Here is a 57,553-nt window from a genome sequence, read left to right on the forward strand (position 1 = left end):
TCGGGCTCCGGGTAGAGCGATGGCTCGGGCTGCAGATGCTCGAGCACGTCGGCGATGAGCGCGGTGTCGCAGTACATGTCGGCGCCGATCTGCAGGAACGGCGTCTTGCGGTAGCCGCCGGTGAGCGTCTCCACCTCGGGCTTGGGCATGATGGCCGGGATCAGCACCGATTTCCACGGCAGCTTCTTGGCCCCGAGGATGAGCCGGACCTTCTCGGAGAACGGCGAGGTGTTGTAGTGGTGCAGGATGAGTTCGGCCATCGGGGTTCCTTGTGTGCGGTCGAGCCGCGGGTGTCGAAATGGGGTGCGGAGGGTGCGCTCAGCGCGGACGCGCGCGCGCGATGATCGCGTCGAAATCGGTGCCCGTGCCCAGCATGCCGAAGGCATGGCCCCAGTCGCCGCCGAGCCGCGAGGCGCAGAACGCCGCAGCCACGGCGCCCGGCGCGGTCTGCACCAGCAGCGCAGCCTGCACCGCCAGCGCCACGTCCTGTGCCAGGCGGCGCGCCTCGGTCTCGGAGGCCATGGCCTCGATGCGCGCGGGCAGCGCGTCGGCCAGGCGGTCGAGTGCGCCCTGCTGGCCGCGCGCGGGCGCGAGTTCGGCGGCCAGCGCCGCCACCGCATCGCCCTTGCGCAGGCCGCGCAGCAGGTCGAGCGCCATGATGTTGCCGGCGCCCTCCCAGATCGAATTGAGCGGCATCTCGCGGTAGATGCGCGCCATGGTGCCCTGGCCACCCTCTTCCACATAGCCGTTGCCGCCAAGGCATTCCATCGCCTCCTGCGCCAGGTGGCTGCCACGCTTGCAGATCCAGAACTTGGCGACCGGCGTAAGCAGCCGCGCCATCAGGCGCTCGTGCTCGTCGTGCTGCCGGTCGAAGGCGCGCGCGAGGCGCAGCGCGAGCGCGGTGGCGGCCTCGCTCTCGAGCGCCAGGTCGGCCAGCACGTTCTTCATGAGCGGCTGGGCGATCAGCGGCTTGCCGAAGGCGCTGCGCTGCACCGTGTGGTCGATGGCGAGCGCCACAGCCTGCCGCATGAGCCCGCTGGTGCCGAGCGCGCAGTCGAGCCGGGTCATGGTGCCCATCTCGAGGATCTGCGGAATGCCGCGGCCCTCTTCGCCCACGAGCCAGGCGATGGCGCCGTGGAACTCGACCTCGGAACTCGCATTGGCCTTGTTGCCGAGCTTGTCCTTCAGGCGCTGGATGTGCAGCGCATTGCGGCTGCCGTCGGGCAGCACGCGCGGCAGGAAGAAGCAGCTCAGGCCGGCCGGCGCTTGCGCGAGCACCAGGAAGGCATCGCACATCGGCGCCGAGAAGAACCACTTGTGGCCCGTGATGCTGTAGCGCTCGCCCCAGGCGTCGCTGCCGTCGCGCGCCGCCTGCGTGGTGTTGGCCCGCACGTCCGAGCCGCCCTGCTTCTCGGTCATGCCCATGCCCATGGTGACGCCGGGCTTGTCATTAAGGCGCTTGAGCGCGGGGTCGTAGTGCAGGCTGGTCAGCTTGGGCCCCCAGTCGGCGTACACCGCCGCATTGCCGCGCAACGCGGGCGTGGCGGCATAGCTCATCGAGATCGGGCACAGGATCGACGGCTCCAGCTCGGTGAAGAGCATGAAGCCCGCTGCGCGCAACACATGCGGCGAGGCCGTCGGCCCGGGCGCGTCGCCCCACGGCACGCCGTGCAGGCCCGCGCCCACCGCGGCGGTCATCAGCGCGTGGTAGCTCGGATGGAACTCGACCTCGTCGACGCGCCGGCCCTGGCGGTCGTGCGTGTGCAGCGCGGGCGTGTGCGTGTTGGCGAGCCGCGCATGCGCCTGCATGCCGGCGGTGCCGAGACTGGCGCCCAGCGCCTGCAAGGGCGCCACGTCGAGCTTCGGCGCGTTGAACTTCAGCGCATCGCGCAGGGGCCGGTGGGTTTCGAAGAGGTTGTAGCCCGTGAGCGGTTCAGGTTGGTTGAACACCTCGTGCGTCATTTCCATCAGCGGCCTCCTTGCCGTGCGTTCATTCAGTGCATGTCAGATCAGCTTCACCAGTTGCTTGCCGAAATTCTTGCCCTTGAGCAAACCCAGGAAGGCATCGGGGGCGGACTCGATGCCCACGGCCACCGACTCGCGCGGCCGGAGCTTGCCGCTCGCGACGAGGCCGCCGAGTTCGGCCAGCGCCTCGGGCCAGACCTCCATGTGCTCGCTCACGATGAAGCCTTCGATCTTGAGGCGGTTGATGAGGATCAGCGACGGGTTCGCGAGCGGCAGCGGCTGGCCGTCGTAGCCCGCGATCATTCCGCACAGCGCCACGCGCGCGAAGGCGTTGGTGCGCAGCAGCACGGCATCGAAGATGTAGCCGCCGACGTTCTCGAAGTAGCCGTCGATGCCGTCGGGGCAGGCTTCCTTGAGCGCGGCGCCCATGCTCTTGACGTCGGGGTGCTGGCGGTAGTCGATGCATGCGTCGAAGCCCAGCTCGTCGGTCACGTACTTGCACTTGTCCGGGCCGCCGGCGATGCCGACCACGCGGCAGCCGCGCGCCTTGGCGAGCGCACCGAACGCGCTGCCGACGGCGCCGCTGGCAGCGGTGACCACCAGCGTGTCGCCGGCCTTGGGCGCAATGATCTTCACCAGGCCGTACCAGGCGGTGACGCCCGGCATGCCGACGGCCCCCAGGTAATGCGACAGCGGCACCTGCGTGGTGTCGACCTTCTTGAGCGCACCGGGCTGCGAGGCGTCGACCACGCTGTATTCCTGCCAGCCGCCGAAGCCGACGACCTTGTCGCCCACGGCAAACTTGGGATGCCGGCTCTCGACCACCTCGCCGGCAGCACCGCCCTGCATGACCTGGCCGAGCGGCTGCGGCTGGGCATAGCTCTTGGCATCGTTCATGCGCCCGCGCATGTAGGGGTCGAGGCTCATGTAGTGGTGGCGCACGAGCACCTGGTTCTCTGCCAGCGGCGGGGTTTCGGCGGTCACGAGCTTGAAGTTGCTCGCGACGGCTTCACCCTCGGGGCGGTTGTCGAGATGGATCTGCTTGTTCGTGGGCATGGGAAGGGTCTCCGTGGTATCGAGAACGGGATCGGGGTCAGTCGGTGGAAGGCGGACGCATTTCGTTCGCGCTCGCGGGGCCGGTGGGCAGCCGGCGCTTTACGTACTTGAAGGTGCCGGTGGCGTGGGCGCACACGCGTTCCTGGGCGTCGTAGATCTTCGCCTCGGTGAAGGCCAGCGTGGCGGTGCGGTGGATCAGCGTGCCGCGCGCATGCAGCGGGCCGACCGAGGGCTGCATGAAGCTGGTCTTCATCTCGATGGTGACCACGCCGCTTTCGGGCGACACGCTGCGCGCGGCGGCCGCCATGGTGATGTCGAGCAGCGTCATGCAGGCGCCGCCGTGGGTCACGTCGAAGGTGTTCAGGTGCTCCGGCTTGGCGGTGTAGCGGATCTCGGATTCGCCGCCCTCGAACTTCGTGAGCTCGAAGCCGAGATGGCGTGCAAAGGGAATCTGGCTCGTGTAGGAGCGGATGTTGATGTCGTCTTTGGAATCAGTCATGTCGTTTCAAATTGCCCGCGGATTTCGCGTGTGCACCCGCGGAACGGGCTCCGCCCGGCCGCTGGGTGCGCCCCCCAGTGGGGGGAGGCGCCGAAGGCGCTTCGGGGGGCGTCTCATCATGCTGCGCCCAGCACCACGCTCACGCCGCCGTCCACCGCGAGCCACTGGCCCGTGATGTGCTTGCCGGCATCGCTCGCGTACAGCAGCGTCAGCCCCTTGAGGTCTTCGTCGTCGCCCAGCCGGCCGAGCGGCGCCTGCGCCGCCATCTTCTCTTCGCCGAGCGACTTGATGAGGCCGGCGGCCATCTTGGTCATGAAGAAGCCCGGGCAGATCGCATTCACGTTGATGCCGTAGCGGCCCCATTCGGCGGCCAGCGTGCGCGTGAAGCCGATCACCGCGGTCTTCGAGGTGTTGTAGGCCAGCGTCTGCATCTCGGGCGGGTTGCCGTTGAGGCCGGCGATCGACGCGATGTTGATGATGCGCCCGGCCTTCTTCGGGATCATGTACTTGTTGGCCACCTGCTGCGCCAGGATGAAATAGCCGCGCACGTTGAGGTTCATCACCTTGTCCCAGGCCTCGACGGGATGGCTCTCGGCCGGTGCGCCCCAGCTCGCGCCGGCGTTGTTCACGAGGATGTCGATCGCGCCCATGCGCTCGAGCGTCTCGTCGGCGAGGCGACGCGTGTCTTCTTCCTTGGCGCAGTCGGCCGCGATCCAGCGCGCGTCGATGCCCGCCGCCTGCAGCTCGGCCGCGGCCTGCTCGAGGTCGTCGGCCTTGCGCGAACTCAGCATGATCTTCGCGCCGGCCTCGCCGAGCGCATGGGCCATCTGCAGGCCCAGGCCGCGCGAGCCGCCGGTGATGAGGGCGGTCTTGCCGGTGAGATCGAAGAGTTGGCGCGTGGTGCGGGCGGTCATGGGGTGGTCTCCGGTGTCGTTCGAGGGGGTCGGGGTCAGACGGTGTAGTCCATGCACTGGCGCTCTTCGCGCACGGCGCCGAGGAAGGGCTTGAGCGCGACGTGCTGCGGATGCTCTGCATAGGCTGCGAGCGCCGCCGCGTCGGCGAATTCCGAATAGAGGATCAGGTCGTAGGTGGCCTCGAGCCCGGGCTGGGCCGTGGCCACCTCGAAGCGCAGCGTGCCGGGCGAGAGCTTCTCGCAGGCGTCGAGCAGCGCCTTGGCCTTGCGCAGGTTGGTGGCCTTGTCGGCGCCTTCGGCATGTTCCTTGAACTTCCACATCACGATGTGCTTGAGCATGGCGTCTTTCGTTCCTTCGTTCTTTCGTTTTACTTGCCGTCCAGGCGGGATCGCACGTAGATGAGCACGATGCCCACCGCGGCGGCCACGGCGCCGGGAACGCCCATCGACCAGCCGATCGCCGGTTCGGTGCGGCCGATGGCAAGGCCGAGGATCACGGCGAAGAGCCCACCGTAGATCAGGATCCAGATCCACTTCTCCAGGCGGGCGTGCGGGTTCTGCGGGGTCGGGGTCGGAGTCGGTTGGTTGTCGGGGGTGGCGTCGGCCATTGTCAGAAAGCGTCCTCGGGCAAAACGGTACAGGTGGAGTCGCGGCGTTCGACCACGTTGAGCCAGGCGCCTATTTTCGGCAGCTCGTAGTGGAAGAAATAGTCCGTGGCCCCGATCTTGCCAGCAGTGACCGCCCTCGCCTTCTGCGCGTCGATCTCGAGCGCGCGGCACGCCACGTCGAGCCAGATCCAGGCCAGCACCGTGTGACCGAAGGCCTGCATGTAGGGCACGGCATTGGCGAGCGCATCGGCCGGGTCGCCCGTGGCCCAGGCCGCTTCGGTCGCGCTGCCGATGCGCTGCAGCGCGGCGCCGAGCGCCTCGGCGTGGGCGGCCAGCGCCGGCACCGCGGCCGCGCGGCCGATGGTGGCGGTGATGCGGCCGGCCAGCAGTTGCAGGCCCCGGCCCTTCTCCATCAGCACCTTGCGCCCGAGCAGGTCGGCGGCCTGGATGCCGTGGGTGCCCTCGTGGATCATGTTCAGGCGGTTGTCGCGCCAGTACTGTTCGACCGGAAAGTCGCGCGTGTAGCCGTAGCCGCCGTGCACCTGGATGGCGAGCGAATTGGCCTCGAGGCACCACTCGCTGGGCCAGCTCTTGGCAATGGGCGTGAGCACCTCCAGCAGCAGCCGGGCATCGTCGGCGGTCTGCGCCTCGCCGGTCTTCTGCTCGTCGACCAGCCGGGCGCAGTACAGCTCGAGCGCCAGCGCGCCTTCGCAGTACGCCTTCTGCGCAAGCAGCATGCGGCGCACGTCGGCGTGCTCGATGATGCGCACCTGCGGGCTGGCCGAGTCCTTGACGACGGCCGTGCCGGGCTTCTCGGGCTTCTTCACCAGGCGGCCCTGCGGCCGGGTCTTGGCGTATTCGAGCGAGGCCTGGTAGCCGGCCATGCCGAGCATCGTGGCGGCGGTGCCGACGCCGATGCGCGCCTCGTTCATCATGTGGAACATGCAGTGCAGGCCCTTGCCGGGCTCGCCCACCAGGTAGCCGACCGCGCCGGCCTTGCCGTCGACCGGGTACCTGCCCTCGCCGAAGTTCAGCAGCGTGTTGGTGGTGCCGCGCCAGCCGAGCTTGTGGTTCAGGCCCGCGAGCGCGACGTCGTTGCGCTGGCCCGTGAGCTGGCCCTGCGTGTCGACCATGCGCTTGGGCACGATGAACAGCGAGATGCCGCGCGTGCCCGGCACCAGCTTGCCGTTCTCGTCGGGAATCTTCGCGAGCACGATGTGCACGATGTTCTCGGTCAGCTCGTGGTCGCCGGCGGAGATCCACATCTTGTTGCCGGTGAGGCGGTAGCGCGGGCCGAGCGGGTCGCTTTTGAAATCGTCGCCATCGGGCACCGCGCGCGTCGCCACGTCGCTCAGCGACGAGCCGGCCTGGGGCTCCGACAGGCACATGGTGCCGGCCCAGCGGCCAGCGAATTCGTTCTTTGCGAACACTTCCTGCTGCATCGGCGTGCCGTGCACCATCAGCAGGTTGGCATTGCCGCTCGTGAGCATGTTGGAGCCGATGCTCACCGAGGCCATGGCGAAGAAGCTGTTGGCCGCGGCCTGCAGCGTGTAGGGCAGCTGCATGCCGCCGATGTCGTAGTCCTGCGCCGCACTCATCATTCCCGATTGGACGAAGGCCCGGTGCGCATCGTGCGTGGCCTGCGGCAGGATCACCTTCTCGCCGTCGAAGTGCGGCTCCTGGGTGTCGACGATGCGATTGGCCGGCGCGTACTTCTCGCGCGCAATGCGCTCGCAGGTATCGAGCACCGCGTCGAAGGTCTCGCGCGAGTGGTCGGCGAAGCGCTCGCGCTGGTTGAGCGATTCGGCGTCGAGCCAGTCGTAGAGCAGGAAGTCGAGGGTGGGACGCAGCGTCATGTCGGTGGGCGGGCAGTTCGTCGTACGGAAGAGTCCCAGCGCATGGGCGCGGCCGTGCGCAGGTTCGGTGGAGCCGCCTCAATGTAAATCAATCGTCCCCGGCGCCGTGACTCCTTCATGACAAGGCGGCCGCCGGGCGCCGGGGCCGCGGTGCTTACGCATGCGAGTCGCGCACGTGACGGAGTTGGGGCAAACCTCAAGGGCCGGCGATGCCGCGCGCACCCAGAATTTCCGCTGCCCAGCCGCAATCGCTGGCACACCGGCCCGTGACGGGCTCACAAGGGGAAAGACAAGAATGGAAATCTTCTTTCAGCAGCTGCTGAACGGCCTGACCGTTGGCGGGGTCTACAGCCTCGTGGCGCTGGGACTGACGCTGGTCTACGGCATCCTGCACGTGCCCAATTTCGCGCACGGCGCCTTCTACATGACGGGGGCCTTCGCGGGCTACTACCTCATGACGGCGCTGGGCCTGAACTACTGGCTCGCCATGCTCGGCGCAGCGGCCACGGTGGCGGTCATCGCCATGCTGGCGCAGGTGCTGGTGTTCCACCCGCTGCGCAACGCGCCCGAGCTGCACGACATGATCGCGGCGATCGGCATCCTGCTCTTCCTGGAGGCCGGCGTGCAGGCGCTCTTCGGTGCGGAGTTTCACCGCATGCAGACACCCTATGGACAGATCGTCGAGATCTTCGGCCTGACCTCGCCGCTGCAGCGCCTGCTGATCATCGCCGGCGCCTTCCTGCTGATGGGGCTGCTGCACCTGTTCTTGAACCACACGGTGCTGGGCTCGACCATCCTCGCGATGGCGCAGAACCGCGACGGCGCCGCGCTGGTGGGCATCGATGCCGGCCGGGTCACGCTGCTGGTCTTCGCCATCTCGGGCGCGCTGGCGGCGGTGGCGGCCATGCTCTATGCGCCGATCAACCTGATCTATCCGGCGATGGGCAACCTGGTGATCACCAAGGCTTTCGTGATCATCATCCTGGGCGGCATGGGCAGCTTCCCGGGCGCCATCGTGGGCGGGCTGATCATCGGCATGGCCGAGGCCTTCGGCGGCTTCTACTTCTCGACCGACTACAAGGACATCATCGCCTTCGTGCTGCTGGTGGTGATCCTCTCGTTCCGGCCGCAGGGCCTGTTCACCGGCAAGGGGGCACGCGCATGAGCAAGCTCGCCACCCGCTGGCCCTGGTTCGCGCTGCTCGCCGTGGCGCTGGTCTTTCCGCTGTTCGCCAGCGACACCTACATCATCTCGGTGGTGTCGCTCGCCTTCATCATGGCGCTCGCCGCGCTGGGCATGAACCTGATCACCGGCTACACCGGCCAGTTCAACCTGGCGCACGGCGCCTTCATGGCGGTGGGCGCGTACACCGTGGGCATCCTCACCACCGACTACGCGGTGCCCTTCTGGGTGGCCTTCGCGCTGGCCGGCGTGGTGACCGGCGTGCTGGGCTACTTCGTCGGCCTGCTGTCGCTGCGCCTGAAGGGCCATTACTTCTCGATCTTCACGCTGTGCGTGAGCTACATCATGTACCTGCTGATCGAGAAGTGGGAAAGCCTCACCCACGGCACGGTGGGGATCATGGGCATCCCGGCGCCTACCGGCATCGGCAGCCTGCAGTTCGAGACGCCGGTCGCGCAGTACTACCTGGCGCTCGCGTTCCTGGTGCTGGGCACCTTCCTGATGTCGCGCATCGTCAACTCGCTGCTCGGGCGCGCCTTCATGGCGGTGCGCAACGGCGACATGCTGGCCGAGGCGCTGGGCGTCGACCTGATGCGCACCAAGACGCTGTCGTTCGTGCTGTCGGTGATCTACGCCGGCTTTGCGGGCGCGCTCTATGCCGGGCAGGTGCGCTTTCTCGGGCCGGACGTGGCCAGCGAGGTCGTGACCTTCGACCTGATCATGTTCACGCTCGTCGGCGGCATCGGCACGCTGATGGGGCCGCTGGTCGGCACGCTGCTGGTGACCTGGATGACGCAGAGCCTGCAGTTCCTGCAGGACTACCGCATGCTGGTGTTCGGCCCGGTGCTGGTCGCGCTGGTGATCTTTTTGCCCGACGGCATCGTCGGCACCTGGCTCAAGCACAGGGCGCGGCGGCGCGCGCGCGCGTCGGCGCCACCGCCGCGCGCGGCCGGCGGCATCGAGGCCGCGGACGGCAAGTCGGAGGCACGCGGCCATGCTTGAAGTCGAGGCACTCACCAAGAAATTCTTCGGCCTCACCGCCGTGGACCAGGTATCGACGCGCATCGCCGAAGGCCAGATCACCGCGATCATCGGCCCCAACGGTGCCGGCAAGACGACCTTCTTCAACCTGATCGCCGGCACGCATGCGCCGACCTCGGGGCGCATCGTGTTCAAGGACCAGGACGTGACCGGCATGCGGCCCGACCGCATTGCGCGGCTTGGCGTGGCCAGGACTTTCCAGACCACGAGCCTGTTCGACAACGCCACGGTGCTCGACAACCTGATCGTCGGACATCGCCTGCGCACCCATGCCAACCTGTGGGACGTGCTGCTCAACACGGCCCGGCTGCGCGAGGAGGAGCGGCTGTGCCGAGCGAAGGCGATGGAGGCGCTCGATTTCGTCGGCCTGGCCCACGTGGCCAACCGCATTGCCGCGGACATCACGCAGGAGGAACGCAAGCGCGTGGCCTTCGCGCTTGCACTCGCGACCGACCCCGAACTGCTGCTGCTCGACGAACCGGCCGGCGGCGTGAACCCCGAGGAGACGGTGGGCCTGGCCGACCTGATCCGCAAACTCGTGCGCCACGGCAAGACCGTGTGCCTGATCGAACACAAGATGGACATGATCATGCAGCTGGCCGACAAGATCGTGGTGCTCAACAACGGCGAGAAGATCGCCGAGGGCACCGCCGACGAAGTCCGGCGCGATCCGCATGTGATCGAGGCCTACCTGGGAGCCGACCATGCTGCGGTTTGAAGGCGTCACGCTCAAGTACGGCAGCTTCCGCGCGCTCGACAACATCTCGCTGCACGCCGAGCAGGGCGAACTGGTGGTGCTGCTGGGGGCCAACGGCGCGGGCAAGAGCTCGATCTTCCTGGCCGCCAGCGGCATCCACAAGACGGCGGGCGGATCGATCCGCATGGGCGAGCACGACCTGACTGGCAAGCGGCCGGCGCAGATCGTGCAGGCCGGGCTGGTGCACTGCCCCGAGGGGCGCAAGTTGTTCCCCGAGATGACAGTGAAGAAGAACCTGACGCTCGGCGCCTATGTGCACCGGCGCGACAAGGCCGGCATCGCCCGCACGCTCGACGAGGTGTTCAGCCTGTTTCCGGTGCTGCTGCAGAAGCAGAACGACCCCGCCGGCTCGCTCTCGGGCGGCCAGCAGCAGATGGTGGCCATCGGCCGCGCAATGCTCGGCCGGCCCAAGGTGCTGCTGCTCGACGAGCCCTCGCTCGGCCTGGCGCCGCTGGTGGTCAAGCAGGTGTTCGACGTGATCCGCCGCATCAACGAGGCCGGCACCACGGTGCTACTGGCCGAACAGAATGCCTACTCGGCACTGGCCATTGCCGACCGCGCCTACGTGATCGAGCGCGGGCGCATCGCGCTGGAGGGCGACCGCGAGGCGCTGCTCAACAACGAGGCCGTGCGCGCGGCCTACATCGGCGCCTGAACGCCCCTTCCCTTTATTTCTTTCCGCGTACCAACCCATCCAGGAGACAGACAACAATGACCGCTACCCCTACCCGCCGCCGCTTCGCACGCCTGCCGCTGGCCCTTGCACTGGCCGCAACCTTTGCCGCCGCGGGCGCCAGTGCGCAGGAGACTGTCAAGATCGGCTTCACCGGGCCGCTCAGCGGCGGTGCCGCGCTCTACGGCAAGAACGTGGTCGATGGCATGGAGATGGCCATCAAGGAGATCAACGAAGCGGGCCTCACGGTCGCGGGCAAGAAGGTCAAGCTCGAACTGGCGGCGCTCGACGACAAGTACTCGCCGGCCGAATCCGCGATCAATGCGCGCCGGCTGGTGCAGCAGTCGAAGGTGCCGGCGGTGTTCGTGCCGCACTCGGGCGGCATCTATGCGATGCAGGCCTTCAACGAGCGCGAGAAGTTCATCGTGATGGCGTACTCGAGCACGCCGAAGATCACCGAGGTGGGCAACAAGCTCACGGTGCGCATCCCGCCGAGCTTCGTCGGCTACATCGAGCCGTTCTCGAAGTACGAGATGAAGAAGTTCGGCAAGAAGGCCGGCATGCTGCCGGCCGACCACGACTATGCCAAGGCCTGGTCGGCGCTGTTCGAGCCGGCCTGGAAGAAGCTGGGCGGCGAGGTCGTGTCGAACAACCCGATGTCGTACAACAAGTCGGCCGACTTCTACAGCGGCGTGAGCCGCGTGCTGGCCGAGAAGCCCGACGTGCTCTTCATCGGCGGCCCGTCGGAGCCGACCGCGCTGGTCGCCAAGCAGGCACGCGAGCTGGGCTTCAAGGGCGGCTTCATCCTGATGGACCAGGCCAAGGTCGACGAGATGGCCAAGATCACCGGCGGGCTCGAACCGCTCAACGGCTCGGTCGGCGTGCTCCCGGTGTCCACCGACGAGCGCGAAGGCGCCAAGACCTTCTCTGCCGCCTACCGCAAGGCCTTCGGTGCCGACCGCCAGCCGACCAGTGAATCGTCCTACAACTACACGCTGACGCACGCGCTGGCCGCGGCGATGACGCTGGCCGGCACCACCACGGATGCCACCGCGATCCGTGCCAAGCTCGGCGAGGCACTGGCGAAGCTGCCGCAGAAGTACAACGCGGGCGATTTCCGCGGCATCGACAACGTGGGCGCCACCATCGTCGACCCGGTGGTGGTGACGGTCGAGGACGGCAAGATCAAGCCGGTCAGCCTGAGCGAACTCGGCAAGTAAAAAGCGGCTGTCGAAAAAAAGCCCTTCGGCGCGCACGGCGCCGAAGGGCTTTTGTTTCTTGGGCGCCCGGTGACCGGGCCCCGGGGCTTACAGCACCTCGAACACGCCCGCAGCACCCATACCGCCGCCGATGCACATCGTGACCACCACCTTCTTCGCGCCGCGGCGCTTACCTTCAATCAGCGCATGGCCCGTGAGGCGCTGGCCGCTCACGCCGTAGGGGTGGCCCACGGCGATGGCGCCGCCGTTCACGTTCAGGCGGTCGGCGGGAATGCCGAGCTTGTCGCGGCAGTAGATCACCTGCACCGCGAATGCCTCGTTGAGTTCCCACAGGTCGATGTCGCCGACCTTCAGGCCGAGCTTGGCCAGCACCTTGGGCACCGCGAAGACGGGGCCGATGCCCATTTCGTCGGGCTCGCAGCCGGCCACGGCAAAGCCGAGGAAGCGGCCGATCGGCTTCAGGCCCTTGCGCTCGGCGTACTTCTCGTCGACCACCACGCAGGCGCCTGCGCCGTCGGAGAACTGGCTGGCGTTGCCGGCCGAGATCAGGCCGCCGGGCATTGCGGAGCGGATGCCGCTGATGCCTTCCTTGGTGGTGCCGGGGCGGATGCCTTCGTCGTTCTCGATCGTGACTTCCTTGGTGCGCAGGCCCATCACGGCATCGGCCACGCCGGCCAGCACGGTGATCGGTGCGATCTCGTCCTTGAACTTGCCGGCCTCTAGCGCGGCGGTGGCCCGCTGCTGGCTCGCGGCGCCGTATTCGTCCATGGCATCGCGGCCGATGTTGTAGCGTTTGGCCACCTGCTCGGCCGTCTGCAGCATGTTCCAGTAGATCTCGGGCTTGTGCTTGGTCAGCCACGGATCGGTCAGCATGTGCTTGTTGGCTTCGTTCTGCACGCACGAGATGCTCTCGACGCCGCCGGCCACGTACACCTCGCCCTCGCCCGCGATGATGCGCTGCGAGGCGGTGGCGATGGTCTGCAGGCCCGACGAGCAGAAGCGATTGATCGTCATGCCCGAGGTGGTGATCGGGCAGCCGGCGCGCAGCGCGATCTGGCGCGCGATGTTGGAGCCGGTCGCGCCCTCGGGCGTGGCGCAGCCCATCACCACGTCATCGACCTCGCCTGCGTCGATGCCGGCGCGCGAAATGGCGTGCTGCACCGCATGGCCGCCGAGCGTGGCGCCATGCGTCATGTTGAAGGCACCCTTCCAGCTCTTGGCGAGCGGCGTGCGGGCGGTGGAAACGATGACGGCGCTGGTCATGGTGATGTCCTTTGAAGATGGAAGGGAAACGGATGGGTTGTCATTGCGCCGGCGCGCCACTGGTGTTGCGCAGGAGCTGGTGATAGAAGCCGATCATCTCGCCGTAGTTGGCGATGGCGAGGCGTTCGTTGTTGCCGTGAAAGCGCGCGAGGTCCTCGCTCTTCATGCGGTAGGGCGAGAAGCGGAACACCGCGTCGCTCACGAGGCTGAAGTGGCGCGAGTCGGTGGCCGCTGTCATGAGGCCTGGTGCGACCAGCGCGTCGGGGAACGACTCGCGCACCGCCTGCGCGATCGCGCGGTAGCCGGCGCTGTCGGTCGGCGAGACCGGCGAGGCCTCGGCGTTGCCCGGGTAGCGCTTGATCTGGATGTCGTCGTCCGCGAGCTGGCTGCGCAGGTGCGCCTCGACGCTCTCGAGGGTGTCGCCCGGCAGCACGCGAAAGTTGACCGCCGCCTCGGCGCGGCCGGGCAGCACGTTGTCCTTGTTGCCGGCGCGCACGATGGTGAGCGCCGTGGTGGTGCGCAGCATCGCATTGCTGCTCGGGCTTTTTTCGAGCTGGCTGCGCACCAGCGGCTCGGTGAGCCAGAGGTTCGACAGCAGCACGCGGTTGATGCCGCTCATCTCGGGCGCGAGCGTGCCGAACATCTCGCCCGCAACGCCGCGGATGCCACCGGGCATCGGATGCGCTTCGAGCCGTGCGAGCGCAGCGCTCAGGCGGCCGATGGCGCTGCGGGCCGGCGGCATCGACGAGTGGCCGGGCGCGGTGTCGAGCGACAGGAAGAAGGTGGCATAGCCCTTCTCGGCCAGGCCGATCAGCGCGGCCGGCTGCGAGAGCCCGGGCAGCACGCCGTCGAGCACCAGCAGGCCCTCGTCGAGCACCCAGTCGAGCCGCACACCGCGCGACTTGAGCAGCTCGGCGATCGGCAGCGCGCCGCGCAGGCCGCTCACCTCCTCGTCGTCACCCATCACGAGGTAGACGGTCTGCTTCGGCTGGAAGCCGCTCGCGAGAAGCAGCTCGATGGCCTCCAACTGCGCGAACAGGTTGCCCTTGTTGTCGAGCGTGCCGCGGCCCCAGACGAAGCCGTCCTTGATCTCGCCGCCGAAGGGATCGACGCTCCAGGCCTTTTCGGTGCCCGGGGCGATCGGCACCACATCCTGGTGCGACATCAGCGCGATCGGCTTGGCTGCGGAGTCGCTGCCGGGCCAGGTGTAGAGCAGCGCCTTCTGGCCCACGACCTCCTTCTTCAGGGTGGCGTGGACCTTGGGGTACTGCTGTTCGAGGTAGGCATGCAGCCGGTCGAACTCGGCCCCGCTGGCGGCCGGGTCGTCGAGGCTCGACACGGTGCGGATCGGGATCGCGCCCGAGAGCCGCTTGGCAGCGGCCTCCAGGTCGATCGGCAGCTTGGGCGCCGGCGCCACCGCGAGCTGGCGCGACGGCGTGGTCCAGGTCTTGACCGCCACGGCCGCCACCAGTGCCACGAGCGCCAGCAGCAGCCCCAGGAAGATGCGTTTCAACATGGGCGGTCGAGATTCCTTTGCGGTGCGCTCAGCCGAACGACTTGCCTTCGGCGACCATCTTCTGGAGCAGCGGCGCAGGCTCCCAGAAGGAAGCGTCGTCGCGCGGGTTCTTGGCAAAGCGCTTCATGGTCTCCGTCACGTTGTAGAGGCCGACCTGCGAGGCATAGTGCATCGGGCCGCCGCGCCAGATCGGGAAGCCGTACCCCGTCAGGTACACCATGTCGATGTCGCTCGGCTTCGACGCGATGCCGTCCTCGAGGATGTGCGCGCCTTCGTTGACCAGCGCATACACCAGGCGCTGCACGATCTCTTCATCGGAGATCCTGCGCGGCGTGACGCCGAGTTCCTTGCGATGGTCCTCGATCATCTTGTTGACGAGATCCGACGGGATCGCGTCGCGCTTGCCCGGCTTGTAGTCGTACCAGCCCGCGCCGGTCTTCTGGCCGAAGCGGCCCAGTTCGCAGAGCTTGTCGGCCGTGCGGCTGTACTTCATGTCGGCACGCTCGACCGCACGGCGCTTGCGGATGGCCCAGCCGATGTCGTTGCCCGCCAGGTCGCCCATGCGGAACGGGCCCATCGCGAAGCCGAATTTCTCGATCGCGCGGTCGACCTGCTGCGGCGTGGCGCCTTCATCGAGCAGGAAGCCGGCCTGGCGCGAGTACTGCTCGATCATGCGGTTGCCGATGAAGCCGTCGCACACGCCCGAGACCACCGCGGTCTTGCGGATCTTCTTGGCGATCGCCATCACCGTGGCGAGCACGTCCTTGGCCGTTTCCTTGCCGCGCACCACTTCGAGCAGCTTCATCACGTTGGCCGGGCTGAAGAAGTGCATGCCGACCACGTCCTGCGGCCGCTTGGTGAATGCTGCGATCTTGTCGACGTCGAGCGTGGAGGTGTTCGACGCGAGGATCGCGCCCTTCTTGGCCACCTCGTCGAGCTGCTTGAACACCTTCTCCTTCACGCCGAGTTCCTCGAACACGGCCTCGATGATCAGGTCGCAGTCCTTCAGGTCGGCATAGTCGAGCGTGGTGCTCAAAAGCGCCATGCGCTGGTCGTACTTGTCCTGCTTGAGCTTGCCCTTCTTGATCTGGCCCTCGTAGTTCTTGCGGATCGTGGCGATGCCGCGGTCGAGCGCCTCCTGCTTCATCTCGAGGATCTTCACCGGGATGCCGGCGTTCAGGAAGTTCATCGAGATGCCGCCGCCCATGGTGCCGGCGCCGATCACGCCGACGGACTTGATCTCGCGCTTGGGCGTGTCCTCGGGCACGTCGGGAATCTTGGAAGCGGCGCGCTCGGCCATGAACAGGTGGCGCAGCGACAGCGACTCGGGCGTGAACATCAGCGTGGTGAAGATGCGGCGCTCTTCGGCCATGCCGTCGTCGAACTTCATCTTGGTGGCCGACTGCACCGCGTCGATGCACTTGAGCGGCGCGGGGTAGTTCTTCGACATGCCGCCGACCATGTTGCGCGTGAACTGGAAGTACGCGTCGCCCTGCGGATGACGGCATGGCAGGTTGCGCACCAGCGGCAGCTCACCTCCCTTGCCGGCGACCGACTTGGCGAAGGCCACGGCCTCCTCGAACACCGATTCGGCCGACGCCGAGAGCCGGTCGAACAGCTTCTGGCCGGGCAGCGAGGCGAGCACCTCGCTCTTCACCGGCTCGCCGCTCACGATCATGTTGAGCGCGGTCTCGACGCCGAGCACGCGCGGCAGGCGCTGCGTGCCGCCGGCACCGGGGATCAGGCCCAGCTTGACCTCGGGCAGCGCAATGCCGGTGCCCGGTGCGGCGATGCGGTAGTGGCAGCCGAGCGCGAGCTCGAGGCCGCCGCCCATGCACACCGAATGGATCGCCGCGACGATGGGCTTGGGCGAGGCCTCGAGCGCGAGGATCACGCTCAGCAGGTTGGGCTCCTGCAGCGCCTTGGGGGTGCCGAATTCCTTGATGTCCGCACCGCCCGAGAACGCCTTGCCGGCGCCCGTGATGACGATGGCCTTGACGGCGTCGTCGGCGTTGGCCTTCGACAGCCCATCGGTGATGCCGATGCGGGTCGAGAAACCGAGACCGTTGACCGGGGGATTGGTCATGGTGATCACGGCGACATCGCCGAGCACTTTGTATTCAGCCGTCATGCTGCGTTCCTTGGTGTGAGAAGAAAAGTACGAAAAAGCACGAGTGTTCTTTTCCGGGGATTTTAGGCTTTTGGCGCAGCGCAACAATGGCACGCAGTCGCTGTTGGGACAAGGGGGCGAAGCCGCAAAAAGAAAAAACGGAACCTGCGCGAAAACCGCGAAGGTCCCGCTGTCTCGCCTCGGAAGCCTAGACTTCCAGCCATTCCTTGCGGATCGATGCATCGGCGCGCAGGCTGTCGGGCGTGCCGTCGAACACGATGCTGCCGTGGCCCATGACCAGCGCGCGGTCGGAGATCTGCATCGCGATGGTGAGCTTCTGCTCGATCAGCAGCACCGAGACGCCCTTGTCCTTGAGCGTCTTGAGGTACTGCGCCACGAGTTCGACGATCTTGGGCGCGAGGCCCTCGGTGGGCTCGTCGATGATGATCAGGTCGGGGTCGCCCATGAGCGTGCGGCACAGCGTGAGCATCTGCTGCTCGCCGCCCGAGAGCACGCCGGCCTCGGTGTGCTGCCGCTCCTTCAGGCGCGGGAACATCTCGTACATGTCGTCGAAAGACCAGCGGCTGCCCTTGCCCGAGCCCTTCTGACCCAGCAGCAGGTTCTGGTGCACCGTGAGCCGCGGGAAGATGTCACGGTTCTCGGGCACGTAGCCGATGCCCATGTGGGCGATCTCGTAGGCCTTCTTGCGCAGGATGTCCGTGTCCTTCCAGCGCAGCGTGCCCTCGGCATGCACCAGGCCCATGATGGCCTTGGCGGTGGTCGACCGGCCCGAGCCGTTGCGCCCGAGCAGGGCCACGATCTCGCCCGGCCCGACGTGGAACGAAACGCCATGCAGCACATGGCTCTTGCCGTAATAGGCGTGGATGTCGTGAAGCTTCAGCATGATGTCCGGTGTCAGTGTCCCGCCTGCGCATCGGCGATGGTGGAGCCCAGGTAGGCCTCCTGAACGCGCGCGTTCGCACGCACGGCGTCCGGGGTGTCGAAGGCGAGCACCTCGCCATACACCACCACCGCGATCTTGTCGGCCAGCCCGAACACCACGCCCATGTCGTGCTCCACGGTGAGCAGCGTCTTGCCCGTGGTGACGTGCTTGATGAGCGAGATGAAGTGCGCGGTCTCGGTCTTGCTCATGCCGGCCGTGGGCTCGTCGAGCAGGATCACGCTGGCGCCGCCCGCGATGGTCACGCCGATCTCGAGCGCCCGCTGCTCGGCATAGGTGAGGTTCACCGCCTGCACGTCGCGCTTGCGTTCGAGGCCGATCTGGCGCAGCAGCTCCTCGGTGCGTGCGTTGGCATCGTCGAGGTTGGACAGGAAGCGCAGGAACGTGTAGCGGTAGCCCAGGCTCCACAGCACGCCGCAGCGCAGGTTCTCGAACACGCTGAGCTTCGGGAAGATGTTGGTGATCTGGAAGCTGCGCGACAGGCCGAGCCGGTTGATCTCGTACGGCTTCTTGCCGTCGATGCGCAGGCCGTTCAACAGCACCTCGCCGCTCGACGGTGCGAGCCGCCCGCTGATCAGGTTGAACAGGGTCGACTTGCCCGCGCCGTTCGGTCCGATGATCGCGATGCGCTCGCCGGCCTTCACGGCCAGGTCCACGCCGCGGATGATTTCTGTCTTGCCGAAGGCCTTGCGCAGCGCCTTCAGTTCCAATGCATATTGCGCGCTCATTTACGCCGCCTCCCGACGCTTGATTTCTGCTTCGATCTCTTCTTGCGCCTTGCCCCAGACGCGCACGAAGCGCCGGCGTGCCACCTCGAGCGCGGCAAGGCCGATCGCCAGGATGGCTGCGGCGCCGAGCCAGCTCGCCATGCCCGAGGTGTCGAGCGTGGTGCCGAAGAACCGCAGTTCGGGGCCGAGCGCCGAATTGAGCTGGATGTGATAGATCATCTCGATCAACGCCGCGGCGCCCACCACCACCGGCACCAGCGCCACGGCCAGCGCGACGTAGAGCAGCCAGAGGCGGCGGAACTTGCCGAACTTGGCCACGCGCAGGTTCATCATCACCAGGCTCGCAATGCCGCCCGGCGCGAACATCACCATGAACACGAACACCAGGCCGAAGTACAGCTGCCACGCCTTTGATAGTTCCGACAGCAGGATCGAGGCGAAGACCAGCAGCACGGCCCCGATGATCGGCCCGAAGAAGAACACCGCGCCGCCCAGGAAGGTGAACAGCAGGTAGCCGCCCGAGCGGATCGCGCTCAGGCTGTCGGCCGCGTTCACGATCTCGAAGTTGATCGACGCCAGCCCGCCACCGATGCCGGCGAAGAAGCCGGCGATGATGAACGCGATGTAGCGCACGCGCTGCGTGTTGTAGCCGATGAACTCCACGCGCTCGGGGTTGTCGCGCACCGCATTCAGCATGCGGCCGAGCGGCGTGCCCGTGAAGGCGTACATCAGTGCCGTGCAGACGAAGCAATACGCCGCGATCAGGTAGTAGACCTGAATCTGGGGGCCGAACTTGAAGCCGAAGAAGCCCGCGCCGTAGACGCGGTTGGTGGTGATGCCGCCCTCGCCGCCGAAGAAGGTCGGGAACATCAGCGCCATGGCGGCCACGAGTTCGCCGATTCCCAGCGTGATCATCGCGAAGGTGGTGCCTGCCTTCTTCGTCGTGACGAAGCCCAGCAGGATGGCGAAGAACATGCCGGCCAGCCCGCCCACGAGCGGGATCAGCACCAGCGGCACCGGAATCTTGCCCTCGCCGGCCAGGTTCATCGCGTGGATCGCGATGAACGAGCCCAGGCCGACGTAGACCGCGTGGCCGAAGCTCAGCATGCCGCCCTGCCCCAGCAGGATGTTGTAGCTCAGGCAGATGATGATGAGATAGCCCATCTGCGAGAGCATGGTGAGCGCCAGGCTGCTCTTGAACAGATGCGGCAGGACGATGAGCGCGATCGCGAACAGCGACCAGATCAGGTAGCGCCCGATGTTCCAGGGCTTGAAGCGGTAGTAGCGCGTGGTGGGCGTGGTGGTGGTTGCGGTCATGCGTCAGTCCTCCCGGGTGCCGAGCAGGCCCTTGGGCCTGAAGATGAGGATCAGCACCAGGAACAGGTACGGCAGGATGGGCGCAACCTGCGAGATCGTGAGCTTGAGCAGCTCGTAGCCGAAGGTCTGGTCGGTCACGGTGACGCCGAGCATCTCGAGGCCGCCGGCGAACGACTGGTCCATGGCGACCGCGAAGGTCTGGACGACGCCGATCAAAAGCGACGCGAGGAACGCGCCGGCCAGCGAGCCCATGCCGCCCACGACCACGACCACGAAGATGATCGAGCCTACCGAAGCGGCCATGGCCGGTTCGGTGACGTAGGTGTTGCCGCCGACCACGCCCGCGAGGCCTGCGAGTGCGGCGCCGCCGCCGAACACCAGCATGAAGACGCGCGGCACGTTGTGGCCCAGCGCCTCGACCATCTCAGGATGCTTGAGCGCCGCCTGGATCACCAGGCCGATGCGTGTGCGCGTGAGCAGCAGCCACACCGAGATCAGCATCAGCACCGCCACCAGCATGATGAACGAGCGCGACTTGGGGAACTGGGTGCCGTAGATCGTGAACAAGGGCCCCTGCAGCTGCTCGGGAAGGCCGTACGGCACGGTCGAGCGGCCCCAGGCGAGCTGCACGAGCTCGAGGATCAGGTACGACAGCCCGAAGGTCACGAGCAGCTCGGGCACGTGGCCGAACTTGTGCACGCGGCGCAGGCTGTAGCGCTCGAAGGCGGCGCCCAGCGCGCCCACGAGCAGCGGCGCCAGGAACAGCGCCGGCCAGAAGCCGACGATGTTGGACAGGGTGTAGGCGATGTACGCGCCCAGCATGTAGAAGCTCGCATGCGCGAAGTTCAGCACGCCCATCATGCTGAAGATCAGCGTCAGGCCAGAACTCAGCATGAACAGCAGCAGCCCGTAGCTGACGCCGTTGAGCAGCGAGATGGCAAAGAATTCGACGTTCATCGGTCTTTCGCAACAGTAGAAAAGAAAAAGGCCCGAGCGGTGACGTCGGGCCTCGACCGCTCAGCGTTCGATCAGGAGGTCGGACGCTTCATCTGGCACGTGGTGGGCGTGCTGGCCACGTAGGCCTCGTAGAACTTGACGGGTGCCAGCGTGTAGCCGGTGTTCTCGGGGCTGTACGGGTTCTTGGCGTCGGCCTTCTGCCAGCGCGTGATCCACAGGCCCTGCTGCAGCTGGTGGTCGGCCTTGCGCATCTCGACGTCGCCGTTGAAGCTCTTGAACTTCATGCCTTCCATCGCGGCGGCCACCTTGACCGGGTCGGTCGACTTGCTGCGCACGAAGGCTTCGCTGAGCATGGCGTACACCGTGTAGACGGCGGTGGTGTACATGTCGTCGTTGAACTTCTTCTTGAACTCGTTCATCAGCGGCTGGACCGGTCCCGGCGCGTTGTAGTGGCTGTAGCCCACCTGGTAGACCTTGCCGTCCGAGGCCGCGCCCATGGCGGTCGGCGTGCCGTTGGTGACGGCGTAGTAGGTATAGAACTTGACGTTCAGGCCCGAGTCGTTGGCCGCCTTGATGAGCAGCGCCAAGTCGGAGCCCCAGTTGCCGGTGATGACCGAGTCGGCGCCGGAGGCCTTGATCTTGGCGATGTACGGCGAGAAGTCGCGCACCTGCGCGAGCGGATGCAGGTCGTCGCCGACGATCTCGACGTCGGGGCGCTTGGTCTTGAGGTTGTCCTTGGCGAACTTGGATACCTGCTGGCCGTGCGAGTAGTTCTGGTTGAGCAGGTAGACCTTCTTGATCTCGGGCTGCTCCTTCATGAAGGTGGTCAGCGCTTCCATCTTCATGGAGGTGTCGGCGTCGAGCCGGAAGTGCCAGTAGCTGCACTTGCTGTTGGTCAGGTCGGGGTCGACGGCCGCGTAGTTGATGTAGACCATCTCCTTGCCCGGGTTGCGGGCGTTGTGCTTTTCGAGCGCATCGATGATCGCGAGCGCCGGGCCGGAGCCGTTGCCCTGCACCACGTAGCGTGCACCCTGGTCCATGGCCGAGCGCAGCGCGGCGGTGGTTTCCTGCGGGCTCAGCTTGTTGTCGATGCCGATGATCTCGAACTTCACGCCGGCGGCGTTCTTCTTGTTGAACTCCTCGGCCAGGAACTGGAAGGTCTTGAGCTGGTTGGTGCCCACCGCGGCCATGAGGCCCGACAGCGGATCGAGCCAGGCGATCTTCACGGTTTCGCCCTTCTGGGCCAGGGCGCCGGTGGCGGCGGCTGTGAGGATGGCTGCAGTAGCGAATTTCAGAGCGAATTTCACGATCTATATCTCCTGGTCAAAACCGTTTTGAAAGCTGCACGAGCGTACAAGCGTTTAGGGCCCCTCCCCTCAGGGAATGCCCGTAAGAAGCCGGCCGCAGGGCCCGTTTTCTATCGCGCAGGCGACACTGAAAAACCAAGGGATGCTACCCGCGGGTAGGCATTTCCTACCCACGGGTAGAACCCGACTCGCGCATCCTCAGGGACGCTTCATCTGGCAGGTGGTCGGCGTGCTCGCGACGTACGCCTCGTAGTGCTTCACGGGCGCCAGCGTGTAGCCCGTGTTCTCGGCGTCGTAGGGGAACTTGCCGCCGGCCTTCTGCCAACGGGTGATGAAGAGCCCCTGCTGCAGCTGGTGGTCGGCCTTGCGCATCTCGACCTCGCCGTTGAAGCTCTTGAACTTCATGCCCTCCATCGTGGCCGCGACCTTCACGGGATCGGTGGTTCGAGCCTTCGCGAAGGCGGTGTCGAGCATCGCGAACGCGGTGTAGATCGAGGTCTGCACCATGTCGTCGCCCATCTTCTTCTTGAACTCGCCCATCAGGCGCTGGATCTCGCCGCCCATGTTGTAGTGGCCGTAGCCGACGGCGTAGACCCGACCGTCGGAGCCGGCGCCCATGGCAGTCGGCGCACCGGTGCCGTAGGCGTAGTAGGTGAAGAACTTGATGTTCAGGCCCGAGTCGTTGGCCGACTTGAGAAGCAGTGCCAGGTCGGAACCCCAGTTGCCGGTGATGACCGAGTCGGCGCCGGAGGCCTTGATCTTGGCGATGTACGGCGAGAAGTCGCGCACCTGCGCGAGCGGGTGCAGGTCGTCGCCGACGATCTCGATGTCGGGGCGCTTGGCCTTGAGACCTTCCTTGGCGAACTTCGAGACCTGCTGGCCGTGCGAATAGTTCTGCCCGAGGATGTACACCTTCTTGATGTCCGGCTGCTCCTTCATGAAGGTGGTCAGCGCCTCCATCTTCATGGAGGTGTCGGCGTCGAGCCGGAAGTGCCAGTAGCTGCACTTGCTGTTGGTCAGGTCGGGGTCGACGGCCGCGTAGTTGATGTAGACCATCTCCTTGCCCGGGTTGCGGGCGTTGTTCTTCTCGATCGCATCCATGATCGCGAGCGCCGGGCCCGAGCCATTGCCCTGCAGCACGTAGCGCGCACCCTGGTCCATGGCCGAGCGCAGTGCGGCGGTGGTTTCCTGCGGGCTCAGCTTGTTGTCGATGGCGATCAGCTCGAACTTCACGCCCGACGCGTTCTTCTTGTTGAATTCCTCGACGAGCAGCTGCGTGGTCTTGAGCTGGTTGGTGCCCACCGCCGCCATGAGGCCGGAGAGCGGATCGAGCCAGGCGACCTTCACGGTCTCGCCCTTCTGGGCGAACGCGGCCGTCGCGGCAAGCAGGATGGCGCAGGAGGCAGCTGAGTGGATCGCAGGATGCATGACAAGGTCTCCGTTTGAGGGTGAGGCCGCAGGGTACAAGCGCGCTTTTCGCCGCCGCACAGGGAATGCCCGCAAGCCGGGCCGCAAACCCGGCCCCGCTATCGCACGCGCGACACCTGTGCGCTCAACCCATAGGCAGCTTGTAGTCCTTCAACATTTCGCGCAGCCGGGTCTTGAGGATCTTGCCGGTGGCGCCGATCGGGATCGCCTCGACGAACACCACGTCGTCGGGAACCTGCCACTTGGCGGTCTTGCCTTCGTAGAAACCAAGCAGCTCCTCGCGCGTGACCTCGGTGTTGGGCTTCCTGACCACCGCGATGATCGGTCGCTCGTCCCACTTTGGGTGTGCCACGCCGATGCAGGCGGCCATGGCCACGGCCGGATGCGCGACGGCGATGTTCTCGATCTCGATCGAGCTGATCCATTCGCCGCCCGACTTGATCACGTCCTTGCTGCGGTCGGTGATCTGCAGGAAGCCGTCGGGATCGATGGTGGCGACGTCACCGGTCGGGAACCAGCCGCGCCCCTGCGCGTCGGGCACGAGCGGATTGCCGCCCTCGCCCTTGAAGTATTCCTTCACGACCCATGGCCCCTTGACGAGCAGGTCGCCGAAGGCCTTGCCGTCCCAGGGCAGCTCCTTGCCGTCGCCGTCGACGATCTTCATGTCGACGCCGAAGATCGCGCGGCCCTGCTTCTGGCGAATGGCGACCTGCGCCTCGGCGGGCATGGCCAGGTGCTTGTTCTTGAGCGTGCACAGCGTGCCGAGCGGGCTCATCTCGGTCATGCCCCAGGCATGCAGCACCTCGACCTTGTAGAGGTCCTGGAACGCGCGGATCATGGCCGGCGGGCAGGCCGAGCCGCCGATCACGGTGCGCTCCAGGGTCGAGAACTTCAGGTCGTTGGCCTGCATGTGGCCGAGCATCATCTGCCACACGGTGGGCACGCCGGCGGCAAAGGTGACGCCTTCGGACTCGATGAGTTCGAACACCGATTTGCCGTCGAGCGCCGGGCCGGGGAACACGATCTTGGCGCCGACGAGCGCGGCCGAATACGGAATGCCCCAGGCGTTGACGTGGAACATCGGCACCACCGGCAGCACCGCATCGCGCGCCGAGATGCGCATCACGTCGGGCAGCGCCGCGGCGTAGGCGTGCAGCAGCGTGGAGCGGTGGCTGTAGAGCGCGGCCTTCGGGTTGCCGGTGGTGCCGCTCGTGTAGCACATGCTCGAAGCCGAGTTCTCGTCGAAGCTCGGCCAGTCGTAGTCGTTCGAATGGCCGCCGATCCAGTCCTCGTAGCTCACGAGGCCCGGGATGCCGCTGTCGGCCGGCAGCCTGTCGGCGTCGCACAGCGCAACCCACTTGCGCACCGTGCTGCACTTGGCATGCACCGCCTGCACCAGCGGCAGGAAGCTCAGGTCGAAGCAGAGGATCTGGTCTTCGGCATGGTTGGCGATCCAGGCGATCTGGTCGGGATGCAGGCGCGGATTGATGGTGTGCAGCACCCGCCCGGTGCCGCTCACGCCGTAGTACAGCTCGAGGTGGCGGTAGCCGTTCCAGGCCAGGGTCGCGACCCGGTCGCTGAAGAGCAGCTGCTCGCCGTCGAGCGCGTTGGCGACCTGCCGAGAACGCGATGCGATCTGGCTCCACGAACTCTGGTGGACATCGCCCTCGACCCGCCGCGAGACGATCTCGGCGTCGCCATGGTGGCGCTCGGCGAACTCGATCAGCGACGAGATCAAAAGCGGTTGGTCTTGCATCAAACCCAGCATCTACAGGCTCCTTCTTTCAGCGATTTCAGCGGTTTCGAACATGAGGGGATTCACGCAATCTTTGTGCGTTCGCACAATGCCAGAAACCCGCACTGCGCGGACACGCTGCTGTCACATGCGCGGCCTGTCTACCGAAAGGTAGGACGCCCTCGAATGCTGAGGCCCCCCGGCGCAAGGGGTCTCGCACTCTGCCGGACAATCCATTCATGACGCCCACGAGCCAGCCTGCCGGTGCAACCGGCAGCACCGACACACTCGCCTCCTCCTCCTACCACGCCGCCCACACTGCCGACCTGGGCCTGACATGGGTGCCCGGCTTTGCCACGCTGGGGCCGCGCTTCTTCACCGCGCTGCAGCCCACGCCGTTGGTGTCCCCGACGCCGCCGTACTGGGTTGGCCACAGCGAGCGCGTCGCGCGCGAGCTCGGCCTGCCCGAGGGCTGGCGCACCAGCGCGGCGCTCGAGGCGCTGACCGGCAACATCCCGGTGGCAGGCACGGCGCCGTTCGCCACGGTGTACAGCGGCCACCAGTTCGGCGTGTGGGCCGGCCAGCTCGGCGACGGCCGCGCCATCATGCTCGGCGAAACCGCGGGCGGGCTCGAAGTCCAGTTCAAGGGCGCCGGGCGCACGCCCTACTCGCGCATGGGCGACGGCCGCGCGGTGCTGCGTTCGAGCATCCGCGAATTCCTCTGCAGCGAGGCGATGCACGGTCTGGGCATTCCAACCACCCGGGCCTTGTGCGTCACCGGCTCCGATGCGCGCGTGCGCCGCGAAGAGATAGAGACCGCCGCCGTCGTGACCCGCGTGGCGCCGAGCTTCATCCGCTTCGGTCACTTCGAGCACTTTGCCGCCAACCAGCAGCACGATGCCCTGCGGGCGCTGGCCGACTACGTGATCGACCGCTACTACCCGGCCTGCCGCGGCACCGACCGTTTCGGCGGCAACGCCTATGCGGCCTTCCTCGAGGCCGTGAGCGAGCGCACCGCCGCGCTGCTTGCGCAGTGGCAGGCCGTGGGCTTCTGCCATGGCGTGATGAACACCGACAACATGAGCATCCTCGGGCTCACCATCGACTACGGGCCGTTCCAGTTTCTCGACGGCTTCGATCCGCGCCACATCTGCAACCACAGCGACACCGAAGGCCGCTACGCCTTCAACCAGCAGCCCAACGTGGCTTACTGGAACCTGTTCTGCCTCGCCCAGGCGCTGCTGCCGCTGATCGGCGACGAAGAGACTGCGGTGGCCGCGCTCGCGTCGTACAAGACGGTGTTCCCGGCCGCGTTCGAGCAGCGCATGGGCGCCAAGCTCGGCATCGGCGTGCCGGCCGGCGACGACCGCGCGCTGATCGAGGGCATGCTGAAGCTGCTGGCCGCGGAAAAGGTCGACTACACGATCTTCTGGCGCCGGCTGTCGCACGCCATGGCCGACGGCAGCGCCGAGCCGGTGCGCGACCTGTTCCTCGACCGCGCGGGCTTCGACGCCTGGATGCTATCCTTTCGGGAGCGGCACGGGCAGAACACCGGGCCGGCGGCGGCCGATTCGATGCTGCAGGCGAACCCCAAGTTCGTGCTCAGGAACCACCTGGGCCAGCAGGCCATCGAAGCGGCAGCACAGAAGGACTTCTCGGGCGTGGCCACCTTGCTGAGCCTGCTCGAGACCCCATTTGACGAACATCCCGGCTTCGACGACTACGCCGGGTTCCCGCCCGACTGGGCCTCCACGATCGAGATCAGCTGTTCATCATGACCACTCCCACCGACAAGACCGACGCCGAATGGAAAGCCCTGCTCGCTGAAAAGGGCGCCGAGCCCGCGGCCTTCGAGGTCACGCGCCATGCAGCCACCGAACGCCCCTTCACCGGCAAGTACGAGGCGCATTGGGACGACGGCACCTACCACTGCATCTGCTGCGGCGCGAAGCTGTTCGAGTCGACGACCAAGTTCGACGCCGGCTGCGGCTGGCCCAGCTTTTCGGAAGCGGCCGTGCCCGGCGCTATCCGCAATATCGTCGACCGTTCGCACGGCATGGTGCGCACCGAGAACGTATGCGCCCAATGCGGCGCCCACCTGGGCCACGTGTTTCCCGACGGACCCACCGAAACCGGCCTGCGCTACTGCATGAACTCGGCGTCGCTCGATTTCCAGAAGAAATAATGAAACTGCTGCTCGACTTCTTTCCGATCCTGCTGTTCTTCGGCGCCTACAAGCTGGGCGACATCTACACGGCCACCGGCGTGCTGATGGCTGCCACGGTGGTGCAGATGGCCGTCATCTACGCCATGGAACGCAAACTGCAGGCGATGCAGAAGGCCACGCTGGTGTTGATCCTATTGTTCGGCACGCTGACACTGGTGCTGCACGACGACCGCTTCATCAAGTGGAAGCCGACGGTGCTCTACGGTGCGATGGCAATCGCGCTCGCGGTGGCGCTCTGGGCATTGCGCAAGAACTTTCTCAAGATGCTGCTGGGCGCACAGCTGCAGCTGCCCGACAACATCTGGCAACGCCTGAACGTGGCGTGGATCGGCTATTGCCTCTTCATGGCGGTGGTCAACGGCTACGTGGCGGCCTACTTCAGCACCGAGGCCTGGGTCGAGTTCAAGCTCTGGGGCTACATCTTCCCGTTGGTCTTCCTGGTGGCGCAGGGGCTCTACATCTCGCCGCATCTCAAGAACGACGACAAGCCCGCCGCATGAATGCCGCGAACGTCACCGCCGACGGTCACCCGCCGCCGACCGTCCATGAGCTCGAGGCGGCGCTGCGCAAGGCGCTCGACCCCACCGTGCTCGAGGTCATCGACGAAAGCGCCGCCCACGCGGGCCACGCCGGCGCCAACGCCGAAGGCCGCGGCACCCATTTCCGGGTTCGCATCGCCTCCCCGCGCTTCGAAGGAAAGCCCCGGGTGGCGCGCCATCGCCTTGTGTATGATGCCCTCCAGATTTTCATCGCGCAGGGCCTGCACGCCATCGCCATCGAGGTGCTTTGAGTCGTCTTTCCGGTCCCTCACGCCGCACTTTTCTTCACGCGCCCGTTCTGTCGTTCGAGCGCACTTCCCCTCCAGCTGATACTCATTCCATGAAAAAACAACTCTTGCAGGCCCTCGCGGCCGCAGCGCTGATCGGTGCCATTCCCATGGCGGCAGTGGCACAGAACGCAGCCATCGTCAACGGCAAGCCGGTGCCCAAGGCGCGCATGGACGTGCTGGCCCAGCAGCTGGCCGCCGCCGGCCGCCCCGTCACACCCGAAATGCAGAGCCAGCTGCGCGAAGAGATCGTCGCGCGTGAAGTCTTCATGCAGGAAGCGCAGAAGCAGGGCCTCGACGCCACCGACGACTACAAGAACCAGCTCGAACTGGCCCGCCAGGCCATCCTGATCCGCGCGCTGTTCGAAAACCACCGCAAGACAAACGCGGTGTCCGACGCCGAAGTGAAGGCCGAGTACGACAAGTTCGTGGCGGCCAACGGCGGCAAGGAGTACAAGGCACGCCACATCCTGGTCGAGAACGAAGACCAGGCCAAGAAGATCCTGGCCGACCTCAAGAAGGGCGGCAAGTTCGAGGACATCGCCAAGAAGCAGAGCAAGGACCCGGGATCGGGCGCCAACGGCGGCGACCTCGACTGGGCCAACCCCGCGAGCTTCGTGCCCGAGTTCTCGGAAGCCATGATCAAGCTCAAGAAGGGCGAGACCACGGCCGCGCCCGTGAAGACCCAGTTCGGCTATCACATCATCCGCATCGACGACATCCGCCAGGCCCAGCTGCCGACGATGGAAGAAGTGAAGCCGCAGATCACGCAGCAGCTGCAGCAGCAGCGCCTGCAGAAGTACCAGGAAGAACTGCGCGCGAAGGCGAAGATCGAATAAGACGCGGCGTCGCGCTGCTTAAACTTAAAGGCGGCCCGTGGGCCGCTTTTTTCATTTTCAAGACTCAATCCATGCACCAAGCCGCTACCCGTGTGTCGAGAATCTCCATCCTGCTCGTGACGGCTGTGGCCGCATGCACGGCCGCCATGGCACAGCCTTCCAACTGGGTGCCGTTGCCGGGTGTCGGCTTCGGCAAGGACGTGACCGCCATCCAGTTCGACCCGAGGGGACTGATCGATGTCGCCAACCACAACGCGGACGACGATCGCCCCTACCCGGTGGCACTGGTGCTGGTGGATTTTTCCCGCGAACGCGACAGCGGCATGCTGGGGAGCTACCGGTCGACGGTTGACACGGTGGCCGTCGACTGCGCCGGCCGACGAGCGCAGAACCTGCAGAAGCGCCTGTACGCGCAGGCCGGCGGCAAGGAGCGCACCGCCATCATGGGCACGCTGGCGCTGTGGAAATGGGATCCGGAACAGGCAACCCATCCGGCGCTGGCCCGTCCACTCTTGGCCCAGGTCTGCAAGAGCTAGCCGACCCAATTCCGGGCGTTGCGCCAGATCTGCATCCAGGGGCTGAAGTCGTTCTTGCCGCCCGCGGTCCAGCTCATCTGGATATTGCGGAACACCCGTTCCGGGTGCGGCATCACCGCCGTAAATCGGCCGTCGGCCGTGGTGACCGAGGTCAGGCCACCGGCGCTGCCGTTCGGATTGAACGGGTACTGCTCGGTCGGCTGGCCGTGGTTGTCGACATAGCGCATCGCGGCGATGGCCTTCGTGGCGTCGCCGCGGTGCTTGAAGTTGGCATAGCCCTCGCCGTGCGCCACCGCGATCGGCAGGCGCGCGCCGGCCATGCCTGCGAAGAAGAGGCTCGGCGATTCGAGCACCTCGACCATCGACAGCCGCGCCTCGAAGCGCTCGCTCTGGTTCGTGGTGAAGCGCGGCCAGGCCTCGGCGCCCGGGATGATGTCAGCCAGCTCGGCAAACATCTGGCAGCCGTTGCACACGCCCAGGCCGAAGGTGTCGGCGCGTCCGAAGAAGCCCTTGAACTGCTCGGCGAGCCGGGGGTTGAAGGTGATGCTGCGCGCCCAGCCGATGCCCGCGCCCAGCGTGTCGCCGTAGCTGAAGCCGCCGCAGGCGACCACGCCCTTGAACTGCGACAGGTCGGCCCGGCCCGTCTGCAGGTCGGTCATGTGCACGTCGAAGGCGTCGAAGCCGGCGTCGGTGAAGGCATAGGCCATTTCGACGTGCGAGTTGACGCCCTGCTCGCGCAGGATGGCGACCTTGGGGCGCGACTGGAGGATGGCGGGCGCATTGGCGGCGCCGCCCTCACCCCTGCCCTCTCCCGGAGGGAGAGGGAGAAATACATGCAGGCCGGGGTCAGACGGATCGCCGGCCGCGGCATGCTCGGCATCGGCACAGGCGGGGTTGTCGCGCTCGCGCGCGATCTTCCAGCTCACTGCATCCCACACCTGGTGCAGATCGGCCAGCGTGGCGCTGAAGACCGGCTTGGCATCGCGCCAGATCTCGAGCTTGCCCTTGCCGGCCTCGATTTCCGAACTCGCAGGCCGGGTCTTGCCGACGAAATGGCTGTGGGCGCTGAGGCCATGGGCGCGCAGCACCTGCATCACGTCGTTGCGCTCGGCGGTGCGCACCTGCAGCACCATGCCGAGCTCCTCGTTGAAGAGCGCCTTGAGCGTGAGCTCCTCGCGCCGCGCGCTGACCTGCTGCGCCCAGTTCTTGGCGTCGCCGGTCTCCATGCGGCTGTCGGAGATGCCGTCGCCTTCGGTGACCAGCATGTCGACGTTGAGCGCCACGCCGACGTGGCCGGCAAAGGCCATCTCGCAGGCCGTGGCAAACAGCCCGCCGTCGCTGCGGTCGTGCATCGCGAGAATCTTGCCGTCGGCACGCAGCGCGTTCACGGCCTTGACCAGCGCGACGAGCTGCGCCGGATCGTCGAGGTCGGGCACCCGGTCGCCCGTCTGGCCCAGCGTCTGCGCGAGGATGCTGCCGGCCATGCGATGCTGGCCGCGGCCGAGGTCGATCAGCACCAGCGTGGTGTCGGGCTCTTCGGCATCGAGCTGCGGCGTGAGCGTGCCGCGCACGTCCTCGAGCGTGGCGAACGCGGTCACGATCAGGCTCACGGGCGAGGTCACCTTGCGCGCCTCGCCGCCGTCGTTCCATTGCGTGCGCATCGACAGCGAATCCTTGCCGACGGGGATCGACACGCCCAGCGCCGGGCACAGCTCGAGGCCCACCGCCTTCACGGTCTCATACAGCGCGGCGTCCTCGCCGGGTTCGCCGCAGGCCGCCATCCAGTTGGCCGACAGCTTGACGCGCGACAGCTCGATCGGCGCGGCCAGCAGGTTGGTGATGGCCTCGGCCACCGCCATGCGGCCCGAGGCCGGCGCATCGAGCGCGGCCAGCGGCGTGCGCTCGCCCATGCTCATGGCCTCGCCCGCAAATCCCTTGTAATCGGCCAGCGTCACCGCGCAGTCGGCCACGGGCACCTGCCACGGGCCGACCATCTGGTCGCGGTGGCTCAATCCGCCGACGGTGCGGTCGCCGATGGTGATGAGGAAGCGCTTGGACGCCACGGTCGGGTGCGATAGCACGTCGATCGCGGCCTTCTGCAGGTCGACGCCCGTGAGCTCGAGCGGCTTGAACGTGCGGGCGACGGTCTTCACGTCGCGGTGCATCTTCGGCGGCTTGCCGAGCAAAACATCCATCGGCATGTCGACCGGCTGAACCTCGGCCCCCTCGTCCGCCACGACCAGTTGGCGCTCCTCGGTCGCCACGCCAACCACCGCGAACGGGCAGCGCTCGCGCTCGCAGAAGGCCTTGAACTGTTCGAGCGACTCGGGCGCGATTGCCAGCACATAACGCTCCTGGCTCTCGTTGCACCAGATTTCCTTCGGCGCCATGCCCGATTCCTCGAGCGGCACGGCGCGCAGGTCGAAGCGCGCGCCGCGGCCGGCGTCGTTGGTGAGCTCGGGGAACGCATTGCTCAGGCCGCCCGCGCCGACGTCGTGGATCGCAAGGATCGGATTGGCGGCGCCCTGCTGCCAGCAGTGGTTGATGACCTCCTGCGCACGGCGCTCGATCTCCGGGTTGCCGCGCTGCACCGAGTCGAAGTCGAGCTCGGCCGCATTGGCGCCGGTGGCCATCGAGCTGGCGGCGCTGCCGCCCATGCCGATGCGCATGCCGGGGCCGCCGAGCTGGATCAGGAGCGAGCCGGCCGGGAACAGGATCTTCTTCGTCTGCGTGGCGTCGATGCTGCCGAGGCCGCCCGCGATCATGATCGGCTTGTGGTAGCCGCGCTGCACGGTGTCGACGTCGCTGGCCACCGCCTGCTCGTACTCGCGGAAATAGCCGAGCAGGTTGGGCCGGCCGAATTCGTTGTTGAACGCGGCGCCGCCGAGCGGGCCCTCGGTCATGATCTGCAGCGGGCTCGCGATGTGCTCGGGCTTGCCATAGTGGCCCGCTTCGGGCCAGAGCTTCGAGACGGTGAAGCCGGTCAGGCCCGCCTTGGGCTTGGAGCCGCGGCCGGTGGCGCCCTCGTCGCGGATCTCGCCGCCGGCGCCGGTGGAAGCGCCCGGAAACGGGGAAATGGCGGTCGGATGGTTGTGCGTCTCGACCTTCATCAGCACGTGGCTCAGGGCGCTGTCCTTGCGGTAGTTCTGCGAGCCCTGTTCGGGCACGAAGCGCTCGATCGTCGAGCCTTCCATGATCGAGGCGTTGTCCGCGTAGGCCACCACGGTGTGCTGCGGGTTCTGCCGCTCGGTGTGGCGGATCATCGAGAACAGGCTCTGCGGCTGCGCCACCCCGTCGATGGTGAAGTCGGCGTTGAAGATCTTGTGGCGGCAGTGCTCGCTGTTGGCCTGGGCAAACATCATCAGCTCGACGTCGCTCGGGTTGCGCCCGAGCCGCGTGAAGGCCTCGACGAGGTAATCGATCTCGTCCTCGGCGAGCGCGAGCCCGAAGCCGGTGTTGGCCGCCACCAGCGCCGCGCGGCCGCCGCCCTGCACATCGACCAGCGCCATCGGCTGGGCCGGCAGTTCGCTGAACAGGCCCGCCGCCTGCTCGACGGTGGCGAGCACCGATTCGGTCATGCGGTCGTGCAGCGGCGCGGCCACGGCGGCGAGCGCATCGCCGTCGAGCACCGGGGCCTTGCCGATCAGCGGCGCCTTGAGCTTCAGGTGGTATTGCGTGACCCGTTCGACGCGGCGCAGCGCCAGGCCGCAGTTGTGGGCGATGTCGGTGGCCTTGGAAGCCCAGGGCGAGACGGTGCCCAGGCGCGGCGTGACGACCACCGACGCACCGGCCTTGGACGCCGGCGCCTCGTAGGGTTCGCCGTAGGCCAGCAGCGCCGCAAAGCGCTCGCGGGCCGCGGTGTCGAGCGAGGCGTCGGTCACCACGAGGTGCACGAAGCGCGCCGAAATGCCCTCGATGCGCGGATCGATGGCCGCAAGCTTCGGCAGCAGCTGCCGCGCACGGAAATCGCTGAGTGCGCTGCCGCCCTCGAACATGGTTACGACGGGAAGGGCTTGGGGTGCGGGCTGCGTCACGGTCGAATGGTGGCCTCGAGGGCCGCGTTGGAGGTCAGGATCGAGCGGATGGCCGCTGACTGGGGTCATCCGCGTTAACCCGGAATTTTAGCCGGGGCCGATGGGATAATTCGGGCCATGAGCATTACCTATAAAGACGCGGCGGGCATCGAGGCCATGCGCGTCGCCTGCCGCCTGGCCTCCGAGGTGCTGGACTACCTCACCCCCTTCGTCAAGCCCGGGGTCACCACGAACGAAATCGACCGGTTGGCCGCCGAGTACATGGTCAAGCAGGGCACCACCTCGGCCACGGTGGGCTACATGGGCGCGAGCAGCGTGCCGTTCCCGAAGTCGCTCTGCACCTCGGTGAACCACGTGGTCTGCCACGGCATTCCCAATGAAAAGCCCTTGAAGAAGGGCGACATCATGAACATCGACGTCACCGTCATCAAGGACGGCTGGTTCGGCGACAACAGCCGAATGTTCGTGGTCGGCGACGCCTCCATCGCGGCCAAGCGCCTGTGCTCGCTCACCTTCGAAGCGATGTGGCACGGCATCCTGCAGGTGCGCCCCGGCGCCCACCTCGGCGACATCGGCCATGCGATCCAGAAGTTTGCCGAAGGGCACGGCTTCTCGGTGGTGCGCGAATTCTGCGGCCACGGCGTCGGCCAGCGCTTCCACGAGGAACCGCAGGTGCTGCACTACGGCCGCCCCGGCACCCTCGAAGAACTCAAGCCCGGCATGATCTTCACGATCGAACCGATGATCAACGCCGGCCGGCGCGAGGTGAAAGAAGACTTCAAGGGCGGCCAGTACGACGGCTGGACCATCGTCACGCGCGACCGTTCGCTGTCGGCGCAATGGGAGCACACGGTGCTGGTCACCGAGACGGGCTACGAGGTGCTGACGCTGTCCGAAGGCAGCCCGCCCCTGCCCTCGTTCGTCGCCGCCACCAAGACCTGACCCGCCAGAGCGCACCCCGGCCGTGATCGAACCCGCCAAGCTCGACGTCGCCACGCTGCGCGAGAACTATCGCGCCAGGAAGCTGGCGCTCTTCGACACCCTGCGCTTCGCACGCGCGCCGACGCGCAGCGTGCATGCCGTGCTGCGGCAGCTGTCGGCGCTGGCCGACCGCACGCTCTGCACGCTCTGGAACGAGGCTGGCTTCGGCAACGCGCTGGCGCTGGTCGCGGTCGGCGGCTTCGGCCGCGGCGAGCTGTTTCCGTATTCTGACGTCGACGTGCTGCTGCTGCTGCCGCCCGACGGGCAGGACAGCGGCGTCGAGCCGTCGCGCATCGAGGCTTTCATCGGCCACTGCTGGGACGCGGGCCTCGAGATCGGTTCGAGCGTGCGCACGCTCGACGAGTGCCTGGCCGAGGCCGAGAAAGACGTCACGGTCCAGACCTCGCTGCTCGAGGCGCGGCTCGTCACCGGCGACCGGAAGCTCTTCACCACCTTCTGCGGCCGCTTCACCGGGGCGATCGATCCGCAGGCGTTCTTCATGGCCAAGTCGCAGGAAATGCGCCATCGGCACCAGAAGTACGACAACACGCCCTATGCGCTGGAGCCCAACTGCAAGGAATCGCCGGGCGGCCTGCGCGACCTGCAGACCATCCTCTGGATGACCAGGGCCGCCGGTTTCGGCAGCCGCTGGGACGACTTGGCGAAGAACGGTCTCGCGACCCCGTTCGAGGCACAGCAGATCAAGCGCAACGAAGCCCTGCTCTCGCTGATCCGCGCGCGGCTGCACGTGATCGCCAACCGGCGCGAGGACCGGCTGGTGTTCGACCTGCAGACCGCCGTGGCGGCCACTTTCGGCTACGAAGGCGAGTCGCAGCGCAAGGCGAGCGAGGCGCTGATGCGGCGCTACTACTGGGCGGCCAAGGCGGTGTCGCAGCTCAACCAGATCCTGCTGCTGAACATCGCCGAGCGGTTGCAGCCGGCCGACGAGCAGCACACGCCGATCAACGAACGCTTCTACGAGCGCGCGGGCCTGATCGAGATCGCGAGCGACGACCTCTACGAGCGCGAGCCGCATGCCGTGCTCGAGACCTTCCTGCTCTACCAGAAGACCATCGGCGTGAAGGGCCTGTCGGCACGCACGCTGCGCGCGCTCTACAACGCACGCCACGTCATGGACAGCCGGTTCCGCAACGATCCGGCGAACCACCAGACCTTCATGCGCATCCTGCAGCAGCCCTACGGCATCACGCATGCGTTCAGGCTGATGAACCAGACTTCGGTGCTGGGGCGCTACCTGCGGGTGTTCCGCAGCATCGTGGGCCAGATGCAGCACGACCTGTTCCATGTGTACACGGTCGACCAGCACATCCTGATGGTGCTGCGCAACGTGCGGCGCTTCTTCATCGCCGAGCACGCGCACGAGTACCCGTTCTGCTCGCAGCTGGCCGCGGGCTGGGACAAGCCCTGGATCCTCTACGTGGCGGCGCTGTTCCACGATATCGCCAAGGGCCGTGGCGGCGACCATTCGACGCTGGGTGCCCGCGACGTGCAGCGCTTCTGCCGCCAGCACGGCATTGCGCGCGAGGACGCGAAGCTGATCGAGTTCCTGGTGGCCGAGCACCTCGTGATGAGCCAGGTGGCGCAGAAGCAGGACCTCGGCGACCCCGACGTGATCGGCGCCTTCGCCAAGCGCGTGGGCAACGAGCGCTACCTCACGGCGCTCTACCTGCTGACGGTGGCCGACATTCGCGGCACTTCGCCGCGCGTGTGGAATGCCTGGAAGGGCAAGCTGCTCGAAGACCTCTACCGCTACACCCTGCGCGCACTCGGCGGACGCATGCCCGACCCCGACGCGGAGGTCGAATCGCGCAAGCGCGAGGCGCTGGTGCAGCTCGCGCTGCACGCCCAGCCCTTCGAGGCGCACAAGGCGCTGTGGGACACGCTCGACGTGCGCTACTTCATGCGCCACGACGCCAGCGAGATCGCCTGGCACGCCAAGCAGCTGTCGCGCTTCGTGCCGCCGGCGAAAGTACCGGTCGACCCGAAGGCGCCGCCGATCGTTCGGACGCGGCTGTCGCCGGTGGGAGAAGGCCTGCAGGTGGTGGTCTACACGCCCGACCAGCCCGACCTGTTCGCACGCATCTGCGGCTATTTCGACCAGTCGTCGTTCAGCATCCTCGATGCCAAGGTCCACACCACGACCAACGGCTACGCGCTCGACACCTTCCAGATCGTGAACGCCTTCGTGCCCGATCACTACCGCGACCTGATCAACATGGTCGAGGCCGGCCTCGGCCAGACGCTCACCCAGGCCGGCGATCTCCCCGCGCCGAGCGTGGGACGGGTGTCGCGGCGCGTGCGCAGCTTCCCGATCAAGCCGCGCATCAGCCTGCTGCCCGACGACAAGGCGCAGCGCTGGCTGCTCAACATCTCGGCCAGCGACCGCGCCGGGCTGCTCTACTCGGTGGCACGCGTGCTCGCGCGCCACCACCTGAACCTGCAGCTCGCCAAGATCACGACGCTCGGCGAACGCGTGGAGGACACCTTTCTGATCAGCGGCCCCGAACTGCAGGGCCAGAAGACGCAGCTCGCGATCGAGACCGAGCTCATGGACGCCCTGGAATCCTGAAACGCCGCGCGGCAGAATGCGGCCCATGGATCCACTGCTGAGCCAACTCTCGACGTCCGTCTCGTCCGCCCGCACGCTCGAAGACCTGACGCGTCCCATGCTCGAGATGCTCGAGGCGGTGACGGGCCTCGAATCCACCTACCTGACCCGGATCGACTCGGCGCAGGGCCTGCAGCACATCCTCTATGCCCGCAACGTGCGGCAGATGCAGATTCCCGAGGGGTTGGCGGTGCCCTGGGGCGACACGCTCTGCAAGCGCGCGCTCGACGAGGGCCGCGTCTACACCGACAACGTGGCCGAATGCTGGGGCGACTCAGATGCCGCCCGGCAGCTCGGCATCCAGACCTATGTGAGCACGCCCGTGCGCACCGACAGCGGCGGCCTCTACGGCACTCTGTGCGCCGCGAGCGCCCAGAGCCGGCCGCTGCCTGACAACGCCTTCAACGTGCTCGGGCTGTTCGCACGGCTGATCGGCCAGCACGTGGAGCGCGAGCAATTGCTGCAGCGCCTCACCGAGGCCAACGCCGAACTCGCCGCCCGCGCCGCGACCGACGCGCTCACGAACCTGCCGAACCGGCGTGCCTTCCTCGACGAACTGCGACGCCTGCTGGCCCAGGCCGAACGCGACGGTCGCGGCGTGGTGGTCGCCTTCGTCGACCTCGACGGATTTAAGTCGGTCAACGACCTGCACGGCCACGACGCCGGCGACGAGTTCCTCGTGGCCATGGCCCAGCGGCTGCAGGGCAGCCTGCACGCCGGCGACCTGCTGGCGCGCCTGGGAGGAGACGAGTTCGTGGCGGCGTGTCCGGGACCCGCACGCGCGAACCCCGACGCCCAAGCCGACGCGCTCGCCTTCGCCGACCGCGTGGCCGCAGCCACGGCGGGTGATTTCAAGCTCGGCCACGTCGTGCTGAGCTACGCGGGCGCGAGCGTCGGTGCGGTGGCCGTCGATCCGCGCAGCACCGGCGCGGAAGACGCGCTGCGGCAAGCCGACGCCGCGATGTACGCGGTGAAACGCGCCCGCCGCGCCAGCCTGCCGCACTGATCGGCCGGCCGGCCACTTGCCGGCTGCGCTCCCCCCTGACCAACGCTGACGCAGATCGACGCCGGATGAATCCGCTCGCCCTCCGTATGCGTAAACGTTTAGGGAAAAAACTGTCTTCTGTTCGAAGCTGTTTCCAAATTCATACGGAGCGTTCAAATGATTGTCAATCGTTAACGCATCCCAGAGAATGTGCCGACATGGAAGCAATGAATGAGTTTTTGGATCACTTCGAACGCAGGGCGTGCAGCCCGCAATGGCTCGCATTCAACCGAGCTCTGGCCGCGGAACTGAGCGCCGGGCTTCCGCCCGAGGACCTCCATCAACTGTTCTTCCGCATCGGCGAAAGCGTGGCGCGCACGCTTCCCGTGCCTCCTTGCGACACCCTGAGCGAACTCGAAGCGCAATTCAACAGCCGCTGGGATGGCATCGACTGGGGCTACAGCACGCTGCGCGAAGAGCCAGATGCGCTCGTCATCCGGCATGCCTGCAGTCCGCTGGCCATGGCCTTCGGCGCGGACGCCAGCGCATGGACCACCGGGTTCCTCGAAGGCGCCTACCAGACCTGGCTGGGCAGCCAGCGCATGCCCCCTTCACTGCAGGTGCGGGCACAGCCGGACGCCGCACAGCCCGCAGCGATGATCGAACTGCGGCTTTCGAGGTTTTCCGCATGAGCATCGACAACCCCTCTGCGGAGGACGTGGCCGGGCTGTTCCGCAAATTCGGCGGCGACTCGCAAAACTACAAGGAGTTCGCGCCGCCTGAACCGACCGGCGCCGACGGACGTGCCGCATGGCCGCTGCTCGCTGGCGCACCGCTCGAGCGGGCGGCCGAGCCGCCGTCTGCCGCACCGGCACCGGTGCCGGTCCAGGCAGCACCGCCACCACCTGTGGCGCCGGCGATCTTCCCGTCTCCCACCATACCTGCGGCAAGCTCGTTGCCCCCGGCAGACCTTCAGCGCCCCACCGAGCTGCAAGCGCTTTTTGTGCGGCTCGCCACCCCCCAGCGCACCGAGCCCGCGCCCGGTCCCATGTCACGCTGGCGCAGGCCGACGTGAGCATGGTCGTCATCCCCGTCGTTTCATCCAAGGGCGGTGTAGGCAAGACGACGGTCGCGGCCAACCTCAGCGCCGAACTCGCGCAGCGTGGCCGCCCGGTGCTGGCGATCGATCTCGATCCGCAGAACGCGCTGCGCTTCCATCTCGCCACCAATCCCCACGCCTGCGTCGACGGCCTGGCCGAAGCCGCGTCGGGCCAGTTGCCCTGGACACAGGCCATGCGCCCGGGCCACGGCGGCACGGTGGTGCTGCCCTTCGGCACGGTCGACGACGAGCAGCAGATCGGGCTGGAGCAGGAGCTTGCGCGCCATCCCGGCTGGCTCGGCGAGACGCTCGCGCGCTTCGCGCTGCCCGACGATGCACTGGTCGTGATCGACACGCCGCCCGGCGCCACGGTCTACATGCAGCAGGCGCTGCGCGCGGCAAACTTCTGCGTGGTGGCCGTGCTGGCCGACGCCGGCTCGTTTGCCACGCTGCCGATCGTCGAGAAGATGATCGAGAAATACTGCCGGCCCCGCGCCGATTTCGGCGGCAGCGCCTATGTGGTCAACCAGGTGGCGCCGAGCCGGCGGTTGAACCATGACGTGCTCGAAATGCTTCGCGCGCGCCTGCAGTCGCAGCTGCTGGGCGTCCTGCACCAGGACGAATCGGTGTCGGAGGCGCTGGCCTCGGCCCTGCCGGTGCACCGCTACGCCCCGCTGAGCCAGGCGGCACACGACTTCGCCGTCTGCAGCGACCGGCTGCTGGCACGCATCGCCACCGACCGGCGCATGGACACCCTTCGATGAACCGCCCCTCACCTTCTTCCGCACCCGGCGACGAACGCCCGCCCCGCCCTGCCCCCGCGTTCCTGCGGCTGTGGCCGGTGCGTCTGGCGGGCTGGCTGATCCTGCTCGCGGCCCTGCCGGCGCTGATCATCGCGCCGATGACCTTCGAGCAGCAGCTGGTGCTCTCGGTCGGCATCTTCGCGGTGGCGCTGTTCGTGAACCGCTTCCGCGGCCACTTCGCAGGGCTGGTCATGATGCTGCTGTCGGTGATCGTCTCCTCGCGCTACACCTACTGGCGCCTGACCGAGACGATGTACATGGACAACCCGCTCGACCTGGTGCTCGGCGTGGGCCTGCTGGCGGCCGAACTCTATGCCTTTGTCGTGCTGCTGCTGGGCTACGTGCAGACAGCGTGGCCGCTCGGGCGCAAGCCGGTGCCGCTGCCGGACGACCCGGCCCTTTGGCCGACGATCGACCTGTTCATCCCGACCTACAACGAGCCGCTGTCGGTGGTGCGGCCCACAGTGCTGGCCGCACAGTCGATCGACTGGCCGCGCGACAAGCTGAAGATCTTCGTGCTCGACGACGGCCGGCGCCCGGAGTTCCGCGAATTCTGCGAGGCCGTGGGCGTGACCCACGTCACGCGCGACGACAACCGCCATGCCAAGGCCGGCAACATCAATGCCGCGCTGAAGAACACCAGCGGCGAGTACGTCGCGATCTTCGACTGCGACCACATTCCCACGCGCTCGTTCATGCAGATCGCGCTGGGCTGGTTCGGCCGCGACCCGAAGCTCGCGATGGTGCAGCTGCCGCACTATTTCTTCTCGGCCGATCCGTTCGAGCGCAACCTCGACACCTTCGGCACCGTGCCCAACGAGGGCGAGCTGTTCTACGGCCTGATCCAGGACGGCAACGACCTGTGGAATGCCAGCTTCTTCTGCGGCTCCTGCGCGGTGCTGCGCCGCAGCGCCGTGGAAGAAGTCGGCGGCATCGCGGTCGAGACCGTGACCGAAGACGCCCACACCGCGCTCAAGCTGCACCGGCGCGGCTGGAACACCGCGTACCTCGCGCTCCCGCAGGCCGCGGGGCTGGCCACCGAAAGCCTGTCGGGCCACGTGGGCCAGCGCATCCGCTGGGCGCGCGGCATGGCGCAGATCTTCCGCGTCGACAACCCACTGTTCGGGCGCGGCCTGCACTGGGCGCAGCGCCTGTGCTACCTGAACGCGATGCTGCACTTCCTGTACGGGCTGCCGCGGCTCATCTACCTGACGGCGCCGCTGGCCTACCTGTATTTCGGCGCCAGCGTGATCCATGCCTCGGCGTCGATGATCTTCGCGTTTGCGCTGCCGCACATCCTGCACGCCAACCTCACGAACAGCCGCATCCAGGGGCGCTTCAGGTACCTGCTGTGGAACGAGGTCTACGAGGCGGTGCTGGCCTGGTACATCTTCCGGCCGACGCTGGTGGCGCTGATCAACCCGAAGCTCGGCAGCTTCAACGTGACGGCCAAGGGCGGCCTGATCCGCCAAGAGTATTTCGACACCTCGATCGCCAAGGCCAGCCTGGTGCTGCTGGCGTTGAACTTCATCGGCGTGGGCCTCGGCCTGTGGCGCCTCACCTGGGTCGATCCGCAGAACATCGGCACCGTGTGGCTCAACCTGGCCTGGACGGTCTACAACCTCATGATCCTGGGCGCCTGCGTGGCGGCGGCCAACGAATCGCGTCAGGTCCGCAGCGCGCACCGGGTCACGCTCGAGGTGCCGGCGGCGCTCTACTTCCCGAACGGCCATTCGATGCGCTGCACGACCTACGACTTCTCGACCGGCGGCCTCGGCCTGGACCTGCCGGCCGAGGTGCCGCTCGAGATCGACGAGCCGGTGGAGGTGGCGCTCTACCGCGGCGACGCCGAGTCGCGCTTCCCGGCCACCGTGCGCTTCAGCAGGGGGCGCCGCGTGGGCTTGCGTTTCGCGCCGCTGAGCTTCGCGCAGGAGCGCGCGCTGGTGCAATGCACGACCGCGCGCGCGGACATCTGGGCCGCGCGCTGGGGCAACCATCCGCGGGTGGGCATTCACCGCGTGCTCGGCCATCTGGTGCGCATCAGCGGCGTCGGCTTCAAAGACATGTTTTCCCACTACTACCGTGCCACCGCGTCTCGACTGCGCCCTTCCAAGCGCACTGCCGGAACGAAGAAGGAACCTGCGTGACGAGCCCCCTGACACCGCCGCGCCACGCGCCATCCATTCCCCGTGCCGCCGCGAGAACGCCGGGCGCGCTCCTGCTGGGCGCGCTGGCTCTCGCGGCGGCCGCGGCCGGCCAGGCCTGGGCGCAGGCCGCTCCGGCGGCGCCTGCCATCGCTCCGGCGGCCGTGCCCACGCTCGCGATCCCGCCCCAGCAGCAGGCCGGCGCCGCGGGCGCCGCCACGCCGATGGCCATCCAGGCCGCCGCCGGCGGCACGGTGCGCGAACTCAACCTGACGCAGCTCGGCATCGACTACGCGATCCAGCTGCGCGGCATCAGCGGCACCGTGGGCATTCCGTTCAACGTGCGCGCCGACGAACTGGTCACAGCCGCCTCGCTGCGGCTCAACTACGCCTACTCGCCCGCGCTGATCCCCGAGCTGTCGCACTTGAAGGTGACGGTGAACGACGTGCTGGTCGCCACGCTGGCGGTGAACCGCGCCGAGGCCGGCAGGCCGCAGAGCGCCGACATCCCCATCGACCGGCGGCTGATCACCGAGTTCAACCGCATCAACCTCGAGCTGGTCGGCCACTACACGCGCGAGTGCGAAGACCCGGCGCACACGAGCCTCTGGGCGCGCATCGATGCATCGAGCACGCTCCGGCTCAATGTGGCGCCGCTGAAGCTCGCCAACGACCTCGCGACTCTGCCGCAGCCCTTCTTCGACCGGCGCGACGTGCGCCGCGCGCGCATTCCCTTCGTGTTCGGCGCCGCCGAGTCGGGGCCGCTGCTCGAGGCGGCGGGCGTTGTCTCGTCGTGGTTCGGCGCGCTCGCCGACTACCGTGGTGCCGTGTTCCCCGTCTCGCGCGGAGAGCTGCCGGACGGCCATGCGGTGGTGTTCGCCACGCCCGACACCAGTCTGCCCGGCCTGGTGCTGCCTGCGATCCAGGGGCCGGCACTGGCGGTGGTCGATCATCCGCAGGAGCCAACCGCCAAGCTGCTGCTGGTGATGGGGCGCGACGCGGCCGAGCTGCGCGCGGCGGCCGCCGCACTGGCCCTCAACAGCCGCGCGCTGTCGGGCGCCACGAGCGCGATCACCGCGTTCCAGGAGCCGCCTGCCCGCAAACCCTACGACGCGCCGCGCTGGGTGCCCAGCGACCGGCCGCTCCAATTGGGCGAACTTGCCACCGCCGCCGGCCTTTCGGTGGCCGGCTACAACCCCGACGTGGTGCGTGTCAACCTGCAGTTGCCGCCCGACCTGTTCACCTGGCGCAGCCGCGGCATCCCGCTCGACCTGCGCTACCGCTACACGCCGCGCGTGCGGCCGGACCAATCGACGCTGAACATCAACGTCAACGAGAATTTCATCGGCGCGCTGCCGCTGCGCGCAGCCAATCCAACGAGCGACCGCTGGTACAACCAACTGGCCGTCAAGCTCATGCCCGACGGCACGCTGGCCGAAAGCAAGGACATGATGCTGCCGCCGCTGGCCATGGGCGCGCGCAGCCAGTTGCGGCTTCACTACTACTTCGAACCGGTGGCGGGCCGCTGCATCCCGCAGCTCGACAACGTGCGCGGTGCGATCGATCCGACCTCGACCATCGACGTCTCCGACTTTCCGCACTACATCGCGATGCCCGAACTCGCGGCCTATGCCAACGGCGGTTTCCCGTTCTCGCGCATGGCCGACCTGTCGGAAACCGCGGTGATCCTGCCCGACCAGGCCGATCCCGCCGACACCGAGACCTACCTCGGCCTGATGGGACAGATCGGCCATGCGACCGGCTACCCGGCCTTGCGCGTCAGCGTCGGGCGCTCGGCCGAGGTGTCGAAATGGGCCGACAAGGACCTGCTGGTGATCGGCAGCCTGCGCAACCAGCCGCTGTTCGCCCAGTGGGCCGAGCGCATGCCGCTCAAGCGCACCGCCGACGCGCCTGCAGGCGACGGCGGAGCGCCGCAGTTCGCGCTGTCGCGCTGGATCGACAGCGCCGTCGACTTCGTCATCGGCGCGCGCACCCGCGAAGACCTGCCGGGCACGATGCAGATCGCGGTGAGCGACGACGGCCGCGACGCGGTGCTGGCCGGTTTCGAATCGCCGCTTCGCAGCGGCCGCAGCGTGGTCGCGGCCATTGCCGACGGCAACTCGAAGGACGCGCTGCTCAATGCGCTGATGACGCCCGACCTGCTCAAGCGCGTGCAGGGCAGCATGGCCATCGTGCGCGACACCCAGGTGAACAGCGTGCTGGGCAGCGAGACCTACTATGTCGGCCGCCTGCCACCGGTGGCTTGGGTGCAATGGAACCTCTCGCGCAGCCCGCTGCTCCTGGCCGGGCTCATCGTGCTGCTGGCGATGGTGGGCGCGGCGGTGGCCTACGCGAGTTTGCAGATCCGCGCCCGCAGGCGCCTGGAGTGACGCGGCCCACGATGTGCGAACGGAGGCAGCAGCCATGATGAAAGACCCGAATCCCACCCCGCGTACGCGCCCCCTTTCGGACACGAGGCGCCGCCTGCTGGTGGCCGCGGCGGCCGGCTCGGCATTGGCCGGGGCTGGTGCGGCGCGCGCGCAGGCTAGAACCGCGCCCTTGCCCGCCACCTGCCACCCGGCAGCGGACTGGGCTGCTTTCGTGGCCCGCCATGTCCAGCGCGACGGCCGCGTGGTCGACTTCCACACGCCGCAGCAGCATTCGACCTCCGAGGGCCAGTCGTACGCGATGTTCCTCGCGCTGGTGCACAACGACAGGCCGCTGTTCGCGCGGGTGCTCGCCTGGGCCGAAGCCAACCTCGCGGACGGCAGCCTCGCGAAAAACCTGCCGGCATGGCAATGGGGACGGGCATCCGACGGCAGCTGGGGCGTGCTCGACAAGAACCCCGCCTCCGATGCCGACCTCTGGATCGCCTATGCACTGATCGAAGCCGCCCGGCTCTGGAATGAGCCGCGCTACGGCACGCTCGGTCGGCGCTTGCTGGCGTTGGTGGCGCGCGAAGAGGTCATCGCCCTGCCCGGTCTCGGGCGCATGCTGCTGCCATGGTCGCGCGCGGTGGCCAGCGGTCCGGCGTGGCGGCTCAACCCGAGCTACATGCCGCTGCAGCTGTTGCGCTACTTCGAGCAGATCGACACCCAGGGGCCGTGGCGCGAGGTGGCCGACAACACGCTGCGGCTGATTGCGGCCACGGCGCCGCGCGGTTTCTCGCCAGACTGGTGCGCCTGGTCGGAAGACAAAAACGCCTTCGTGGCCGACCCCGAAAAAGGCCCCGTCGGCAGCTACGACGCGATCCGCGTCTACCTCTGGGCCGGCATGGTGTCCGAGCAATCGCCCGACCGCCGCGCGCTGCTGCGCAGCCTCGAAGGCCCGAAGCGGCTGCTCGCCGAGCGGCAGCCGATGCCGGAACAGGTCGACACCGCAACGGGCGCCGGGCGCGGCGTGGGCCCGCTTGGCTTTGCCGGCGCGCTGCTGCCCTACCTGAAGGCGCAGGGCATGGACCAGGCGCTCGCCGCCGAGCTGGCCCGGTTGCCGAACTCGCGCGCCGAGGCGCCGCCCGGCGGCACCGCGACCTCGGTGCTGCCCTACTACGAACAGATGCTGCTGCTCTTCGGCCAGGCTTGGCTCGACGGGCGCTACCAGTTCGGCCCCAACGGCCAGCTGCAAACCCAATGGAGACTGCTATGTCGATCCCCCCGCGCGGCATGAAGACGCCGCGGCAACCGCTTCGGCACCGTGGCCCGCGCGGCTTCTCCCGTTCCGCGCCGTGGCTCGCCTGCCTCGGCATGCTCGGTGCACTGGGTGCCGCCCCGCAGGCGCACGCCCAGGCCGACGCCGCTTCCGCGCTGGTCGAGCAGGGTGCCTACTGGCTGGCGCAAGGCCGCGCCGACTTGGCGGAGCAGAGCTGGCGCAAGCTCTTGACCATCGATCCGCAGTCGCCGGACGCCCTCCACGGCATGGCGCAGGTCGAGCTCTCGCGCGGCAACGCCGAGCCCGCGCGCAGCTGGATCGCCAGATTGCGGACTGCCGCACCGAACGATCCGCGCATTGCACGCCTGCAACAGCAGGCGCAGAACCCGGGCCAGGGCAGCCTGCTGCAGCGCGCACGCGGCGCGGCGCGCGCCGGCCGTGCCGCCGAGGCGGTCCAGCTCTACCGCGACCAGTTCGACAACCGCCCGCCGCCGCCATCGCTCGCGCTCGAGTTCTACCAGGTGCTCAGCAGCACCCCGCAGGGCGCCGACGAAGGCCGACGCGGCATCGAGCAGCTGGTGCGCGACTTTCCCGAGAACGCCAGCTACAAGCTCGCCCTCGCGCAGCTCCGCACCTACAGCGAGAGCACGCGCCGCGAAGGCATCCGCAGCCTGGCGGAGCTCGCCAAGCAGCCTGCAGTGGGCGCCGCCGCGCGCGCGAGCTGGCGCCAGGCGCTCATCTGGCTCGATGCGCGCGCGCCCGACATCCCGCTGTACCGGGACTTCCTGGCCGGCAACGAGAAAGACGCCGCTGTCGCTGCACGGCTCGAGGCGCTCGAGGCCGGACGCACGACCGCCGCGTCCTCGCCCGGCGTGCCGTTGGGCGAAGGCTATCGCGCGCTCGACCGTGGCGACGCCGCGACCGCCGAGGCACGCTTCCAGCAGGCGCTGCGCAACAAGGCCGACGATGCGGAAGCGCTCGGTGGCCTCGGCCTCGTGCGGCTGCGGCAGGAGCGCTTCGCTGAAGCGCAGCAGCTGCTGGAACAGGCGGCGCGCGGCGGCGGCGGCAAATGGAATTCGGCGCTGCAGAGCGCCACTTATTGGAACCTCGTCGGACAGGCCCGCACGGCGCGCGAGAAGAACGACCTGCGCGGTGCGCAGTCGCTGCTCGAGCGCGCGGTCCGCATCGACGCGCGCGAGAGCGTCGGCCAGATCGCCTTGGCCGACGTCCGCACTGCCGCGGGCGACCTGCCGCAGGCCGAACAGGGCTACCGGCGCGTGCTCGAAAGCAAGCCAGCCGATGCGCAGGCCCTGCGGGGGCTGGTCGCGGTGTTGAGCCGGCAGGGTCGCGCCGACGAGGCGCTCGAACTCTCGCGCCGCCTCACGCCAGAACAGGCCGCCCAGATCGGCAGCGGCCTGCGTGACATCCAGGTCGAACAGGCGCGCGCGCGCGCGAAACAGCAAGCGGATGCCGGCGACGCACCCGGCGCGCAGCGCACGCTCGAAGATGCGATGCTCGCGGCGCCCAACAGCCCGTGGGTGCGGCTCGACCTCGCCAACATGTATCGCCGCCAGGGCCTGGTGTCCGAGGCGCGCGGCGTGATGGAGGGGCTGCTGATGTCGCAGCCCGACATGCCCGACGCCCTGTTCGCGAGCGCCCTGCTCGCCTCGGAGATCGGCGATGCCGCCAGCGGCATCCAGTACCTTGAACGCATACCCGCTGCGTCGCGCACACGCGAGATGGCCGCCCTGCAGCGCCGGCTCTGGGCGCAGTCGCAGGCCGAGCGCGCGCAGGCACTGGCGCGACAGGGACAGGTCGCGGCCGCACGCCAGGTGCTCGGCCAGGCCGAGGCCTCGCTCAGCAACGACATGCCGGCCGAGATCTGGGGCCAGCTTGCAGGCGCTTACGCCGACGTCGGCGATGCCCCGCGCGCCTTGGCCATGAGCCGCCAGTTGCTCGCGCGCACCCCCGTACCCGGCACGGGAGACCGGCTGCTCTATGCATCGGTGCTGCTCAAGACGCGGCAGGACATCGAGCTGTCGGCCGTGCTTCGGCAGTTGCAGGGCACGCAGATGACCGCCGCACAGCGTGCCGATTTCGACAGCCTGCGCGTGGCCTATGCGCTGCGCCAGACCGATGCGCTGCGCGAGGCCGGCAACCTGGAAGCGGCCTACAACGCCGTGGCCCCGGTGCTGGCCGAGCGGCCCGAAGATCCGAAGGTGCTGGCCGCGCTGGCGCGCCTCTATGCGGCCGCACGCGACGAGAAACAGGCGCTGGCGCTCTACCAGCGCGTGCTGCAACGCAGCCCCACCGACCTCGACACCCTGTTGGCGGCCGCCGCGAGCGCGAGCGCGCTGCGCGAGCATGGCGACGCCGAAAGCTACGTGATGGCCGCACTCAAGCAAGCGCCAGACGAGGCGCGCGTGCTGACCGCGGCCGGCCGCATCTACCGCAATGCAGGCGACAGCCGCAAGGCCGAGCAATACCTGCGCGCCGTGGTGCAGGCCGAAAGCCGGCTGGCCGCGGGTCCCGGCATGGGGCCGGGCACGTCGGGCGGGCTGCCGCCTTCGAATCCGTTCGCCGGCATGACGGGCGGCGCGCCGAGCGCGGCCCTGCCGCTGCCAGTCGCCGGCGGTGGCGGCAATCCGTTTGCTCAGCGGGGAATGCAACCAGGGATGCAGCCGGTGGCGTATGCCGCGGCCTACCCTGCCGCGCCCGCGAACTTCAATCCGCCGGGCCAGCCCTATCCCGTGGCCGCGGCGCCCGGCGCGGTGCCGTGGCCCACGGCCGCGCAGCCGGCCGCAGAGGCGCCGGGCGCACGCCGCCGCCGAGGCAGTGAGCCCGCGGGCGCGAGGAACACGCGGACGCCCGCGGCGAACGCCGCGCCACAGCAGGCACCGGCCTACATCCCGCAGCCGCTGCAGTCCTATCCCGTGCCAGGCGCCGCGCCGGTCGCGCCCGTGTATGCGCAGGTGCCCACGTCCTCACCCAGCTGGAATGCTCCGTTGCGCGCTCAGCAACCGCCAGCCGATTCGGCCGCTGCGGCCCTGCGCGAGATCGAAACGGAACGTTCGGTCAGCCTGACCGCCGGCACCGTGCTTCGCAACCGCGCGGGCGAACCCGGCCTGAGCCGCCTGACCGATTTCGAGATCCCGATCGAGGCACGCTTTCCGGTGGGCGACGGCAAGATCGTCGTTGGCGTGACGCCCACGGTGCTCGATGCGGGCTCGCCCGCGGGCGACTACGCCAGCGCCAGCCGCTTCGGCGGCGGCCCTGGCCCCGCCTTCACCGCGCTCGGCAGCGGCACCTCGCCGGGCCAGCAGAACGCGGCCGGCATCGGCCTGAGCGTGGGCTACGAAGGCAAGAACTTCGGCGCGAGCATCGGCACCACGCCGCTGGGCTTCCAGGAAGTGAACATCATCGGCAACGCGACCTTCAAGGGCAACTTCGGCGATGCCTGGTCGTACAAGGCCGACCTGTCGCGGCGCCCCGTGACCGACAGCCTGCTGTCGTTCGCGGGTGCCAAGGACGAGCGCACCGGCGAACGCTGGGGCGGCGTGGTGGCCACCGGCGTGCGCGGCGACATCGGCTACGACGACGGCACCTACGGCTTCTACGGCTACGGCGCGCTGCACGGGATCTCGGGCAAGAACGTGGCGAGCAACTCGCGCTTCGAGACCGGCGGCGGCGCCTACATTCACCTGCTCGACCGTCCTTCCAACAAGCTCACGCTCGGCCTCAATCTCGGGCTCATGGGCTACGAGAAGAACCTGAGCTACTACACCTTCGGGCATGGCGGCTACTTCAGTCCGCAGAGCTTCGTGGCCCTGTCGCTGCCGGTGGATTGGAGCGGGCGGAACGACCGGCTGTCGTGGCGTGTCAATGCGTCGCTCGGCATCCAGTCGTTCACGCAGAAACAGGCGCCCTACTTCCCGACCGACAGCAGCCGCAACAGCGCCGCCGGACAGGCCGCAGCAGAGGGCTTCAGGCTCGGGCTGAGCAACGCCATCTACACCGGCGCCTACCCGAAGACCTCGAAGACCGGCCTCGCCTACAACCTGGCAGCGGTGCTCGAGTACCAGCTCGCGCCGCGCATGTTCCTCGGTGGCTCGGTCGGGCTGAACAACGCTCAGGACTACCGGCAGTTCACGGGCAGTGTCTATCTGCGCTACCTGTTCGACGGCGCCAGCACGCTGGGCGTGCCGAGCGGCACCACGCTGCGTCCGCTGACCTCGCCCTACACGCCGCTGCTCTGACGCGAGGTGCGCGCGGCGCTCAGCGTCCTGGCGACGGCACCGGCACCGCCTGCGTGCGGTGCTGGTGCGGCCCCCAGAGCGGCACGCGCTCGAAGTCCTTCACCCAGCGCGGTATCTCGCCGGCCGCCAGCGGCATCGCGATGCCGTAGCCCTGCGCGAGCGTGCAGCCCATGGCGAGCAGGGCCTCGCCGTGCGCGAGCGTTTCCACGCCCTCGGCCACGGCGGTGCGGTCCAGCGCCTTCAGCAGCGCGAGGATGCCCTGCACGATCGCCCTGTCCTGCTCGTTTTCGAGCATGCCGCGGATGAACGACTGGTCGATCTTGACCGACGTCACCGGCAGCTGGCGCAGGTAGGTCAGCGACGAATAGCCGGTGCCGAAATCGTCGATCGCCACGGGAACGCCCAGGTCCTTGCAGGCCTCGACGAAGTTCGCCACCACCGAGAACTTGCTGATTGCGGTGGTCTCGAGGATCTCGAGTTCGAGCGTGCCGACGCCAAGGCGCGGAAAGCGCGCCAGCTGCTGCGCGAGGCGATCGACGAAATCCCAGCGCATCATGTGCTGCGGACTCACGTTCACGCTGATGGCGGTGCGCAGGCCCGCGGCGCGCCACTCGTAGGCCTGGCGCAACGCCGCGCCGATGACCCAGTCGCCCATGCGCTCGGCGAGTTCGTCGCCTTCGGTGAGCGGCACGAACTGGCCCGGCTGCAGCAGGCCGCGCTCGGGATGCTGCCAGCGGATGAGCGCCTCGACGCCGACCATGACGCCGCGCTGCATGTCGACCTTGGGCTGGTAGCAAAGAAAGAACTCATCGCGCTCCAGGCCTTCCTGGATGCGCCGGCGCGCCTTCACCAGCTGCTCGTCGACGCGCGCCTGCGGTGCATCGAAGTAATGCACGCGGCCGTCTCCGGCACGCTTGGCAAGGTAGGCGGCATGGCTCGCCTGGCGCAGCGCCAGTTCGGGCGCGGGCCCGTCGGCATCGAGCAGCCGCGCGCCCAGGCTGCCTTGCAGATCGACGGTGTGGCCGCCCCACTTCCAGGGCTTGGCCAGCTCGGCGAGCATGCGTTCGAGCACCTGGTGGCACTGCGGGCTGCCGATGGCCGCAAACACCGCGGCGAATTCGTCGCCATTCACACGCGCGAGCACGCCTTCGCGCGGCATCTGCGACCGGACGCGGCGGTGCGCCTCTTCGAGCGCCGCATTGCCCCCGGCCATGCCGAGGCGCCGGTTGATTTCGGCAAAACGGTCGAGGTCGATGAAGCACACCACCGTGCAACGCTTGCCCTCGCGCGCCCAGCCGGCGATCAGCGGGCGGAGCACTTCGTCGGGCGGGAGGCGCTTGAAACCTGCGTCGTACAGGTCCTGCGCTGAAGAGGGTGGTGGTTGGAGCGACAAAAGTCAGTGGCTGAAAAACGCAATCGATGGGACGCGGCGTGCGGCAGCCGCTTACGTTCGCATGGGACTCGCAACACCTTGACACCGGCGAGCACCGCGAAATCATATTAGAACCCTGGGTTGGCCGGGCCGCGGCGTATGCTGCGCCGGCCGCCGCCGCCGCCTTTCTTCAAAATTCCCCGAGCCCGAGAACCCAAAGATGAGCCCTGCTACCAAGGCGCCCCGTGCCGCCGCCCTTCCCGGCCAACCGGCCACTAGCGATCTGCTGGTGAACGTGCCCCGCCTCGTGGCCGCCTATTTCAGCCACCGTCCCGACCCGTCGGTGCCCGCGCAGCGCGTGGCCTTCGGCACCTCGGGGCATCGCGGTTCGTCCTTCGACAACGGGTTCAACGAATGGCATGTGCTCGCGATCAGCCAGGCCATTGCCGACCATCGCAAGAGGCAAGGCATCGACGGCCCGCTGTTCCTCGGCATCGACACGCATGCGCTTTCCACGCCCGCCTTCGACAGCGCGGTGGAAGTGCTCGCGGCCAACGGCGTCGAGCTGATGCTCTCGCAGGACGACGAGTACACGCCGACGCCGGCGGTGTCGCACGCGATCCTGCGCTACAACCACGGGCGCACCACCGGGCTGGCCGACGGCATCGTCATCACGCCGTCGCACAACCCGCCCGAGAGCGGTGGCTTCAAGTACAACCCACCCCATGGCGGCCCCGCGGGCAGCGACGTCACCTCGGCGGTCGAGGCCGCGGCCAACGGCTTTCTGGCGAACGGCCTCGAAGGCGTGAAGCGCATGCCGCTCGAGCGTGCGCTGCGCGCGTCGACCACGCACCGCCACGACTACCTCAATACCTACGTCGAAGACCTCGCGCAGGTGCTCGACATGGATGCGATCCGCGGCGTGCCGATCGAGCTCGGCGTCGATCCGCTCGGCGGCGCGGGCGTGCGCTACTGGCCCGCCATCGCCGAGCGCTACAAGCTCGAACGCCTTCACGTGCTGCGCGAGGAGGTCGACCCAACCTTCCGCTTCATGTCGCTCGACTGGGACGGCCGCATCCGGATGGACCCGTCGTCGCCCGATGCCATGCACCAGCTGATCGGCCTCAAGGAACGCTTCGGCATCGCCTTTGCCTGCGACACCGACCACGACCGCCACGGCATCGTCACGCGCAGCGCCGGCTTGCTGCAGCCCAACAACTACCTCGCCGTGATGGTCGACTACCTGTTCACGCACCGGCCGCAGTGGCCGACGCAGGCGGCGGTGGGCAAGACGGTGGTCAGCAGCCGCATGATCGATCGCGTGGCCGCCCGGCTGGGCCGCAGGCTGTACGAGGTGCCGGTGGGCTTCAAGTGGTTCGTCGACGGTCTGGTCGATGCGTCGCTCGGCTTCGGCGGCGAAGAGAGCGCGGGCGCCACCTTCCTGCGGCGCGACGGCACCGTCTGGACCACCGACAAGGACGGCATCGTGCCGGCACTGCTCTCGGCCGAGATTGCCGCGTGCACCGGCCGCGACCCCGGCGAGCGCTTTGCCGAACTGACCGAGGCCCTCGGCCGGCCGGTGGCCAACCGCGTGGATGCGGCAGCCACGGTGGCGCAGAAGAAGAAGCTTTCGGGCCTGTCGCCCGACCAGGTGAAATCCACCGAGCTCGCCGGCGAGAAGATCGAGCAGGTGCTGAGCCACGCTCCCGGCAACGCCGCGGCCATCGGCGGCCTGAAGGTGGTGACCGAGAACGGCTGGTTCGCAGCGCGGCCCTCGGGCACCGAGGACATCTACAAGATCTATGGCGAGAGCTTCAAGGGGCCGGAGCACCTGGGCCGCATCCTCGAAGAGGCGCAGCAGTTGGTCGACAAGGCGCTGGCGGGCTGAAGGCCGCGCTCCCTCCTGTCAGCGCCGGCCCTGGCCGAGGCGCATCTCGAGCCACGCGCTGTAGCGCGAGAGCCCGAAGCACAGCGTCCAGTAGATCGCCGCGATGAACAGATAGCCCTCGAGATAGAACGGCCGCCAGGTCGGGTCGCCGCCGAGCGCGAGGCCAAGAGCGCCGGTCAGCTCGAACAGCCCGACCACGGTGACCAGCGAGGTGTCCTTCAGCGTGCCGACCACGTTGTTGGTCAGCGCAGGCACCACGAGCCGCAGCGCCTGCGGCAGCACGATGTCGCGCTGCACCGGCCAGCGGCCGAAGCCCAGCGCCATGGCGGCATCGGTCTGCCCGCGCGGCACGGCCTGCAGGCCGCCGCGAATGATCTCGGCCATGTAGGCCGCGACGAACAGCGCCAGGCCCGCGAGCACGCGCACCAGCACGTCGGGCTGCCAGCCCGCGGGCCACAGCAGCGGCAGCAGGAACGACGCCATGAACAGCACCGAGATCAGCGGCACGCCGCGCACCAACTCGATGTAGCTCGCGCTCAGCGTGCGCAACACCGGCCAGTGCGAGCGGCGCCCGAGCGCCAGCAGCAGCGCGAGCGGAAAGGCCAGCGCGAGGCCCACCACCGCCAGGCCGATCGTCAGCGGCAGACCACCCCAACGGCTGGTCGGCACGTAGTCGAGGCCCATGACGCCGCCGCGCATCAGCAGCACGAACAGCCCCAGCGACACCAGCCAGAGCGGCGCCAGCCACCAGCGCCAGGTGCGCGGCCAGGCACTGAGCACGGTGACCGCCGACAGCAGCACCACCGCGATGGCTGGACGCCATTGCGCCTCGTACGGGAAGCGGCCGAACAGCATCGGGCGCCACTTCTCGGCCACCACGCCCCAGCAGGCGCCGTGCTGCAGCGCGCGGCAGGCGTCGGCGTCGGGCCGGAACACCGCATGCAGCACACCCCAGTCGACGGCCAGCCAACCACCCCATGCGAGCAGAGCGAGCAGCGCCACCGTGGCCAGCGCGCGCAACGGCGAACCCCAGAGTTCGCTCTGCCAGGCGACGGGCGTCGCGGGGTGCCTCATTGCCAGCCCCGCAGTGCGACGCGCGCGTTGTAGCGGTTCATGACGAGCGAGATCACGAGCGACAGCAGCAGGTACACCGCCATGATGATCGCGATGCACTCGAAGGCGCGGCCGTTCGAACCGATGGTGGTGTTGGCCACCGACACCAGCTCCGGATAGCCCACCGCCACCGCGAGCGACGAGTTCTTGGTCAGGCTCAGCAGCTGGTTGGTCAGCGAGGGCACGATCACGCGCAGAGCCTGCGGCAGGACCACGATGCGCAACTGCTGAACCGCACCAAAGCCCAGCGCCTGCCCGGCCAGCACCTGACCCTGCGAAACGGACAGGATGCCCGCGCGCACGATCTCGGCGACGAAGGCCGCCGAGTACAGCGACAGGCCCGCGACGATGGTCACGTACTCAGGGCTCAGCGCCGCACCGCCGAAGACGCCGAAATTCCCGAGCTCGGGCCATTCGAGGTGCGTGGGCCACCAACCGCCCTCGCCCGCCGTGGGCCAGGGCACGTTCAGGCCGCCCTTGCTGAGCCAGACGCCCGGCAGCAGGGGCACCGGCTCGGTCGGGTCGGGCAGCAGGTTGGCGATGGCGAAGGCCAGCATCAGCAGCTGCACGAGCAGCGGCACGTTACGCAGCAGCTCGACGTAGGCGGTGCAGATGCCGCGCAGCAGCACGTGCGGCGCGAGCCGGCCGATGCCGATCAGCGTGCCGAGCACGACCGAGAAGATGGCCGCCGGCACGGCCGCGCGCACCGTGTTGACGAGGCCCGCGAGGAAGGCCCGCCACGACGGCTGGCTGGCGTCGAAATCGAGCCAGCCTTCACTGATCGGAAAGCCCGCGGGCTCGGCCAGGAAGTCGAAGCCCGAGCGCACGCCGCGTGCGCGCAGCACCTCGAGCGCATGGTTCACCACCCAGACGGCACCGGCCAGCACGGCCAGCACCAGTAGCGCCTGGAGGCCCCAGGCCAGCCAGACGCCGCGGCGCGATGGCCGCCCGCTCATCGCACCGGGGGTGCGTAGATCAGGCCGCCTTTGCTCCAGAGGTTGTTGGCGCCGCGCGGCAGCTTCAGCACCGACTTGGGGCCGACGTTGCGTTCGAACATCTCGCCGTAGTTGCCCACGGCCTTGATCGCGCGGTATGACCATTCCTTGTCGAGACCGAGCAGCTTGCCGAGGTCTTCGCCGGTGCCGACGAGTCGCTGCTGCGCGGGGTCCTTGCTGGCGGCCTTGAGCTGGTCGACGTTGGCTTGCGTGACGCCGTACTCCTCGGCCTCGATGAGCGCATTCGGCACCCACTTGGTGATCGCGAACCACTCGTCGTCGCCGCGGCGGACCAGCGGCGCGAGCGGCTCCTTGGAGATCAGCTCGGGCAGGATCAGGTAGTCGTCGGGGTTCTGCGCTTCCTTGTTGCGCAGGCCCGCGAGTGCCGAGGCGTCGGTGGTGAAGGCCTGGCAGCGGCCCGAGAAGAAGGCCTTGAACGAGGCCTCGAAGCTCTCGAACACGACGGTCTTGACCGGGATGTTCTGCGCGCGGAAGTAGTCGGACACGTTCTTCTCGTTGGTGGTGCCCGACTGCGTGCAGATGGTCGCGTTCTTGAGCTGCTTGGCGCTCGTCACCTTGAGCTTCTTCGGCACCAGGAAGCCCTGGCCGTCGTAGTACGTGATGGTGGTGAAGTTGAAGCCCAGCGAGGCATCGCGCGTGAGCGTCCAGGTGGTGTTGCGCGCGAGGATGTCGATCTCGCCGGCCTGCAGGGCCGAGAAGCGCTGCTGCGAATTGAGCGGCACGAAGTCGACCTTCTTGGCATCGCCGAGCACCGCCGCGGCGATGGCCCGGCAGGTGTCGACGTCCAGGCCCGACCAGTTGCCCTGCGTGTCGGGCGCGGAGAAGCCCGCCACGCCGTTGGTCACGCCGCACTTGAGGGTGCCGCGCTGCTTGACCGCATCGAGGGTCTTGCCGGCAAGGGCCGGCGCGGCGGCGGCGACCATGGCGGCGGCGGCGGCAAGGGCGAGTGCGGGACGGAATCGGCTTTTCATTGGTGTGTTCTCCTCAACAGTAAGCAAAAGCCAGTGTACGGGGCCGCGCGGCGGCTTGCCAAAGAACGGCCGGTTGGATGCATATGCCGGATGCGATGGGCTTCGGTTTGCCCGCCGCATTCACTAACATAGAGGCCTCTCACAACTTCACCTGGAATCTGCACATGACCAAATCCGATGACACCGGCAAGCTCGTTCTGCGCGTCGCACTCGGCATTCTCATCCTGCTGCACGGCATCGCGAAGGTCGGCAAGGGCGTCGACGGCATCGGCGGCATGCTTGCGTCGCATGGCCTGCCGGCCGCCATGGCCTACCTGGTCTACGTCGGCGAGATCCTCGCGCCCGTGCTGCTGATCGTGGGCCTGTTCACGCGGCCGGCCGCGCTGGTCGTCGCACTCAACATGCTGGTCGCGATCTGGCTCGTGCACATGAAGGACCTTGGCGCGCTCAACGGCCAGGGCGGCTGGGCGCTCGAACTGCAGGGCATGTTCCTGTTCTCGGCGATTGCGATCGCGCTGTTCGGCGGTGGTCGCTTCGGGCTCGGCGGCAAATACAACTGAACCTGCAGCCGGCGACGAGCCGGCTTTTTTTTGGCCCGCCCGGGCTCAGTCGTCGTCGGCGGCGTCCAGCCCCGGAAACAGCACGTCGGTGTAGCCGAAGCGCGAGAAATCGCGCACCCGCATCGGGTAGAGCTTGCCGAGCAGGTGATCGACTTCGTGCTGCACCACGCGCGCGTGGAAGCCGCTCGCCACGCGGTCGATCGGATCGCCGTAGGGATCGAAGCCGGTGTAGCGGATGTTCGAGAAGCGCGGCACCACCCCGCGCAGGCCCGGCACCGAGAGGCAGCCTTCCCAGCCCTCTTCCTCCTCGTCGCCGACGGGCGTGATCACCGGGTTCAGCAGCACAGTGCGCGGCACGGGCGGCGCGTCGGGGTAGCGCGGGTTGACGACGTCGGTGCCGAAGATCACGAGCTGCTGGTCGACGCCGATCTGCGGTGCCGCGAGACCCGCACCATGGACCGCCGCCATCGTCTCGAACATGTCGCGCACCAGCAGGTGCAGCTCGTCGGTGTCGAAGGCGGTCACGGGCTGCGC

Annotated in this window: 47 protein-coding genes (2 of these 47 cut by a window edge); 23 read left to right on the top strand and 24 right to left on the bottom strand. The window is 67.9% G+C overall.

The window, feature by feature from the left end:
* The 8 genes from AC3A6G_RS10915 to AC3A6G_RS10950 all read right to left on the bottom strand — a co-directional run.
* A protein-coding gene (locus AC3A6G_RS10915) for a glutathione S-transferase family protein (RefSeq protein ID WP_487859061.1) crosses the window boundary here: on the bottom strand, positions 1 to 260 show its 5' end (the start). Its footprint begins 679 nt before the window's first position; 260 of the gene's 939 nt are visible here — the first part of the coding sequence; the start codon lies at positions 258 to 260; its stop codon lies off the left edge, out of view.
* Positions 261 to 318: 58 nt separating this feature from the next.
* A complete protein-coding gene (locus tag AC3A6G_RS10920; protein ID WP_487859060.1) occupies positions 319 to 1,968 on the bottom strand; it encodes an isovaleryl-CoA dehydrogenase in 1,650 nt (549 codons plus the stop codon).
* A gap of 36 nt (positions 1,969 to 2,004) precedes the next feature.
* Entirely contained in the window at positions 2,005 to 3,021 is a 1,017-nt protein-coding gene (locus tag AC3A6G_RS10925; RefSeq protein WP_487859059.1) for an NADP-dependent oxidoreductase, read from the bottom strand.
* Positions 3,022 to 3,058: 37 nt separating this feature from the next.
* Positions 3,059 to 3,520 carry a PaaI family thioesterase gene (locus tag AC3A6G_RS10930; protein WP_487859058.1) on the bottom strand — a complete coding sequence of 154 codons (462 nt, stop codon included), beginning with the start codon at positions 3,518 to 3,520 and terminating at the stop codon, positions 3,059 to 3,061.
* A 116-nt stretch (positions 3,521 to 3,636) separates the two neighbouring features.
* Complete coding sequence (locus AC3A6G_RS10935; protein ID WP_487863849.1) at positions 3,637 to 4,434, bottom strand: SDR family oxidoreductase; 798 nt, start codon at positions 4,432 to 4,434, stop codon at positions 3,637 to 3,639.
* 35 nt (positions 4,435 to 4,469) lie between these two features.
* A complete protein-coding gene (locus tag AC3A6G_RS10940; RefSeq protein ID WP_487859056.1) occupies positions 4,470 to 4,772 on the bottom strand; it encodes a Dabb family protein in 303 nt (100 codons plus the stop codon).
* Between the two features lie 29 nt (positions 4,773 to 4,801).
* Entirely contained in the window at positions 4,802 to 5,041 is a 240-nt protein-coding gene (locus AC3A6G_RS10945) for a hypothetical protein (RefSeq protein ID WP_487859055.1), read from the bottom strand.
* 2 nt (positions 5,042 to 5,043) lie between these two features.
* Positions 5,044 to 6,897, bottom strand: coding sequence for an acyl-CoA dehydrogenase (locus AC3A6G_RS10950; protein WP_487859054.1), 1,854 nt, complete (start codon positions 6,895 to 6,897; stop codon positions 5,044 to 5,046).
* A 295-nt stretch (positions 6,898 to 7,192) separates the two neighbouring features.
* Between AC3A6G_RS10950 and AC3A6G_RS10955 the strand changes: the two genes are divergently transcribed.
* From AC3A6G_RS10955 to AC3A6G_RS10975, 5 genes are read left to right on the top strand one after another with little or no spacing between them, the layout of a single operon-like run.
* Entirely contained in the window at positions 7,193 to 8,062 is an 870-nt protein-coding gene (locus tag AC3A6G_RS10955; protein ID WP_487859053.1) for a branched-chain amino acid ABC transporter permease, read from the top strand.
* Complete coding sequence (locus AC3A6G_RS10960) at positions 8,059 to 9,081, top strand: branched-chain amino acid ABC transporter permease (RefSeq protein ID WP_487859052.1); 1,023 nt, start codon at positions 8,059 to 8,061, stop codon at positions 9,079 to 9,081. Before AC3A6G_RS10955 ends, AC3A6G_RS10960 begins: the two co-directional genes overlap by 4 nt.
* Positions 9,074 to 9,838 carry an ABC transporter ATP-binding protein gene (locus AC3A6G_RS10965; RefSeq protein WP_487859051.1) on the top strand — a complete coding sequence of 255 codons (765 nt, stop codon included), beginning with the start codon at positions 9,074 to 9,076 and terminating at the stop codon, positions 9,836 to 9,838. The genes AC3A6G_RS10960 and AC3A6G_RS10965 overlap by 8 nt, the downstream gene beginning before the upstream one ends.
* Positions 9,825 to 10,532: an ABC transporter ATP-binding protein gene (locus AC3A6G_RS10970; protein ID WP_487859050.1), complete on the top strand. Its 708-nt coding sequence runs from the start codon at positions 9,825 to 9,827 to the stop codon at positions 10,530 to 10,532. The genes AC3A6G_RS10965 and AC3A6G_RS10970 overlap by 14 nt, the downstream gene beginning before the upstream one ends.
* Before the next feature lie 56 nt (positions 10,533 to 10,588).
* Entirely contained in the window at positions 10,589 to 11,770 is a 1,182-nt protein-coding gene (locus AC3A6G_RS10975; protein ID WP_487859049.1) for an ABC transporter substrate-binding protein, read from the top strand.
* A gap of 87 nt (positions 11,771 to 11,857) precedes the next feature.
* On the opposite strand, the gene AC3A6G_RS10980 is transcribed toward AC3A6G_RS10975, so the two are convergent.
* The 10 genes from AC3A6G_RS10980 to AC3A6G_RS11025 all read right to left on the bottom strand — a co-directional run bounded on the left by AC3A6G_RS10980 (position 11,858) and on the right by AC3A6G_RS11025 (position 25,125).
* A complete protein-coding gene (locus tag AC3A6G_RS10980; protein ID WP_487859048.1) occupies positions 11,858 to 13,033 on the bottom strand; it encodes an acetyl-CoA C-acyltransferase in 1,176 nt (391 codons plus the stop codon).
* Between the two features lie 40 nt (positions 13,034 to 13,073).
* Positions 13,074 to 14,666 (bottom strand): M20 family peptidase, encoded by a 1,593-nt coding sequence (locus AC3A6G_RS10985; RefSeq protein ID WP_487859047.1) that lies wholly within the window; start codon positions 14,664 to 14,666, stop codon positions 13,074 to 13,076.
* Positions 14,578 to 16,680 (bottom strand): 3-hydroxyacyl-CoA dehydrogenase NAD-binding domain-containing protein, encoded by a 2,103-nt coding sequence (locus AC3A6G_RS10990; protein WP_487859046.1) that lies wholly within the window; start codon positions 16,678 to 16,680, stop codon positions 14,578 to 14,580. Before AC3A6G_RS10990 ends, AC3A6G_RS10985 begins: the two co-directional genes overlap by 89 nt.
* Positions 16,681 to 16,867: 187 nt before the next feature.
* A complete protein-coding gene (locus AC3A6G_RS10995; RefSeq protein WP_487859045.1) occupies positions 16,868 to 17,563 on the bottom strand; it encodes an ABC transporter ATP-binding protein in 696 nt (231 codons plus the stop codon).
* 11 nt (positions 17,564 to 17,574) lie between these two features.
* Positions 17,575 to 18,348, bottom strand: a complete 774-nt coding sequence (locus AC3A6G_RS11000) for an ABC transporter ATP-binding protein (RefSeq protein WP_487859044.1) — start codon at positions 18,346 to 18,348, stop codon at positions 17,575 to 17,577.
* Entirely contained in the window at positions 18,349 to 19,665 is a 1,317-nt protein-coding gene (locus AC3A6G_RS11005; protein ID WP_487859043.1) for a branched-chain amino acid ABC transporter permease, read from the bottom strand.
* Positions 19,666 to 19,668: 3 nt separating this feature from the next.
* Complete coding sequence (locus AC3A6G_RS11010; RefSeq protein WP_487859042.1) at positions 19,669 to 20,622, bottom strand: branched-chain amino acid ABC transporter permease; 954 nt, start codon at positions 20,620 to 20,622, stop codon at positions 19,669 to 19,671.
* A 71-nt stretch (positions 20,623 to 20,693) separates the two neighbouring features.
* The gene (locus tag AC3A6G_RS11015) at positions 20,694 to 21,929 is read right to left on the bottom strand and encodes a branched-chain amino acid ABC transporter substrate-binding protein (protein ID WP_487859041.1); all 1,236 of its coding nucleotides are present in this window, start codon (positions 21,927 to 21,929) and stop codon (positions 20,694 to 20,696) included.
* 198 nt (positions 21,930 to 22,127) lie between these two features.
* Positions 22,128 to 23,357 (bottom strand): branched-chain amino acid ABC transporter substrate-binding protein, encoded by a 1,230-nt coding sequence (locus AC3A6G_RS11020; protein ID WP_487859040.1) that lies wholly within the window; start codon positions 23,355 to 23,357, stop codon positions 22,128 to 22,130.
* Between the two features lie 124 nt (positions 23,358 to 23,481).
* Positions 23,482 to 25,125: a 3-(methylthio)propionyl-CoA ligase gene (locus AC3A6G_RS11025; RefSeq protein WP_487859039.1), complete on the bottom strand. Its 1,644-nt coding sequence runs from the start codon at positions 25,123 to 25,125 to the stop codon at positions 23,482 to 23,484.
* Between the two features lie 206 nt (positions 25,126 to 25,331).
* Here AC3A6G_RS11025 and AC3A6G_RS11030 point away from each other — a divergent pair, with 206 nt between their 5' ends.
* The 6 genes from AC3A6G_RS11030 (at position 25,332) to AC3A6G_RS11055 (ending at position 29,520) form a co-directional block, all read left to right on the top strand.
* Complete coding sequence (locus AC3A6G_RS11030; protein WP_487873616.1) at positions 25,332 to 26,870, top strand: protein adenylyltransferase SelO; 1,539 nt, start codon at positions 25,332 to 25,334, stop codon at positions 26,868 to 26,870.
* Complete coding sequence (gene msrB, locus AC3A6G_RS11035; protein ID WP_487859037.1) at positions 26,867 to 27,277, top strand: peptide-methionine (R)-S-oxide reductase MsrB; 411 nt, start codon at positions 26,867 to 26,869, stop codon at positions 27,275 to 27,277. The genes AC3A6G_RS11030 and msrB overlap by 4 nt, the downstream gene beginning before the upstream one ends.
* Positions 27,277 to 27,819, top strand: a complete 543-nt coding sequence (locus AC3A6G_RS11040; RefSeq protein WP_487859036.1) for a septation protein A — start codon at positions 27,277 to 27,279, stop codon at positions 27,817 to 27,819. Before msrB ends, AC3A6G_RS11040 begins: the two co-directional genes overlap by 1 nt.
* Positions 27,816 to 28,109, top strand: a complete 294-nt coding sequence (locus tag AC3A6G_RS11045) for a BolA family protein (protein ID WP_487859035.1) — start codon at positions 27,816 to 27,818, stop codon at positions 28,107 to 28,109. The genes AC3A6G_RS11040 and AC3A6G_RS11045 overlap by 4 nt, the downstream gene beginning before the upstream one ends.
* 89 nt (positions 28,110 to 28,198) lie before the next feature.
* Positions 28,199 to 28,984, top strand: coding sequence for a peptidylprolyl isomerase (locus AC3A6G_RS11050; protein WP_487873617.1), 786 nt, complete (start codon positions 28,199 to 28,201; stop codon positions 28,982 to 28,984).
* Between the two features lie 71 nt (positions 28,985 to 29,055).
* Positions 29,056 to 29,520: a hypothetical protein gene (locus AC3A6G_RS11055; protein ID WP_487859033.1), complete on the top strand. Its 465-nt coding sequence runs from the start codon at positions 29,056 to 29,058 to the stop codon at positions 29,518 to 29,520.
* Here AC3A6G_RS11055 and purL read toward each other — a convergent pair.
* Complete coding sequence (purL, locus tag AC3A6G_RS11060) at positions 29,517 to 33,515, bottom strand: phosphoribosylformylglycinamidine synthase (protein WP_487873767.1); 3,999 nt, start codon at positions 33,513 to 33,515, stop codon at positions 29,517 to 29,519. The two genes, AC3A6G_RS11055 and purL, sit on opposite strands and share 4 nt — an antisense overlap.
* Before the next feature lie 156 nt (positions 33,516 to 33,671).
* Here purL and map point away from each other — a divergent pair, with 156 nt between their 5' ends.
* The 10 genes from map (at position 33,672) to AC3A6G_RS11110 (ending at position 50,099) form a co-directional block, all read left to right on the top strand.
* Complete coding sequence (gene map, locus AC3A6G_RS11065) at positions 33,672 to 34,496, top strand: type I methionyl aminopeptidase (RefSeq protein WP_487859032.1); 825 nt, start codon at positions 33,672 to 33,674, stop codon at positions 34,494 to 34,496.
* Between the two features lie 22 nt (positions 34,497 to 34,518).
* The gene (locus AC3A6G_RS11070) at positions 34,519 to 37,125 is read left to right on the top strand and encodes a [protein-PII] uridylyltransferase (protein WP_487873618.1); all 2,607 of its coding nucleotides are present in this window, start codon (positions 34,519 to 34,521) and stop codon (positions 37,123 to 37,125) included.
* Between the two features lie 25 nt (positions 37,126 to 37,150).
* Complete coding sequence (locus AC3A6G_RS11075) at positions 37,151 to 38,170, top strand: sensor domain-containing diguanylate cyclase (protein ID WP_487859030.1); 1,020 nt, start codon at positions 37,151 to 37,153, stop codon at positions 38,168 to 38,170.
* A 65-nt stretch (positions 38,171 to 38,235) separates the two neighbouring features.
* Complete coding sequence (bcsD, locus tag AC3A6G_RS11080) at positions 38,236 to 38,841, top strand: cellulose biosynthesis protein BcsD (RefSeq protein WP_487873619.1); 606 nt, start codon at positions 38,236 to 38,238, stop codon at positions 38,839 to 38,841.
* A complete protein-coding gene (gene bcsR / locus AC3A6G_RS11085) occupies positions 38,838 to 39,224 on the top strand; it encodes a BcsR/BcsP family cellulose biosynthesis protein (RefSeq protein WP_487859028.1) in 387 nt (128 codons plus the stop codon). Before bcsD ends, bcsR begins: the two co-directional genes overlap by 4 nt.
* Before the next feature lie 2 nt (positions 39,225 to 39,226).
* Positions 39,227 to 40,012 (top strand): cellulose biosynthesis protein BcsQ, encoded by a 786-nt coding sequence (gene bcsQ / locus AC3A6G_RS11090; RefSeq protein WP_487873620.1) that lies wholly within the window; start codon positions 39,227 to 39,229, stop codon positions 40,010 to 40,012.
* Positions 40,009 to 42,198, top strand: a complete 2,190-nt coding sequence (gene bcsA / locus AC3A6G_RS11095; RefSeq protein ID WP_487873621.1) for a UDP-forming cellulose synthase catalytic subunit — start codon at positions 40,009 to 40,011, stop codon at positions 42,196 to 42,198. Before bcsQ ends, bcsA begins: the two co-directional genes overlap by 4 nt.
* Complete coding sequence (gene bcsB, locus AC3A6G_RS11100) at positions 42,195 to 44,585, top strand: cellulose biosynthesis cyclic di-GMP-binding regulatory protein BcsB (RefSeq protein WP_487873622.1); 2,391 nt, start codon at positions 42,195 to 42,197, stop codon at positions 44,583 to 44,585. Before bcsA ends, bcsB begins: the two co-directional genes overlap by 4 nt.
* A gap of 34 nt (positions 44,586 to 44,619) precedes the next feature.
* Complete coding sequence (bcsZ, locus tag AC3A6G_RS11105) at positions 44,620 to 45,861, top strand: cellulose synthase complex periplasmic endoglucanase BcsZ (RefSeq protein WP_487873623.1); 1,242 nt, start codon at positions 44,620 to 44,622, stop codon at positions 45,859 to 45,861.
* Positions 45,837 to 50,099: a cellulose biosynthesis protein BcsC gene (locus AC3A6G_RS11110; protein ID WP_487873624.1), complete on the top strand. Its 4,263-nt coding sequence runs from the start codon at positions 45,837 to 45,839 to the stop codon at positions 50,097 to 50,099. The genes bcsZ and AC3A6G_RS11110 overlap by 25 nt, the downstream gene beginning before the upstream one ends.
* A 19-nt stretch (positions 50,100 to 50,118) precedes the next feature.
* Here AC3A6G_RS11110 and AC3A6G_RS11115 read toward each other — a convergent pair whose 3' ends face one another.
* Entirely contained in the window at positions 50,119 to 51,492 is a 1,374-nt protein-coding gene (locus AC3A6G_RS11115; protein WP_487873625.1) for a putative bifunctional diguanylate cyclase/phosphodiesterase, read from the bottom strand.
* A 199-nt stretch (positions 51,493 to 51,691) separates the two neighbouring features.
* Between AC3A6G_RS11115 and pgm the strand changes: the two genes are divergently transcribed.
* Positions 51,692 to 53,359 carry a phosphoglucomutase (alpha-D-glucose-1,6-bisphosphate-dependent) gene (pgm, locus tag AC3A6G_RS11120; RefSeq protein WP_487859021.1) on the top strand — a complete coding sequence of 556 codons (1,668 nt, stop codon included), beginning with the start codon at positions 51,692 to 51,694 and terminating at the stop codon, positions 53,357 to 53,359.
* 18 nt (positions 53,360 to 53,377) lie between these two features.
* Here the strand turns inward: pgm and AC3A6G_RS11125 are convergent, their stop codons facing one another.
* Genes AC3A6G_RS11125 through AC3A6G_RS11135 form a run of 3 tightly spaced genes read right to left on the bottom strand, consistent with a single transcriptional unit; the run spans position 53,378 to position 56,459 of the window.
* A complete protein-coding gene (locus AC3A6G_RS11125) occupies positions 53,378 to 54,433 on the bottom strand; it encodes an amino acid ABC transporter permease (protein WP_487859020.1) in 1,056 nt (351 codons plus the stop codon).
* Complete coding sequence (locus AC3A6G_RS11130) at positions 54,430 to 55,428, bottom strand: ABC transporter permease subunit (protein WP_487863832.1); 999 nt, start codon at positions 55,426 to 55,428, stop codon at positions 54,430 to 54,432. Before AC3A6G_RS11130 ends, AC3A6G_RS11125 begins: the two co-directional genes overlap by 4 nt.
* The gene (locus AC3A6G_RS11135; RefSeq protein WP_487873626.1) at positions 55,425 to 56,459 is read right to left on the bottom strand and encodes an amino acid ABC transporter substrate-binding protein; all 1,035 of its coding nucleotides are present in this window, start codon (positions 56,457 to 56,459) and stop codon (positions 55,425 to 55,427) included. Before AC3A6G_RS11135 ends, AC3A6G_RS11130 begins: the two co-directional genes overlap by 4 nt.
* Before the next feature lie 164 nt (positions 56,460 to 56,623).
* On the opposite strand from AC3A6G_RS11135, the gene AC3A6G_RS11140 reads away from it, so the two are divergent.
* A complete protein-coding gene (locus tag AC3A6G_RS11140; protein WP_487859017.1) occupies positions 56,624 to 57,019 on the top strand; it encodes a DoxX family protein in 396 nt (131 codons plus the stop codon).
* Between the two features lie 45 nt (positions 57,020 to 57,064).
* On the opposite strand, the gene def is transcribed toward AC3A6G_RS11140, so the two are convergent.
* Positions 57,065 to 57,553, bottom strand: the 3' portion of a protein-coding gene (def, locus tag AC3A6G_RS11145; protein ID WP_487873627.1) for a peptide deformylase. It continues 51 nt past the right edge of the window; the window shows 489 of its 540 coding nt (coding positions 52-540); its start codon lies beyond the right edge, outside the window; its stop codon occupies positions 57,065 to 57,067.

Source organism: Variovorax sp. Soil_C_26 (assembly GCF_057657075.1).

Excerpts from the sequence above, each read along its gene's own strand:
- AC3A6G_RS10920 (WP_487859060.1), bottom strand. The coding sequence starts at position 1,968 with ATGGAAATGACGCACGAGGTGTTCAACCAACCTGAACCGCTCACGGGC.
- AC3A6G_RS10925 (WP_487859059.1), bottom strand. The coding sequence starts at position 3,021 with ATGCCCACGAACAAGCAGATCCATCTCGACAACCGCCCCGAGGGTGAA.
- AC3A6G_RS10930 (WP_487859058.1), bottom strand. The coding sequence starts at position 3,520 with ATGACTGATTCCAAAGACGACATCAACATCCGCTCCTACACGAGCCAG.
- AC3A6G_RS10935 (WP_487863849.1), bottom strand. The coding sequence starts at position 4,434 with ATGACCGCCCGCACCACGCGCCAACTCTTCGATCTCACCGGCAAGACC.
- AC3A6G_RS10940 (WP_487859056.1), bottom strand. The coding sequence starts at position 4,772 with ATGCTCAAGCACATCGTGATGTGGAAGTTCAAGGAACATGCCGAAGGC.
- AC3A6G_RS10945 (WP_487859055.1), bottom strand. The coding sequence starts at position 5,041 with ATGGCCGACGCCACCCCCGACAACCAACCGACTCCGACCCCGACCCCG.
- AC3A6G_RS10950 (WP_487859054.1), bottom strand. The coding sequence starts at position 6,897 with ATGACGCTGCGTCCCACCCTCGACTTCCTGCTCTACGACTGGCTCGAC.
- AC3A6G_RS10955 (WP_487859053.1), top strand. The coding sequence starts at position 7,193 with ATGGAAATCTTCTTTCAGCAGCTGCTGAACGGCCTGACCGTTGGCGGG.
- AC3A6G_RS10960 (WP_487859052.1), top strand. The coding sequence starts at position 8,059 with ATGAGCAAGCTCGCCACCCGCTGGCCCTGGTTCGCGCTGCTCGCCGTG.
- AC3A6G_RS10965 (WP_487859051.1), top strand. The coding sequence starts at position 9,074 with ATGCTTGAAGTCGAGGCACTCACCAAGAAATTCTTCGGCCTCACCGCC.
- AC3A6G_RS10970 (WP_487859050.1), top strand. The coding sequence starts at position 9,825 with ATGCTGCGGTTTGAAGGCGTCACGCTCAAGTACGGCAGCTTCCGCGCG.
- AC3A6G_RS10975 (WP_487859049.1), top strand. The coding sequence starts at position 10,589 with ATGACCGCTACCCCTACCCGCCGCCGCTTCGCACGCCTGCCGCTGGCC.
- AC3A6G_RS10980 (WP_487859048.1), bottom strand. The coding sequence starts at position 13,033 with ATGACCAGCGCCGTCATCGTTTCCACCGCCCGCACGCCGCTCGCCAAG.
- AC3A6G_RS10990 (WP_487859046.1), bottom strand. The coding sequence starts at position 16,680 with ATGACGGCTGAATACAAAGTGCTCGGCGATGTCGCCGTGATCACCATG.
- AC3A6G_RS10995 (WP_487859045.1), bottom strand. The coding sequence starts at position 17,563 with ATGCTGAAGCTTCACGACATCCACGCCTATTACGGCAAGAGCCATGTG.
- AC3A6G_RS11000 (WP_487859044.1), bottom strand. The coding sequence starts at position 18,348 with ATGAGCGCGCAATATGCATTGGAACTGAAGGCGCTGCGCAAGGCCTTC.
- AC3A6G_RS11005 (WP_487859043.1), bottom strand. The coding sequence starts at position 19,665 with ATGACCGCAACCACCACCACGCCCACCACGCGCTACTACCGCTTCAAG.
- AC3A6G_RS11010 (WP_487859042.1), bottom strand. The coding sequence starts at position 20,622 with ATGAACGTCGAATTCTTTGCCATCTCGCTGCTCAACGGCGTCAGCTAC.
- AC3A6G_RS11020 (WP_487859040.1), bottom strand. The coding sequence starts at position 23,357 with ATGCATCCTGCGATCCACTCAGCTGCCTCCTGCGCCATCCTGCTTGCC.
- AC3A6G_RS11025 (WP_487859039.1), bottom strand. The coding sequence starts at position 25,125 with ATGCTGGGTTTGATGCAAGACCAACCGCTTTTGATCTCGTCGCTGATC.
- AC3A6G_RS11030 (WP_487873616.1), top strand. The coding sequence starts at position 25,332 with ATGACGCCCACGAGCCAGCCTGCCGGTGCAACCGGCAGCACCGACACA.
- msrB (WP_487859037.1), top strand. The coding sequence starts at position 26,867 with ATGACCACTCCCACCGACAAGACCGACGCCGAATGGAAAGCCCTGCTC.
- AC3A6G_RS11040 (WP_487859036.1), top strand. The coding sequence starts at position 27,277 with ATGAAACTGCTGCTCGACTTCTTTCCGATCCTGCTGTTCTTCGGCGCC.
- AC3A6G_RS11045 (WP_487859035.1), top strand. The coding sequence starts at position 27,816 with ATGAATGCCGCGAACGTCACCGCCGACGGTCACCCGCCGCCGACCGTC.
- AC3A6G_RS11050 (WP_487873617.1), top strand. The coding sequence starts at position 28,199 with ATGAAAAAACAACTCTTGCAGGCCCTCGCGGCCGCAGCGCTGATCGGT.
- AC3A6G_RS11055 (WP_487859033.1), top strand. The coding sequence starts at position 29,056 with ATGCACCAAGCCGCTACCCGTGTGTCGAGAATCTCCATCCTGCTCGTG.
- purL (WP_487873767.1), bottom strand. The coding sequence starts at position 33,515 with ATGTTCGAGGGCGGCAGCGCACTCAGCGATTTCCGTGCGCGGCAGCTG.
- map (WP_487859032.1), top strand. The coding sequence starts at position 33,672 with ATGAGCATTACCTATAAAGACGCGGCGGGCATCGAGGCCATGCGCGTC.
- AC3A6G_RS11075 (WP_487859030.1), top strand. The coding sequence starts at position 37,151 with ATGGATCCACTGCTGAGCCAACTCTCGACGTCCGTCTCGTCCGCCCGC.
- bcsD (WP_487873619.1), top strand. The coding sequence starts at position 38,236 with ATGAATCCGCTCGCCCTCCGTATGCGTAAACGTTTAGGGAAAAAACTG.
- bcsR (WP_487859028.1), top strand. The coding sequence starts at position 38,838 with ATGAGCATCGACAACCCCTCTGCGGAGGACGTGGCCGGGCTGTTCCGC.
- bcsQ (WP_487873620.1), top strand. The coding sequence starts at position 39,227 with ATGGTCGTCATCCCCGTCGTTTCATCCAAGGGCGGTGTAGGCAAGACG.
- bcsA (WP_487873621.1), top strand. The coding sequence starts at position 40,009 with ATGAACCGCCCCTCACCTTCTTCCGCACCCGGCGACGAACGCCCGCCC.
- bcsZ (WP_487873623.1), top strand. The coding sequence starts at position 44,620 with ATGATGAAAGACCCGAATCCCACCCCGCGTACGCGCCCCCTTTCGGAC.
- AC3A6G_RS11110 (WP_487873624.1), top strand. The coding sequence starts at position 45,837 with ATGTCGATCCCCCCGCGCGGCATGAAGACGCCGCGGCAACCGCTTCGG.
- pgm (WP_487859021.1), top strand. The coding sequence starts at position 51,692 with ATGAGCCCTGCTACCAAGGCGCCCCGTGCCGCCGCCCTTCCCGGCCAA.
- AC3A6G_RS11125 (WP_487859020.1), bottom strand. The coding sequence starts at position 54,433 with ATGAGGCACCCCGCGACGCCCGTCGCCTGGCAGAGCGAACTCTGGGGT.
- AC3A6G_RS11130 (WP_487863832.1), bottom strand. The coding sequence starts at position 55,428 with ATGAGCGGGCGGCCATCGCGCCGCGGCGTCTGGCTGGCCTGGGGCCTC.
- AC3A6G_RS11135 (WP_487873626.1), bottom strand. The coding sequence starts at position 56,459 with ATGAAAAGCCGATTCCGTCCCGCACTCGCCCTTGCCGCCGCCGCCGCC.
- AC3A6G_RS11140 (WP_487859017.1), top strand. The coding sequence starts at position 56,624 with ATGACCAAATCCGATGACACCGGCAAGCTCGTTCTGCGCGTCGCACTC.